General features: G+C 39.3%; 55 protein-coding genes and 2 pseudogenes (2 of these 57 running past the window's edge). 22 read left to right on the top strand and 35 right to left on the bottom strand.

Going from position 1 to position 57671, the window contains the following annotated elements:
• The 3 genes from UYC_RS0105725 to UYC_RS37570 all read left to right on the top strand — a co-directional run.
• On the top strand, positions 1-107 hold the 3' end of the coding sequence (locus UYC_RS0105725; RefSeq protein ID WP_016873692.1) for an HIT family protein. It extends 748 nt beyond the left edge of the window; only the last 107 of its 855 coding nucleotides appear in the window; the start codon falls outside the window, past its left edge; it ends in the stop codon at positions 105-107.
• Positions 108-520: 413 nt separating this feature from the next.
• Positions 521-2716: a CHASE2 domain-containing protein gene (locus tag UYC_RS0105730; protein WP_016873693.1), complete on the top strand. Its 2196-nt coding sequence runs from the start codon at positions 521-523 to the stop codon at positions 2714-2716.
• 399 nt (positions 2717-3115) lie between these two features.
• Positions 3116-3262: a hypothetical protein gene (locus tag UYC_RS37570; protein WP_157171217.1), complete on the top strand. Its 147-nt coding sequence runs from the start codon at positions 3116-3118 to the stop codon at positions 3260-3262.
• Positions 3263-3295: 33 nt separating this feature from the next.
• On the opposite strand, the gene hpsJ-A is transcribed toward UYC_RS37570, so the two are convergent.
• Positions 3296-3736 carry an HpsJ-like protein, cyanoexosortase A-associated gene (hpsJ-A, locus tag UYC_RS0105740; RefSeq protein WP_235082889.1) on the bottom strand — a complete coding sequence of 147 codons (441 nt, stop codon included), beginning with the start codon at positions 3734-3736 and terminating at the stop codon, positions 3296-3298.
• Between the two features lie 293 nt (positions 3737-4029).
• Between hpsJ-A and UYC_RS0105745 the strand changes: the two genes are divergently transcribed.
• On the top strand, positions 4030-4992 hold the full coding sequence (locus tag UYC_RS0105745; protein WP_016873696.1) for an ABC transporter permease: 963 nt from the start codon (positions 4030-4032) through the stop codon (positions 4990-4992).
• A gap of 14 nt (positions 4993-5006) precedes the next feature.
• Positions 5007-5951, top strand: coding sequence for an ABC transporter permease (locus UYC_RS0105750; RefSeq protein WP_016873697.1), 945 nt, complete (start codon positions 5007-5009; stop codon positions 5949-5951).
• 251 nt (positions 5952-6202) lie between these two features.
• Here UYC_RS0105750 and UYC_RS0105755 read toward each other — a convergent pair whose 3' ends face one another.
• From UYC_RS0105755 to UYC_RS0105765, 3 genes are all read right to left on the bottom strand, one after another.
• A complete protein-coding gene (locus tag UYC_RS0105755; protein ID WP_235181603.1) occupies positions 6203-7939 on the bottom strand; it encodes a peptide ABC transporter substrate-binding protein in 1737 nt (578 codons plus the stop codon).
• Positions 7940-7974: 35 nt separating this feature from the next.
• Positions 7975-8916, bottom strand: a complete 942-nt coding sequence (locus tag UYC_RS0105760; protein WP_200862358.1) for an ROK family protein — start codon at positions 8914-8916, stop codon at positions 7975-7977.
• 100 nt (positions 8917-9016) lie between these two features.
• A complete protein-coding gene (locus UYC_RS0105765; protein WP_016873700.1) occupies positions 9017-9214 on the bottom strand; it encodes a hypothetical protein in 198 nt (65 codons plus the stop codon).
• Positions 9215-9365: 151 nt separating this feature from the next.
• Between UYC_RS0105765 and UYC_RS0105770 the strand changes: the two genes are divergently transcribed.
• Complete coding sequence (locus UYC_RS0105770) at positions 9366-9689, top strand: hypothetical protein (protein WP_016873701.1); 324 nt, start codon at positions 9366-9368, stop codon at positions 9687-9689.
• On the top strand, positions 9680-9829 hold the full coding sequence (locus UYC_RS38785; protein ID WP_016873702.1) for a hypothetical protein: 150 nt from the start codon (positions 9680-9682) through the stop codon (positions 9827-9829). Before UYC_RS0105770 ends, UYC_RS38785 begins: the two co-directional genes overlap by 10 nt.
• Here UYC_RS38785 and UYC_RS0105780 read toward each other — a convergent pair whose 3' ends face one another.
• From UYC_RS0105780 to UYC_RS35335, 5 genes and pseudogenes are all read right to left on the bottom strand, one after another.
• On the bottom strand, positions 9830-10729 hold the full coding sequence (locus tag UYC_RS0105780; RefSeq protein ID WP_016873703.1) for an ABC transporter permease: 900 nt from the start codon (positions 10727-10729) through the stop codon (positions 9830-9832).
• A gap of 388 nt (positions 10730-11117) precedes the next feature.
• Positions 11118-12488 (bottom strand): thioredoxin-disulfide reductase, encoded by a 1371-nt coding sequence (trxB, locus tag UYC_RS0105785; protein ID WP_016879289.1) that lies wholly within the window; start codon positions 12486-12488, stop codon positions 11118-11120.
• A 275-nt stretch (positions 12489-12763) separates the two neighbouring features.
• On the bottom strand, positions 12764-12949 hold the full coding sequence (locus UYC_RS39355) for a hypothetical protein (protein WP_016879290.1): 186 nt from the start codon (positions 12947-12949) through the stop codon (positions 12764-12766).
• Between the two features lie 54 nt (positions 12950-13003).
• Positions 13004-13066: pseudogene (locus UYC_RS40165) on the bottom strand (hypothetical protein); the annotation flags it as partial.
• Between the two features lie 94 nt (positions 13067-13160).
• Positions 13161-13550 carry a DUF2887 domain-containing protein gene (locus UYC_RS35335; RefSeq protein WP_016879291.1) on the bottom strand — a complete coding sequence of 130 codons (390 nt, stop codon included), beginning with the start codon at positions 13548-13550 and terminating at the stop codon, positions 13161-13163.
• A gap of 110 nt (positions 13551-13660) precedes the next feature.
• Between UYC_RS35335 and UYC_RS0105795 the strand changes: the two genes are divergently transcribed.
• The 3 genes from UYC_RS0105795 (at position 13661) to UYC_RS0105805 (ending at position 17569) form a co-directional block, all read left to right on the top strand.
• Complete coding sequence (locus UYC_RS0105795) at positions 13661-14227, top strand: Uma2 family endonuclease (RefSeq protein ID WP_016879292.1); 567 nt, start codon at positions 13661-13663, stop codon at positions 14225-14227.
• A 376-nt stretch (positions 14228-14603) separates the two neighbouring features.
• On the top strand, positions 14604-15161 hold the full coding sequence (locus tag UYC_RS0105800; RefSeq protein WP_016879293.1) for a type IV pilin-like G/H family protein: 558 nt from the start codon (positions 14604-14606) through the stop codon (positions 15159-15161).
• A gap of 191 nt (positions 15162-15352) precedes the next feature.
• Positions 15353-17569 (top strand): O-linked N-acetylglucosamine transferase, SPINDLY family protein, encoded by a 2217-nt coding sequence (locus tag UYC_RS0105805; protein WP_016879294.1) that lies wholly within the window; start codon positions 15353-15355, stop codon positions 17567-17569.
• Positions 17570-17601: 32 nt separating this feature from the next.
• On the opposite strand, the gene UYC_RS0105810 is transcribed toward UYC_RS0105805, so the two are convergent.
• The 12 genes and pseudogenes from UYC_RS0105810 to UYC_RS0105870 all read right to left on the bottom strand — a co-directional run bounded on the left by UYC_RS0105810 (position 17602) and on the right by UYC_RS0105870 (position 35689).
• A complete protein-coding gene (locus tag UYC_RS0105810) occupies positions 17602-18090 on the bottom strand; it encodes a PIN domain-containing protein (RefSeq protein WP_016879296.1) in 489 nt (162 codons plus the stop codon).
• Positions 18080-18334, bottom strand: coding sequence for a UPF0175 family protein (locus UYC_RS0105815; RefSeq protein WP_016879297.1), 255 nt, complete (start codon positions 18332-18334; stop codon positions 18080-18082). The genes UYC_RS0105810 and UYC_RS0105815 overlap by 11 nt, the downstream gene beginning before the upstream one ends.
• A 261-nt stretch (positions 18335-18595) precedes the next feature.
• Positions 18596-24751 carry a glycosyltransferase gene (locus UYC_RS39360; protein ID WP_016879298.1) on the bottom strand — a complete coding sequence of 2052 codons (6156 nt, stop codon included), beginning with the start codon at positions 24749-24751 and terminating at the stop codon, positions 18596-18598.
• A 255-nt stretch (positions 24752-25006) separates the two neighbouring features.
• Positions 25007-26194 carry a DegT/DnrJ/EryC1/StrS family aminotransferase gene (locus UYC_RS0105825; protein ID WP_016879299.1) on the bottom strand — a complete coding sequence of 396 codons (1188 nt, stop codon included), beginning with the start codon at positions 26192-26194 and terminating at the stop codon, positions 25007-25009.
• Between the two features lie 19 nt (positions 26195-26213).
• Entirely contained in the window at positions 26214-26753 is a 540-nt protein-coding gene (locus tag UYC_RS40170) for an acyltransferase (RefSeq protein ID WP_016879300.1), read from the bottom strand.
• Between the two features lie 30 nt (positions 26754-26783).
• Entirely contained in the window at positions 26784-27194 is a 411-nt protein-coding gene (locus tag UYC_RS0105835) for a tetratricopeptide repeat protein (protein ID WP_016879301.1), read from the bottom strand.
• A gap of 317 nt (positions 27195-27511) precedes the next feature.
• Positions 27512-27640, bottom strand: a pseudogene (locus UYC_RS36345) (DUF2887 domain-containing protein); the annotation flags it as partial.
• Positions 27641-27697: 57 nt separating this feature from the next.
• Positions 27698-31657 (bottom strand): hypothetical protein, encoded by a 3960-nt coding sequence (locus UYC_RS0105845; protein ID WP_016879302.1) that lies wholly within the window; start codon positions 31655-31657, stop codon positions 27698-27700.
• A gap of 174 nt (positions 31658-31831) precedes the next feature.
• The gene (locus tag UYC_RS0105850; RefSeq protein ID WP_016873716.1) at positions 31832-33274 is read right to left on the bottom strand and encodes a deoxyribodipyrimidine photo-lyase, 8-HDF type; all 1443 of its coding nucleotides are present in this window, start codon (positions 33272-33274) and stop codon (positions 31832-31834) included.
• Positions 33275-33646: 372 nt separating this feature from the next.
• The gene (locus UYC_RS0105855) at positions 33647-34036 is read right to left on the bottom strand and encodes a hypothetical protein (protein WP_016873717.1); all 390 of its coding nucleotides are present in this window, start codon (positions 34034-34036) and stop codon (positions 33647-33649) included.
• 395 nt (positions 34037-34431) lie between these two features.
• Entirely contained in the window at positions 34432-35202 is a 771-nt protein-coding gene (locus UYC_RS0105865) for an SGNH/GDSL hydrolase family protein (protein WP_235082893.1), read from the bottom strand.
• Between the two features lie 241 nt (positions 35203-35443).
• Complete coding sequence (locus tag UYC_RS0105870; protein ID WP_016873719.1) at positions 35444-35689, bottom strand: hypothetical protein; 246 nt, start codon at positions 35687-35689, stop codon at positions 35444-35446.
• Between the two features lie 245 nt (positions 35690-35934).
• Between UYC_RS0105870 and UYC_RS0105875 the strand changes: the two genes are divergently transcribed.
• Both UYC_RS0105875 and UYC_RS40175 read left to right on the top strand, forming a co-directional pair.
• Positions 35935-36573: a histidine phosphatase family protein gene (locus UYC_RS0105875; protein WP_016873720.1), complete on the top strand. Its 639-nt coding sequence runs from the start codon at positions 35935-35937 to the stop codon at positions 36571-36573.
• 95 nt (positions 36574-36668) lie between these two features.
• Positions 36669-37016 carry a Rieske (2Fe-2S) protein gene (locus tag UYC_RS40175; protein WP_016873721.1) on the top strand — a complete coding sequence of 116 codons (348 nt, stop codon included), beginning with the start codon at positions 36669-36671 and terminating at the stop codon, positions 37014-37016.
• A gap of 20 nt (positions 37017-37036) precedes the next feature.
• Here UYC_RS40175 and UYC_RS0105885 read toward each other — a convergent pair whose 3' ends face one another.
• Entirely contained in the window at positions 37037-37615 is a 579-nt protein-coding gene (locus UYC_RS0105885) for a DUF2808 domain-containing protein (protein ID WP_016873722.1), read from the bottom strand.
• A gap of 296 nt (positions 37616-37911) precedes the next feature.
• Here UYC_RS0105885 and UYC_RS0105890 point away from each other — a divergent pair, with 296 nt between their 5' ends.
• The gene (locus UYC_RS0105890; protein ID WP_016873723.1) at positions 37912-38400 is read left to right on the top strand and encodes a DUF4149 domain-containing protein; all 489 of its coding nucleotides are present in this window, start codon (positions 37912-37914) and stop codon (positions 38398-38400) included.
• Positions 38401-38444: 44 nt separating this feature from the next.
• Here UYC_RS0105890 and UYC_RS0105895 read toward each other — a convergent pair whose 3' ends face one another.
• From UYC_RS0105895 to UYC_RS0105915, 4 genes are all read right to left on the bottom strand, one after another.
• On the bottom strand, positions 38445-38729 hold the full coding sequence (locus UYC_RS0105895) for a TMEM165/GDT1 family protein (RefSeq protein ID WP_016873724.1): 285 nt from the start codon (positions 38727-38729) through the stop codon (positions 38445-38447).
• A 196-nt stretch (positions 38730-38925) separates the two neighbouring features.
• Positions 38926-39345, bottom strand: coding sequence for a TMEM165/GDT1 family protein (locus UYC_RS0105900; protein WP_016873725.1), 420 nt, complete (start codon positions 39343-39345; stop codon positions 38926-38928).
• A 286-nt stretch (positions 39346-39631) separates the two neighbouring features.
• A complete protein-coding gene (locus UYC_RS0105910) occupies positions 39632-40780 on the bottom strand; it encodes an L-histidine N(alpha)-methyltransferase (protein WP_016873727.1) in 1149 nt (382 codons plus the stop codon).
• 439 nt (positions 40781-41219) lie between these two features.
• Positions 41220-41585, bottom strand: a complete 366-nt coding sequence (locus UYC_RS0105915; protein WP_016873728.1) for a YkgJ family cysteine cluster protein — start codon at positions 41583-41585, stop codon at positions 41220-41222.
• A gap of 181 nt (positions 41586-41766) precedes the next feature.
• Between UYC_RS0105915 and psb30 the strand changes: the two genes are divergently transcribed.
• Entirely contained in the window at positions 41767-41889 is a 123-nt protein-coding gene (gene psb30, locus UYC_RS0105920) for a photosystem II reaction center protein Ycf12/Psb30 (protein ID WP_016873729.1), read from the top strand.
• Positions 41890-42335: 446 nt separating this feature from the next.
• Positions 42336-42599: a SemiSWEET family sugar transporter gene (locus UYC_RS0105925; RefSeq protein ID WP_016873730.1), complete on the top strand. Its 264-nt coding sequence runs from the start codon at positions 42336-42338 to the stop codon at positions 42597-42599.
• A gap of 257 nt (positions 42600-42856) precedes the next feature.
• Here the strand turns inward: UYC_RS0105925 and UYC_RS0105930 are convergent, their stop codons facing one another.
• Positions 42857-43276, bottom strand: a complete 420-nt coding sequence (locus tag UYC_RS0105930) for a bis(5'-nucleosyl)-tetraphosphatase (RefSeq protein ID WP_026087387.1) — start codon at positions 43274-43276, stop codon at positions 42857-42859.
• A gap of 24 nt (positions 43277-43300) precedes the next feature.
• On the bottom strand, positions 43301-44503 hold the full coding sequence (locus UYC_RS0105935; protein WP_016873732.1) for an AAA family ATPase: 1203 nt from the start codon (positions 44501-44503) through the stop codon (positions 43301-43303).
• Positions 44504-45222: 719 nt separating this feature from the next.
• Between UYC_RS0105935 and minD the strand changes: the two genes are divergently transcribed.
• Complete coding sequence (gene minD, locus UYC_RS0105940) at positions 45223-46002, top strand: septum site-determining protein MinD (RefSeq protein WP_016873733.1); 780 nt, start codon at positions 45223-45225, stop codon at positions 46000-46002.
• 121 nt (positions 46003-46123) lie between these two features.
• Here the strand turns inward: minD and UYC_RS0105945 are convergent, their stop codons facing one another.
• The gene (locus UYC_RS0105945) at positions 46124-46306 is read right to left on the bottom strand and encodes a hypothetical protein (RefSeq protein WP_016873734.1); all 183 of its coding nucleotides are present in this window, start codon (positions 46304-46306) and stop codon (positions 46124-46126) included.
• A 618-nt stretch (positions 46307-46924) separates the two neighbouring features.
• Between UYC_RS0105945 and UYC_RS0105950 the strand changes: the two genes are divergently transcribed.
• Positions 46925-47398, top strand: a complete 474-nt coding sequence (locus tag UYC_RS0105950) for a response regulator (protein ID WP_016873735.1) — start codon at positions 46925-46927, stop codon at positions 47396-47398.
• Between the two features lie 30 nt (positions 47399-47428).
• Here the strand turns inward: UYC_RS0105950 and UYC_RS0105955 are convergent, their stop codons facing one another.
• Positions 47429-47833 carry a Na-translocating system protein MpsC family protein gene (locus UYC_RS0105955; RefSeq protein WP_016873736.1) on the bottom strand — a complete coding sequence of 135 codons (405 nt, stop codon included), beginning with the start codon at positions 47831-47833 and terminating at the stop codon, positions 47429-47431.
• Positions 47834-48322: 489 nt separating this feature from the next.
• Here UYC_RS0105955 and UYC_RS0105960 point away from each other — a divergent pair, with 489 nt between their 5' ends.
• The gene (locus tag UYC_RS0105960; RefSeq protein WP_016873737.1) at positions 48323-48589 is read left to right on the top strand and encodes a hypothetical protein; all 267 of its coding nucleotides are present in this window, start codon (positions 48323-48325) and stop codon (positions 48587-48589) included.
• Positions 48590-48593: 4 nt separating this feature from the next.
• On the opposite strand, the gene UYC_RS0105965 is transcribed toward UYC_RS0105960, so the two are convergent.
• From UYC_RS0105965 to UYC_RS0105980, 4 genes are all read right to left on the bottom strand, one after another.
• Positions 48594-49715, bottom strand: coding sequence for an ATP-binding response regulator (locus UYC_RS0105965; protein WP_016873738.1), 1122 nt, complete (start codon positions 49713-49715; stop codon positions 48594-48596).
• Positions 49716-49775: 60 nt separating this feature from the next.
• Positions 49776-51119 carry an ATP-binding response regulator gene (locus tag UYC_RS0105970; RefSeq protein WP_016873739.1) on the bottom strand — a complete coding sequence of 448 codons (1344 nt, stop codon included), beginning with the start codon at positions 51117-51119 and terminating at the stop codon, positions 49776-49778.
• A gap of 130 nt (positions 51120-51249) precedes the next feature.
• Complete coding sequence (locus tag UYC_RS0105975; RefSeq protein ID WP_016873740.1) at positions 51250-51681, bottom strand: response regulator; 432 nt, start codon at positions 51679-51681, stop codon at positions 51250-51252.
• Between the two features lie 281 nt (positions 51682-51962).
• Positions 51963-53645 carry a PAS domain-containing sensor histidine kinase gene (locus UYC_RS0105980; protein ID WP_016873741.1) on the bottom strand — a complete coding sequence of 561 codons (1683 nt, stop codon included), beginning with the start codon at positions 53643-53645 and terminating at the stop codon, positions 51963-51965.
• Between the two features lie 500 nt (positions 53646-54145).
• Between UYC_RS0105980 and UYC_RS0105985 the strand changes: the two genes are divergently transcribed.
• Both UYC_RS0105985 and UYC_RS0105990 read left to right on the top strand, forming a co-directional pair.
• The gene (locus UYC_RS0105985) at positions 54146-54865 is read left to right on the top strand and encodes a response regulator (protein ID WP_016873742.1); all 720 of its coding nucleotides are present in this window, start codon (positions 54146-54148) and stop codon (positions 54863-54865) included.
• Positions 54866-55505: 640 nt separating this feature from the next.
• Positions 55506-55778 (top strand): GlsB/YeaQ/YmgE family stress response membrane protein, encoded by a 273-nt coding sequence (locus tag UYC_RS0105990; RefSeq protein ID WP_016873743.1) that lies wholly within the window; start codon positions 55506-55508, stop codon positions 55776-55778.
• Positions 55779-55916: 138 nt separating this feature from the next.
• Here the strand turns inward: UYC_RS0105990 and UYC_RS0105995 are convergent, their stop codons facing one another.
• A complete protein-coding gene (locus UYC_RS0105995; protein WP_016873744.1) occupies positions 55917-56099 on the bottom strand; it encodes a CsbD family protein in 183 nt (60 codons plus the stop codon).
• 410 nt (positions 56100-56509) lie between these two features.
• Between UYC_RS0105995 and UYC_RS0106000 the strand changes: the two genes are divergently transcribed.
• Both UYC_RS0106000 and UYC_RS0106005 read left to right on the top strand, forming a co-directional pair.
• Positions 56510-57397, top strand: a complete 888-nt coding sequence (locus UYC_RS0106000) for a TIGR02587 family membrane protein (protein WP_026087388.1) — start codon at positions 56510-56512, stop codon at positions 57395-57397.
• A protein-coding gene (locus UYC_RS0106005) for a TIGR02588 family protein (RefSeq protein WP_016873746.1) crosses the window boundary here: on the top strand, positions 57394-57671 show its 5' portion. It continues 136 nt past the right edge of the window; 278 of the gene's 414 nt are visible here — the first part of the coding sequence; the start codon lies at positions 57394-57396; its stop codon lies beyond the right edge, outside the window. The genes UYC_RS0106000 and UYC_RS0106005 overlap by 4 nt, the downstream gene beginning before the upstream one ends.

Below are 57671 nucleotides of genomic sequence, written 5' to 3' on the forward strand. Positions count from 1 at the left end.
CAGGGCAAAATATGATGCACGCCAGTATTCATATTATCCCTCGTTACAAAGGTGATACTATTGGAGCAAAAGGCGGAATAAGATATGTGATTCCTAAAAGTAAATAGTCAATAGTCATTGGTAATTTGTCATTCGTAGGGGAGGCAGCGCGTTGCCGGGGTTCCCCCGGTTGTAGCGACTGCCGTGCGGGTTTTGCTGATTATCTTTGAGTCAAAACAGATAACTTATCTTCTAAACCCGCCCATACAGTAGTTCTCCCACTCTCCTTGTCTCCTTGTCCCCTTGTCTCCCCCTCTCCTTGTCCCTGTGTCCCCTTGTCTTCATATGGGCACTCCCTCTGCTCTAGAATTTGTCAGCTTTGCGGAATAGGGTGTAATGAGTGTGGAGTAATACAGAAGCAACTCATAACAAACCCAAAAGCTAACTTTAGCAACTAAATTGGTACATTGAGAATACTTGGGATAAATTCAACATCCCAACTCAGCAACGTCTACCAAATCCTGGCTACAGCCACAACGCCGTGATTAAGCGACTTTTACAACAACTCCGTCTCTCGTTGGTGAAAGATAAACTTCCTCAGGATGCTGCTGTCAAAAACTGGCTGCAAGCAATTTTTGTTACTAGTGTAGGAGTCACCATTTTAGTACTTGGAGTTCGTCATTTGAGGTGGTTGCAGCCTTGGGAGTTAAGCGCTTACGATCAGATGTTGCGGTTACGTCCTCAGGAAGCACCAGATCCCCGTATTTTACTAGTTACTGTCACTGAAGAGGATTTGGGATCGGAAGATTTTTCTTTACCAGACAATACCATCAATCAACTGTTAGCGAAGCTACAATCATACCAACCACGGCTAATTGGTTTAAGTATCGACCGTTCCAAGCAGAAAAATTTAGGATCTGGTCTTAAAAATCGGGATAACATAATCACTTACTGCACATTCAGCAGTATGGGTAGTCCGGAAATTCCACCACCACTAAATTTTCCTATAGATCGGGTAGGCTTTAGTGATGTGATTGCTGACAACGATGGCGTTATCCGTCGTAGTTTGTTATTTGCGGGTTCTAGCGATCGCAAATGTACAACTCAATTCTCATTTGCAGCTCTACTCGCAATTAAATATCTAGAAAAACAAGGTTTTGAGTACAATTTCAATAACGAAGAGCATTTTTATATAGGTAAAACTAAATTCCCACCTTTGTTAGAGAATTCAGGTGGTTATCAAAACATAGATGCAAAGGGCTATCAAATCTTACTGAATTACCGTAATCCCTCTAATTTTGCCCGGCAAGTAACTCTCACTCAACTTTTGCAAAATCGGGTAGACTCTAGTTGGGTAAAAGACCGTCTTGTAATTATCGGTACTACTGCTCGTAGCGTTCATCCAGGCTTTTATACACCCTACAGCGCTTCACCCCAACATCCACCCAGAATGCCGGCTGTCTTTATTCATGCACAGGTGGCAAGTGAGATTATCAGTACGGTGCTAGATGGGCGTCCTCTCATTTGGTATTTATCTAACTGGATGGAAGCCGTGTGGATATGGGGCTGGGCAATAATAGGTGGCTTTTTAGCTTGGCGATTGCGATACCCCTTGCGTTTGGGTTTGGCTGGCGGAATTTCTTTGGGTGGTTTGGTGGGAGTGTGCTATTTGTTATTTCTGCAAGGGGGGTGGTTACCAATCGTACCACCTGCCTTAACTTTGCTTTTAAGTGGTGTTAGTGTTATGGCTTACACTACTTACCAAACTCAGCAACAAACAAAGGTAATTATCCTGCAAGTTGAAAAGCAAAAAGAGGCAATTGAACAATTAAATACACTGCTTAAAGAAACTACTATAGCTATTCAAGATAAACACATTCATTCTTCCACTACACTCGACCAAACAGAAAAAGCAACTGGTGATTTTATTTTGGGCGGACGGTATCAAATTGCGAAAGTACTTGCTTCTGGTGGATTTGGCTGCACTTACATAGCAAAAGATATCCAGCGTCCGGGCAGTCCGATTTGTGTAGTAAAACAACTAATGCCAGCCCGTCGAGATACAAAATTTATGCAAGTTGCAAGGAGATTATTCGATGCAGAAGCGGACATTTTAGAAATTTTAGGTAGACATCCACAAATTCCCGAACTACTAGCATATTTTGAAGAAAATAAAGAATTTTATTTAGTACAAGAATATATTTCTGGACATCCTCTTAGCGAAGAATTATCACCAACTCAGGATGTGAAAAATGAATCATATGTAACCGAAATGCTAAGAGGAATTTTAGAAGTTCTAACATTTGTTCACGAACATCGTGTTATTCATCGAGATATTAAACCAAGTAATATTATCAGATCTGATACAGATAATCGGCTAGTATTAATTGACTTTGGTGCAGTCAAAATGATGCAACCTCAAACTGTCGAGCAAACTGAATTAGCAACAGTCGCTATCGGTACGCGCGGTTATGCACCACCAGAACAATTTGCCGGACATCCTCGCTTGTGTAGTGATATTTACGCCTTGGGGATGATTGCCATTCAAGCTATTACAGGTGTACCACCACATGAACTTCAACCTAATCCTGAAACTGGTACTGTAGAATGGCGTCACCAAGCACAAACTAACGAAACATTAGCAGCGATTTTAGATAAGATGGTGCGCTATCACTTTAGCGATCGCTATCAATCAGCTGCCGAAGTTCTGCAAGATTTAAACAAAATTACTGGATGAGTAGTTTCTCAATTGCCTCCTGTGCTGGCTATTGCTCCCTCAACCTGAAGGTGATTGCATAGTTCATATTTAAAGTAATACCTGTTTTTTATCGCACTTACAACCTGCGGATATTGTCTTATCTGTAACTCATGTATTTCTGCATTCATTCCAATTAGCACTCGAATAGCCTATTAATCAATGCTTTTAACCAAAAATCTAAAATTCAAAATTGGCATCACACTTTTCCAAGGAATAAAGTTATGAAATTTCCAACAAAGGTGTTAACCAACGTAGCTGTTTCTGAGGTCTTTTTTACAGTTGGTTTTTTTACCGCCAAAAAAATATTGGCTTCTTCTATTACCTTTAAAGATGCAAACACCGCGATTCGTTTACTTTTGGAAACCCACAAGTTTTTCAATGTCTCCACCAGGCCCGACAGATGTGCTTTTGAGTGTGTCGGGAGGAGATCCTCGTCATCCCGGCGTGGGAACAGCAAACCGTTGGGACGGATGCTTACCCAGATGTGGGATTAGTCAGAGGGATTTGCAGGCGATCGCATCTTAAAATTAAAGCTCTACTTCAGACAGTTATATGAGTTTAGAGTCGTAACCAGCCAGTGCCGTGCCAGATATAAATAAACAAAACTCCAGCAACTAAAGCTCCAAGATTCCATTTTATTGAACGCTTCAGTAAGCCCAAGCGTCGAGAATATCTGGCTGCCTGTGCTTGCATTATTGTTCTCTTCTCAAAGTTGGCAACAAAGTTTGAAAGCCAAGTTTTTGCTTCTTCTAATTTACGAAAATCTTTAATATCAAAAAAGCGTTCTTGAGTATCAATGAGAGTTTCTACTGCTTCTAGATCAGCTTTAGTTTTCGCTCTAGCTAGTGTATCTTTAACCTGTTGAATCTGATTCATCTGCTCTTTTACTTGATAGCTAATCTGACTAGCATTTTGTCGGTCGATTCTAGCAGTATTTACAATTCCTAAAGGAATAAGTAATAAAAATAATATTCCGTAGCAGAAATATATAAATAGCAATTAATACTGTCACTATACCGAATAGCCAAAATTTAGAGTGTTTTAAAAGTCTAGCCAAAGTAAGAGCAGTTTCTTTCATAGCACTCCATTTATCTACTCTAACTCATGCAGTTATAAAATCTTTAAGTTCCAGTGTTATTGACACTCATGTAAATTCTTTGGATAAACTATTAATTCATGTGTGTAAATTTAGCCTAATTTTAAACTCAATAAATAAGAGTGAAATAAGAATAAAGTAAGATAAGTTAAGTGAATTATTCCTGCTCTAGCAAATAAAGCAATTTCTATAAGCAATGACTAAATATTTAATTAATCGTCTACTAATTTCTATTCCGACGTTATTTGCCATTAGTATAATAATTTTCGCTATCCTGGCATTGGCACCAGGCGATCCCATGGGAGAGTTTGCATTGAATCCCTCTCTGACAGCCGAAGTTCGCGAAAACGTCAGAAGATCCTTAGGTTTAGATCAGCCGATCTACATCCGTTACATCAAATGGTTTGTAGCTTTTATGACTGGAGATATGGGCTATTCTTTTACTAGCCGTAGTCCAGTTGGTGCACTGATTCTCCAACGTTTGCCGACAACATTGTGGGTGGTAGGCTCTGCTTACATTCTGGGTACAATTTTGGCTGTTCCTTTGGGAGTAATCTCGGCTCTCAAACGCCATTCTGTTTTTGATGTAATTTTAACTACTCTAGTTTTTTTTGGGTTTTCGCTACCGACATTTTTTACGGGCTTGCTGTTTATTATTATTTTTAGCGTCCAATTAAAATGGTTGCCTTTTATCTACAACAGTACTTTACAAGTGACAGATTGGCAGAGCTTTACCGCTCAAATTCAACAGTCGATTATGCCTGTATGCGTGTTAGCACTATGGCAAGCAGCAATGCTAATGCGCTTTGTCCGTTCTGAGGTGCTAGAAAATCTTCATCAAGATTACGTGCGTACAGCTTATGCTAAGGGATTGCCTACATTTGCAGTGATTTATCGCCACGTCTTGCGAAATGCTCTCATCCCTGTAGTCACACTAGTCGCATTGGATATTCCTAATATTTTTACAGGAGCTTTAGTTACAGAACAAGTTTTTCGCGTTCCTGGTATTGGTGCATTACTAATTGACTCTATTTATCGCAACGATACACCAGTTGTTATGGCAATTACTTTTATATATGCAATTTTGATTGTTGTTTTTAATCTAATTGCAGATATTCTCTATGGTTTACTAGATCCGCGTGTCAAATATACGAAGTAGTTGGAAAAATAGTTATGTTTAAGCGATCGCCCGATCCAATCCCGGAAGTCGGAATTTCTCCTGTAACAGCAGATATTACTCCTATACAAGGAACACCCAAACAAGATGCATGGCGCAAATTCAGGCGCAATCGTGCAGCGATGCTGGCTACTGTTGTACTGCTAATTATCGTTTTGAGTGTCCTATTTGGCCCCTTAATATACACAACTCCCATTAATAAAGTAGACTTCTCCCAAGCTACCCTTCCCCCCAGTTGGGAACATCCCTTTGGTACAAATGACCTCGGTCAAGATATATTAGCTAGAGTTTTGTATGGGGGACGAATATCAATTGCCGTTGGCATTTTTTCAATGTTGGTTGCCATATTTCTGGGTACACTCGTGGGTGCAATTTCCGGTTTTTTTGGCGGTTGGCTCGATATGATTTTAATGCGCTGCACCGACTTGTGCCTGGCTTTACCGCGATTGCCACTTTTATTATTGGTAATATTTCTGTTTCGTGATGCGATTAGGGCGATCGCCGGGCCGGAGTTGGGTATATTTGTGTTGGTAGTCCTGGTGATCGGTGGACTCAATTGGATGTCTGTAGCAAGATTAGTACGAGCTGGCTTTTTGACAGTACGGGAAATGGAATTTGTCACAGCAGCTCGTGCCCTTGGCGCTACTCCCTGGCGGCTGATTTGGATGCACATTCTTCCCAATGTCATCAGTCCAGTATTGGTTGCTGCTACGCTGGCAGTAAGTACAGCAATTATTACCGAATCCACCCTCAGCTTTTTTGGTTTGGGTTTTCCGCCAGACGTGCCAACCTGGGGAAGGATGCTTTATGAAGCACAAAACTTTTTGGAATTTGCTCCCTATATGGTGATTTTTCCGGGGATGGCAATATTTCTCACAGTCCTAAGTATTAACTATATAGGTGATGGTTTAAGAGATGCTTTCGATCCCAGATTGTCCTAAATCACTGTTTTAATTTAAGTAGCCTTACTGAACTGCGTATACTAATTTCCCTGGAATATGTACTTAATATTAAAAAACTAACCACAAAGAACACAAAGAACACAAAGGAAGAAATTGATACTCATTAAGTGAAAGCTTATAGAGAATTGGTAGTACAACAGGGTACAGGGAACAGGACAATTAAACTTATCTGTCTCCTGTCTCCTATCCCCTATTACCTAATCTTCCTTCTGCCATCTGCCTTCTTGCACTTACTTTCGTCTCCAATCTTTAATATTCCAAGTATCGGCATCCCACGGAGTTGTATCTACACCAACAAGTCTATTGTTGACTCCAACAACGTTAGCTCGAACTATTAAGGGAATAACCGCCCCATCTTTAATTAACAGATCGTTCATCTGAATAAATAGCTGCCGACGCTTTTGGGGATTTAACTCAGTTGCAGACTGTTTCCAAAGGGCATCATATTGAGGATTGCAGTAACGTGAAGTATTTTGCCGAGACCAATTATTCTTTTTCTGAGGAATTTCATCACAAGTCCAACTCTTCATGTAGGCGCCTGGATCTGGGCTGTTATTACCTGTAGTAAACATTTGCATATCAGCGTAGAAGTGAAGAGTGGTATCTGGATTAGCAGGATCGGCTGAAAAGAAAATACTCGGATCAATACTTTTGAGTTCTACCCTGACGCCAAGAGATGTTAATGCTTGTTTAACAATTTCTTGAGTTTTCTGACGCAGTGGGTTAACTGATGTTTGGAAAAGAACACTCATCTCCTTGCCATTTTTATCTCGGATGCCGTTACCATTTGTATCTTTCCATCCAGCCTCATCCAGTAAGGCAGCAGCTTTTTGCAAGTTAAATTCGTATTTAGTATTAGGTGAATTATAAATATCAGGTGCGACTAAGAGATTTACAGCCGGGCGTCCGATCGCACCATATAATTGTTTGGCAATGGTGTCGCGATCGATAGCATAGCTAAAAGCCTGACGAACTTTGCGATCGCTAAAAAAGGGATGGCGATATTTGAGACTTGAGCGTTCACCCTCCTGCGTTGCCTGGTTGGGATCTGTCTGATTAATCAACATCCGCTCTACTTCAGCACCAAAGCTAGTTTGTAGTTTACCTTGACCTGCGGTTTCCAGTTGCTTGAGGATTGGGGCTTCTACCTGGAGATTCCAAGCGAAATCTGCGTTTTGTGTCTGCAGCACTGCTCTAGCAGCCGAAGTTGCATCACCACCACCCTTGAGTTCTACTCGTTTAAATAAAGGCTGACTGGCTTCGCGAAATACAGGATTAGGCTCATAGATGATAATATCACCGGGCTTGAATTGTACTACTCGGTAAGGGCCAGTGCCGACAGGAAGTAAATTACCTGGAGCCTCCCTAGCGTTAGAGCCGTTATATTTCTCAAAAATATGGCGAGGCAAGATCATCCCGTTTTCGCCAACAAAAGGTAACGACCAAGCTGGATTGATATTCTTAAAATTGATTTTGACGGTATAATCGTCAACAGCTTCAACGTTTTTAACAGCTTCATAATAGGCAGTACTAGTGGCACCTACAGCTGGGTTAGAAAGAAACTTATAAGTGAAAACCACATCTTGTGCTGTAAAAGATTGACCATCAGACCACTTAATTCCCTGCTTGAGCTTCCAAGTGACTGAGGTGCCATCTTTCGCTATTCCACCATTCTCAACGGTAGGAATTTCCGCAGCGAGAAAAAGGATTAATTTACCGTCTTTATTGTAAGTGGCAAGGGGTTCGTAAGTAACTCGACTGCCCTCAAAATCTTTATTACCTTGGGCTAGATGGGGATTGAGGATAGTTGGCGCTTGCCAGTAGAGAAGTCGTAAAGTATTGCTATTGCCCCCAACAGAAGTAGACTCTTGGGCGGTGGGAGAAGAACAGGCAGACAAGAAGGATACACATATGCATGACAAGGCAATAATCTGAGCTTTGCTTAATTTTTTGAAGTTAAACATCATAAATGTAAAAATTTCTACCCACCCTTAACTGTGGGCTATAAATTGACTTTTTGCCATGCCAACTTTGCCGCACCCAACATCCCGGCAGAATTGCCTAATTCCGCTGCCAACAGTTGTATTCCCACGCGAGATGTTCTCAACACTCGCTTTTCAATTTCTCTTTTGGCTGCTGGTAAGAAAAACTCAGCACTAGCGCTGACACCACCACCAATTACGATCGCTTCTGGTGTCAGTACGTAAATTAAACTAGTTAACCCGATACCCAAATCTCTACCGTACTCCTGCCAAAAAGCCAAAGCTTGAGGATCTCCCGCTTTTGCCAAACTGCCCAACTCTGCTGGATCTTTGCCAGTGCGGCGACGAATTGCCGTAATTGAGACATATTGCTCCAGAGAGCCTTGGTTACCACTATTACACGCCGGGCCATCTGGATTAAACGTAATTAAACCCAATTCCCCAGCTGCTCCATAATGCCCTACAAACAATTTCCCATTTAGAATAATTGCACCACCAACACCAGTCCCCAAAGTTAGTAAAATCAGATTTTGAAAGTAGCGCCCGGCTCCTAACCAAGCTTCTCCCCAGCCCGCACAATTAGCATCATTAGCCACAACCGTTGGTTTGCCAGTTTTTGCTTCCAGAGCGTCAGCAAGGGGAACATCGCACCATCCTGGCAGGTTAATAGCGAGTTTAGCAATTCTTCCGGCTGCATCTGGAGGCCCAGGAGTACCAACACCAATGGCTATAGTTTGATTTTCCGGATCGAGTAGGGCGATCGCATCCACCATTGCCGCTATTACTGCCTCTGGGGTTGCAGGTTGGGGAGTCGCTACAGTTAAAGACTTGCGGCAAGTACCATCAGCTGTGAAACGCCCCAGCTTAATTGCTGTTCCCCCCAAGTCAATACCAATTACTTCTGGTGTCACCACAATACCCTTTCTGCCGACTGAGCCTAATGTGCGCCTAACGTTGCACATTTTTTCGTTATGAACGTCATGAGTCATTTATCCTTTGTGTTACAAATGACTAATGACAACCCTCACGAGTAAATGTGTAAATTGCATACGTAACAGCTTATTACCTGTGGTTAGTTTTTTTCTGGCTGATTTTACTTGGCTCAACTGTAACTTGACTGACATAAGTCATTGAAGATGAATGTAAATTGGCTTGTGCCTGCCAAGATGGGAGGGGCGTACCACGTAAAATGCCAGCAAGGGCAACAGAGAGCATAAAGCCACCAGCAGCAGCCGCAACTAAAGAAAGATTATCTTTCACACGATTCTCTCAGGTGAATTACAACAAATAATAGACTAGCAAATCAAATTATCAAATGAGGGTAGTTAGTAGACTGTAAATACGCACTCCCTGAAGCACCTCAAAATAACAGCATAATAAAATCACACAACTATATACTTCTTATTGAAAAATGACACAGCTATCTCACCCTCATCGCACCCGCATCTTACCGCCATCTCCAATAACAGTTTCTGAAAAGAACCGCCGTCAGGAAAAGCAAAATGCTCTTGCTATGCGGTGTCGTGTTGTTTTCGAGCGCTTGCGCCCACAACTTATAGATACTCATTACAACTGTTATATAGCCATCGATCCAGAGAGCGAAAACTATTTTATTGATCCAACACTAAAGGGAATAACGCAAAAAATCCGTGATGCCTATGGTAACCCTGATCGGGTTAAACTCACCATCTTTCGACTCAACGACACAGGAACCTGCGGTAGGTTATGGGTTTAGGTGTCTTTGGGGATAATGGCGAGCTATTATTTGAAATTCAGCTTATTGCTGCCAATGGCGAGATATTTTCTGTCGCACCAAACACACCACGCGATCACTGTCATTTTGAGCGTAGTGTCACCAGCTCCCTAAATCATTAACTATTTCCGAATTCCATTTTCTCGCCGCAAACGGGGATTAATAAATTCATTTAACCCTTCTCCCAGTAGCGATAGCCCCACCACCATTGATGTCATCGCTAGCCCCGGAAAAAGTGTAGTCCACCAAATGCCTGTAGATAGTGCTGGCAAAGCCTGTTTTAAATCGTGTCCCCATTCTGGTACTGCTTCCGGTAGTCCTAAACCTAAAAAGCCCAATCCACCCAAAATGAGAATGGCATCGGCAGCGTTAAGGGTAAATAGTACGGGTACGCTTTGAATAACGTTGAAAAATAAATAGCGAGAAAGTACTTGCCAGGTATTAGCACCGATCGCTTGTGCTGCTTCTATGTAGACTTCTGTTTTGACGCTGACAGTGTGGTTGCGGACAACTCGATAATACTGAGGAACGTAAGCAATACTAATGGCGATCGCGGCATTTAATATTCCCCGCCCCACTACAAACGCCAGCGTTACCGAAAGCAATAACCCCGGTAGAGTGTAGATGCTATCCATTAAAAACAGCAGCATCTTGTCTAATCTACCGCCAACATAGCCACTCACCATACCCAAAGGCACACCGATCGCCATACTCAGTGCGGTGGCTAGCAAAACAACTTGCAGTGCAGCTTTTGCACCTAAGATTGTGCGTGAGAATACGTCATAGCCCAAGCTATCGGTACCGAACCAATGCTTGGCTGAAGGTGGCTCAAGAGGAACGTTACTTAATAACTCTGTAGGGCTTTGCAGCCATCCCCAACTCACAAACAAAGGGGCAAACAATGCTAGGAATATGAAAAAAAGGGTGATGGCTAACCCTACAAGCATTAACTGGTGAGAAAGGGTAGGACTTTTAGTAAAAATTAAAAATCTTTTTGACAGTTGGGGTTTGATCAGGCTCATATAGTTAAGAAGGCAGAGGGCAGAGGGCAGAGGGCAGTAGACGCGCAGCCATTCCGTAGGTAGGCAGAAGGTAAAAGCCCTATAGAACAATATTTAAGTCCGTTGAGACGGACTTGTGCTATGAGCCAGAGAATTAATTCTCTGGCAGGAAATAGGGTAGTACTCGACCAGGTTAATTTTGATAGGGTTAATCAATTTTGATTTTCTTGTTTCTTTCTTCCTTTGCGCTCTACCCTTACGGGAAGCCGCTACGCGTCTAATGCGTACTTTGTGGTTCGTTCTCTTACCTATCAAATTTATTATGGTGGACTGGTAGGTTCAAGATATGAAGTAAAATTTTGAGTTTCCAGAGACATTTTGTCAACCCAAAACTCAAAACTCACTACTACTATGACAAATAGCTTTCCACCAACTGACGATATTCGCTCTTGGGTTTGACGCCTTTAAGTTCTTTCACTAGTTCCTTATTTTTAAAGAACTGAACTGTTGGTGTTCCTGTAATGCCTGCATTTTCGGCAATATCTCGGTCTTTGTCGATATCAACTTCCACAAAGTGGATTTTGCCGTCAAATTCATCTACTACCTTATTTAATATTGGCTTGAGAGTGTGGCAAGGGCCGCATCCAGGAGAGACGTATTTGACAATGAGTAGGCGATCGCTTTCGTGGAAAAGCTTCCTGAGAGCATAACCCCCTTCATAACGCGTCCTATTAATATCAAATTCAGTGTCAGGGGGAGTTCTGTGGTCAGTTGGCTGAGGCTGCAAATCATTATCTGGAGTTTGCGACACCTGATGGAACTCTTGAATCAAACCACTCGATGACAACCAGCGTTCTGCCAACATCGCTGCCATACAGCCACTACCCGCAGCAGTAATCGCTTGACGATACTCATGATCCTGCACGTCACCAGCAGCAAAAACACCCTCTACACTAGTTTCTGGGGAACCAGGCTTGGTAACAATGTAACCCACTTCATCTAATTCGATTTGTCCCTTGAATAAAGAGGTATTGGGAGTGTGACCGATCGCGTAGAATAATCCCCTAACGTGCAGTTCGCTTTCTTCACCAGTTTTATTGTTGCGGATTTTCACCCCTTCCATGTGACCATTACCAAATATATCCACAGGTTCAGTATTCCAATGCACGTGGATTTTAGGGTTACTTAAAACACGGTCTTGCATAGCTTTAGAAGCCCGCATTTTTTCTGAGCGCACCAGCAAATTCACCTTAGAACCGTACTTGGTAAGGTAAATTGCTTCTTCTGCCGCCGAGTCGCCACCACCCACGACAGCCAACTCTGCTCCGTGAAAAATTGGTGTAGCACCGTCGCAAATTGCACAAGCAGAAATACCCCGGCTCCAAAACTGCCCCTCACAAGGTAGTCCCAATCGTTTTGCAGTTGCACCTGTGGCAATAATTAAACTATGGGTTTTAAATTCCCGTTCTTCAGAGCGGACAGTAAACGGACGCTGGCTTAAGTCAACTTCAACAACATCCTCTGTATATAGTTCAGCACCCCAACGTTCCGCCTGAGCCTTCATCTGATCCATCAATTCGGGGCCTGTAATTCCCTGCGGAAAGCCAGGGAAATTCTCTACTTCAGTCGTTGTCATGAGCTGTCCACCAGGCAAACCCCCGGCTTGGAACCCTTCAAATACCACTGGTTTGAGGTTAGCGCGTCCCGCGTAGATGGCTGCTGTGTAACCTGCTGGCCCGGAACCGATAATTACCACATTTTCTACTCTTGGGTTGGTCATAACAGTTACGCAAACTCATAACGACTACGCTTAATATAGCATAACAAACTGCGATGGGAAACGGTATAGTGAAGACACCTCGACCTAAATGCAGGGTATTGGCTTACTCATGAGGGCGATCGTGAAAAATATGCACTTTAAGCGCATATTAATTTACTAGGCGTTGCTGAATCGAGGTATGAAATTTAAAAATCAGGCATTTAAAACTCTTACTCTCTGCGACTCTGCGGCTCCGCGTGAGGCAAATTCATACTTTGGATCAGCAACACCGTTTACTAAGACTGCTGTTGCAGATATTTCCTAATAATTTCAACATCTACTTCTAGCAATTCTGCTATTTCTTGGATGCTCATATTTTTCTCAGTCAGTTTTGGAACTAATTCTAATTTTGTTTCTAGTTTGGTCTTTGTTAGTATGCTCTCATACAACCGAGTATTTTTAAATTCATCTAAATTAAGCATAGCTTCAATTTCCTCTAAAGCAAGATTGGGGAACTTGTAAAATATAATAGCTTGGATGAATGCTAAAACTTTCTTTTGAATATTTTCATCGGATAAGTTTTCTCTTACCTGATTAATTAGCTATTGAGCTAAGGAAGTAGCTTTTGTAGGTGTTTCTATAAATAGTTTAGCAATTCCTATGCCCAAGGTATCCTCAGCCCTAGTAGAAAGTTCATTTAGATAAATGCAACGTAGATGTTGTGTCCATTAAAACTCTATAACGAGGGTGAGGCAGGGTTTCATGAATGCGTTGATCGTAAATAACAACTACATACCAATCTGAATTGGCTGGTTTATATTGACGGAAATAAACCAAAATTTCTCCAAATAATTGTTCGTAAAATTCTTCATCTTTGTAGGTTTGCAATTCTACAAAATATAAGGGTTCATTTTCAAAACCCTCAATAGTAGAAAACACTCCGTCTAAACGAAATGATTGTTGTTTTACTTCAGATGCAGTAAATGTGTAGATATTGGGATTATTATCAGGTTTTTCAATAAGCTCAAAAAATATTTGTGGTAGTTCCTTTATAAGTTCATAAAAAATTACATCTGTTTTCATTAATTTTATTAATGGCAAACTATACAGCTGTTCTTGTCCACACACAATACATTGTAGCTTTCGTAGGTTGAGGTGCGTATGATAGATACAGCAGCGTTATTTGGTGTAATATGTCCCTCACCATTGCAGATTTAGAGCAACTACAAAGCGAGCATCCAGAATGGCGGATGGAGCTGGTAGAAGGGAACATTATAGTTATGGGGCCATCAGATTACGAATCAGAGGAAATAGGTGCTCGTTTAATTACCTTCTTGAATAACTGGGTAATGTCGCGCAAATTAGGGCGAGTAACTGGTTCTAGCGCAGGCTTCATTCTGCCAAGTATGGAAGAGGGCGACTCAGAAAAAAGAAACCTGCGTGCCCCTGATGTTTCTTTTGTGCGGGCTGACAGACTAAAAAAGAGCAAGCGCGACTTTGTAGAGTTAGTTCCAGATTTGATGGTAGAAGTCAAATCAAAATCAGACAGAATTAAACCGCTTGAAGAAAAAATTCAGTTATTCTTACAACTTGGCTCTACAGTCGGGATACTAATTGATCCTGACCAGTTGACAGTAACAGTTTACCGACTCAACCAAGCTCCAGTAGTATTGCAGAATGGAGACACACTCACGTTACCAGATGTGCTACCAGGTTGGGAATTGGCAATATCAGAACTATGGCCGCCTGAATTTGAATAACTAGATATCACCAGAAATTAATTATGCGTTACTCAAATATCAATCTTGTGGTATGGACAACTTGTCCGCACCGGACGGGCTAAAAGCCCATCCCACAAGAAAGCTATCATGCAACATTTTAGACTTGCCACGCCACTATCCTCACGGGAAGCAACCGCACATCTATAGAGTGACAGCGACCGTTTACTGAACCATATTGACTTATCTTTCAAATTCAGTCTGGAAATGCTTATTAGACAGGTTTTCGCATCGAAAAGAACCACTAACTTACAACCAAATAAAATTTTTTTTGGTGGGAGTGATATGAAATTGATCGGTGGTGGGTAAGTTATTTTTAGAACGCGATAAGCAGTCACCACCATAAGGAGTTACAGATATGAAAACCGAACTGAAAGCCAAGTTTTTACAACACATTCTTAATAAAAAGAAAGAAGACGAAGGTTTCACCCTCATTGAATTACTGGTAGTAATTATTATTATCGGCATTCTGTCAGCTATTGCACTACCTTCTTTCCTTAACCAAGCTAATAAAGCAAAACAATCTGAAGCGAAAACCTATGTTGGTTCTATGAACCGCGCACAACAAGCTTACTACTTGGAAAATAACGCATTTGCAGCTCAAGCTGACTTCGGTAAATTAGGTCTTGGTATTGCAACACAAACCACAAATTACATATATACGATTGCCGATGGCGGTACTACTAACCCCAGCCTAGTAACTAACCAAGCAGCAACAGTAGTTGGTAATGCGCCTCTCAAAACTTACGTCGGTGGTGTGAGTGTAGCAACGCAAGCTGCTACTAGTGAAGCTACGACCATAGCTATTTTGTGCGAAGCTAACCAAGCCAGAGTTAATGGTGGTGCAGTCGTAGCACCAGTTACTGCTACTGCAAACGGGCCTGCTTGCCCCACTGGCTTCACTGCTTTGAGATAAGTAGAGAAATGGCTTACTACCTGAGAATACAGTTTGTCTAAACGAATTCATGACAAAGTTAATTTTTCGTGTAGTGTGTATTGAACTAAATTAAATATTTTTCAAAGTGGGTAGATGCTTCTATCCACTTTGTTTCCATTATGTGAGTCATTCACAAATCTTGTCCCTATATTTATTTTATGAAAATTTCAATGATTACTGATACATATAATTGGCAACATCTGGCTGATCAATACTTTCTACAAGAAAACTATCTCCAAGCAGCACAGTTATACGAACAAGCAATAGCAATAGAACCAAATACTATTTCTTATTATTGGCATTTAGGATTATTATTGCTATTACAAGGACAAGAAGCAGAAGCTCAAATGACTTGGATGCTGCCAATAACAGAGGCAGATGAAGAGCATTTACAAATTTGGACAAATGAACTATTTAAATTTTTACAAACAGAAGCTGAAAGGCGGGAAAATCTGACGGAATACTCTGTAGCCTGGTTAATTCGCCAGCATATGAGGGAAATTATTCCTAGTGATATTAATAATTTACTCCAAATTCTTCTACTTTATCTCAAACTAGAAAAATTTGAAGTAATGAATGAATTGCATGACTGGGGATTAATTGAAATTTTAAATGAAAAAGAAAGTGTAAATATTGATGCTAACTTGTTGAGACAATTTTTAGAGGAACTTTTAAATACTATTCCTTTACATCCAATAGTTTTGAGTTTAGTAGAAGCTTGTTTACCTTATTTCTCTGATACTTATCAATGCTTCGATATACTACTTACGGCTACTCTGAAAATTGGTCATACTCTACAGCAACCTATACTAGCATCATCTCTTCTCAAGTTACATTTGCGTTTAGAGCCAGAAAATGTCGAAATTTTGCGACATTTAGCTATTTTTTATCAAGATGCTCGCAATTATTCTCAAGGAATAGAAACAGCTAAGTTATGTTATTCGCTATCAGAAGGTTTAGCGGATAAAATTTTTGCACTTCATTTACTATTAAGGGGTTTAATGTCAGCAGGAGGATATTGGAAAGAGATATGTGAAACTTGCCAGGAGCTAGAAACTGTATTTCAACAGTTTATACAAGCACAACCAATTGCTTTAGAAGAGGGAAGAATCCTGCGGTTACTGACACCATCTTTTGCTATACCTCACATTAAAGATACTCCCACTAATTTTCGATTAATTCATAATAAAATAGCTGAGATTTTTAATAATGATATTAAAGATTTAGCTCAATCAGAAGGAAAAAATTATTGTTGTAATATTACTAATAAACAAGTTTTAAGGACTCCCAATAAAAAATTAAAAATTGGCTATATATCATACGCTCTCAGGAATCATTCTGTTGGTTGGTTAGCTCGTTGGATATTTCAGCATCATAATCGAGATAATTTTGATATTCATACCTATTTTGTAAACTATAAGTTAATCAATGATTTTCTTCAAGATTGGTATGTACAACAGGCAGGAACAACTCACAAACTAGGCATGAATGGCTTAGAAATTGCTGAACAGATATATCAGGATGAAATTGATATTTTAATTGACCTTGATAGCATCACTCTAGATATTACTAGCGAAGTTATGGCACTCAAGCCAGCACCCATTCAAGTTACTTGGCTTGGTTGGGATGCATCGGGTATACCTGCAATTGATTACTACATTGCAGATCCTTATGTATTGCCAGATGATGCACAAGACTACTACACAGAGAAAATCTGGAGATTACCGCAAACTTACATCGCAGTAGATGGTTTTGAGGTGGGTGTACCAACTCTCCGTCGAGAGGACTTGAACATTCCTGGAGATGCTGTTGTGTATCTAAGCGCTCAAAGAGGATATAAGCGCCATCCAGAAACAACTAGATGGCAAATGCAAATTATTAAACAAGTACCTAACAGCTACTTTTTAATTAAGGGACTTGCTGAAGAAGAAGCAATTAAACGCTTCTTTTATCAAATAGCCGAAGAAGAAGGTGTGGATTGTTCTCGGTTGCGTTTTTTACCGCAAGTTCCTCTAGAGTCAGTTCATCGTGCTAATTTAGGCATTGCTGATATTGTATTGGATACATTTCCTTATAACGGAGCTACAACAACTCTAGAAACATTGTGGATGGGTATCCCTTTAGTAACGCGAGTTGGTGAGCAATTTGCAGCGCGTAACAGCTACACAATGATGGTAAATGCAGGTATTACAGAAGGTATCGCTTGGACGGATGAAGAGTATATAGAGTGGGGTGTGCGCTTAGGTAAGGATGCAGCTTTAAGAGAGCAAATTACTTGGAAACTGCGACAGTCAAGGCAAACAGCACCACTGTGGAATGGGAAGCAGTTCACTCGTGAGATGGAGAAGGCTTACGAGCAAATGTGGAAAAGGTATCTTGATGGATGAACTACCTCAACCTACAATGCTGAAGTAGATTGTTACTCACCAGCTTGATGTTTAAGTATATTTACTATATTATCTGATAACCATAAACCAGCATCGCGTAAAGCCTGAATTGCTGGAGATATACTAGAAATCAGTCCGCGTCTTTTTGCTAATATTAGTAAACCTCCTGTACCTATAGTAATAATACTTAATGATTGAGCGCAACGTCGTGCCGCTCTATCATCGACAATAGCGGCACAATCTAAGTTTTTCAAAGCTAAACTTAATACTTGTGATTCTCCTGTTCCTAAATCCCAAGCTGCTACTTCAGGTGCTATTCTATCAATTTCTACTCGTTGTATCCAAGAAACGGTTGGTAATTGTCTTGACGCAGTATCATCTTCTCCTCCTTTGGTGACTTCTTGAAACACACCTTCCGGTACTACAATTTCTGTAAATAATTGTGGTAGCAATTGTGCTTGTTGACTTTTAAATAGAACGATCAGAGGAGAAGAATTAATGATAATGCGATTAATCGACATTCGCCAGTTCCTCAGCCAATTCTTCTGTAGTATATTGCATAAAATCAACTCGATAACGAGATAAAGCATTGATAAATTCTACACGAGTTAACCCAGCAATCTCTGCAGCTTTATTTTGCGATATATTACCTATTTCATACCATTTAACTGCGGCGGCAATCCTCATTTCTTGAACAAATTCTTGAGGGTTTTTGCGAAGTGAAGAAAATACTGTTTCCGGTAATTGAATAGATATGGTTTTCATAAATTGCGAATGATATAAATTTGTGGTGTACTTCACCTCATTGTACGCTATAGTATATTGTGGTGTACAAATCGGTAAAGATAAGACTTTAAGACAAACTAACCCTGGCGACTGGAAGTCGCGGCTATACAGACAAAACCCACCTACGCGGGTTGTTTTGCGGGCTTTTTTCTTTTGCATGAACAAAAAAATACCAGAGATTTAAATCTCTGGCTGATAGCTCAAGTCCACTTCGGTGGAATCAATATTAGACTTTTATAACTACATAGGTGCAACTACCAAGCTAGAAGTGATTAAGTTATCCAATCCCCAAACAGAAAGTTGTTGTATGAGTATTGGTGTCAATGCTTGTTTATTCTCATGTTTCAAAACAAGTCTAGCTGTCAGGCGAGGTAGTAAAGCTTTCCACTGATTATCTGCCAGTTTACCTACCAAAGAAATTTCTAATCCTTCAGTTATATCTAAATCTTCATTCATTAAAATATTCATCGCTACACTAGACAAAAACATTTCGGCTTCTTCAGTAGTAATTTTACTAGTATCAATGAGTAAAGTGGTGTGTTCGGTATCTAGATGGTTTGCGATCGCTGCAATTACTTGCTGCAATTCTTCACCTAAAGTCTCTTCAGGCTGCGACCAATCTGGGAAAATAATTAGGTTAGTATCTCTTAAACGCAGGTTTTGGCATAGAGTTTCAGTAACATAATTGTTGAATAACTCTTGAAAGATAGCGCCCATCTTAGCTGAATAAGAGCGACTATCCAGAAAACTGGGGTTATGCTGCATTTTCTCCTGAATTTGTTCCCTCTTTTGCTGGCGTAATTCAGGATTAGTACCAAGTGCGATCGCTAACTGTATATAAGACTCTTCACTATCTGCAACTAACTCAGGAATATCTAGTGATTGCACCATTGCTGCTCCCATTGCAGAGCGAAAACTATTTCCTGTTCTAGCTATTACTGGCAGATTAACCTGTAGCGGCTCTACCAGTGAAGTTGTTCCTGCGAAAGGATAAGAATCAAGATAGACATCAGCAATTTTGAAGTATTCCTTAACATCTTCTCTATCTGGTACTGGTTGAGGATCTAAAACCAGCAAGCGATCGGCTTCTAGTCCATGCCTTGAAAATATTGAGTTAAGGTGATTAATAAAAGCTTGTTTGGGGTAAGAATTAGACCAATTCGGCCCAAATGGCAGAAGCACCAGAACAGAATTGGGTACTTCAGCAATGATTTTTGCCCATGTCTCCATCAGTTCAGGAATGATTTTGAAGAAATTAGCGCCAGAGATAAAAACAACAGTATCTTCAGAAATCCCTAAGTTTTCTCGTTCAACTTTGACAGTTTCCTTTCCTTGCTCAGTTCCATAACTAAAGCAATGAGCACTTCCTTCTAGCTTCAGCAACTTTTCTCGATACTGTTCTTGTGCTGTTGGTGATGAATCGGTAAGCGTACCGGAGATGTAGTAATCCATATGTCTCATTCCGGTTGTTACTACAGAACCTCCACTGGTAACTTGTATTCTGGCTAATCTATGCATTGCTAAAAGGCAAATTTTATTGGTTACTGCCGTCACATTTGTTGCAATAAATAATATATCGAGGTCATCAGCACGAATTGTATTTACTTGTTCTGATAAATTTTGTGGTAGCAGCTTGAAGAAGTTTGCACAACTTCGACAATATTGCTCTAGTGGATGACTAGTTGCTTGAAGAGAATACAAAATGACTTCAAAGTCTCTACTGATATATTCATAAACAGGGAGATAGGCAAATGTTTCAGAACCTGGTGTGAAATGTGCTGCTAGAATACCAAGCCGGATTTTTTTTCTATTTACAGCCCGATCTGCAAATTCATAATTGACTTCACACCCATTAACTTTTAGGAATAATTCTAGTATTTCTGCACGTCTCGCATAGATATCTTTGATATTCACTTCATTAAAATATACAGGAATAAAATTAGCAATTTGAGCAAAAGTATTAACTACTTCCTGCCACAAAAGAGAATCGGGATTACTGAATATGGATGCGTATAAATAATCAAGCCACCCCTGAATATGTTTGCAGTAATTATCTGCTTCTCCCAATTCGTGGAAATGGACTGGAGAAGAAAATAGGAAGTGCAGATAGTCCTGAAGCAACCAATTGGGTATGTGAGAAAGATCATGCTGTAATGGTAACTGGTCCGCACGACAATATAGCATAGCTGCTAGTAGATGCTGAATCGCTTGTGGCTGCTCAAAACCTTGAGAAATATATATAACTAGATTATTAACAAAAATATGTTCTTCGCTAGTCAAACTCGTGTATTTAATACTACTGCTGAGTAACATATTATGTGTTTTCCCCAGCATACCCGCGTACATATCTGCTAGCTGATTATCTGAAATATTTAGCCATTGCTCTGCTAGTTGTTTTCGCGATTGACGCAAATCAGAATCCTGCTCACTCAAGGTTGCATAGCTGTAAAAAGCTTGTTGTCTTGTAAGGTGAGGATAGCGTGTATCGCTATAGATTGTCTGAAAAAGTTTTAGATAATCTAAAAGGATAGTTTCTTTTAAAGCAGCATTACGACGAGTTTGTTGCTGTGGATGTATTCTAAAATGAGATAGAACTTTATTAACAAAACCGATTTTATATTGGCTCATAATTCTGAACCACATTTCTAAATCTACCAGTTGGCAGAACTCAGGATTAAACAATCCTACCTTGTCAAAAACAGCTTTTCTAATTAAGACTGTGCTTGGTTCACCAATCTTATTAATTGGAGCATCAAATATATTTGAATGTTCTAATAATTCCAGTCCTAATTGAATTGGCTTTAATGTTGACCAAGCTTTATGTACATCCTTAGCCTCGTGATACATTAAAAAATTTGAATCATAGTAGGTATCGCCAGTGTTTGTAAAAAGTTTTCTTGGTGAAAAAACCAAACCTATCTCTTCATCTTGTTCGGCAATTATGACCATTTCTTCAATAGCATTTGGCTCCAATAGATCATCTTGAAATAAGAATTTTATATATTTGCCTTGAGCTTGAGAAATACAGAAATTCCAATTTTGAGCTAATCCATACTGGCTGTGTTCAAGAATTGAGAACTCAAAAGATGATTTTTCTTGTAACGATTGAGCGATCTCAACTGTTTTATCACTAGAACTATCATCAGATAAAATAATTTCTACATTAGGATAGGTTTGCTCTAAAACACTATTAATAGCTTCCGCAATATACTTTTCGCCATTGTAGGTAGGTATACAAACACTAATCAGAGGTGTGGAGATATTTCTTGATTTATGTTTTATAAGTTTAGATTGGATCTGAACATTTTCTTTGATTTGTACCTGGCTTTGGAAATTAATATTTCCGATTATGTGAGGACTAAAGCAAGGGTCATATGCAAGAACTTTATCCCATTTATCTTGCATCATTTTAGCGGCTGTTGTTTCAATTTGCAAACGTTCTTCTTGGCTAAAATTAACTTTCCAACTGTTTAATTCTTGATTAATCAGCTTGACATGAGGAAGATAGATACTTCGATAGCCTCTCGCCCTCATCTTTAAACATAAATCCACATCGTTATAGATAAAAGGTAATGTTTCATCAAATCCATCAATACTTTCAAACACGTCTTTACGACACATTAAACAATCTCCTGTGACGGCTGAGACGTTTTTTATCAATCCGATATTAGCTCCTGTTTCGTATTCGTCTATTCTAGTAAGCCCTTTATAGATATGATTAGCAACTTTACCTAAACCTAGTGCTAATCCTACGTGTTGAATAGAATTGTTAGAATCAATTAAAAATGCACCAACAGCACCTATACATTTTCTTTGGACTTGCTCAACCATTGCATTGAGCCAATCCTTTTGAATAACCTGAATGTCACTACTCAAAAAACATAAATAATCCCCTTTCGCTTTTGCAACAGAATAATTATTCAGTATTGAATAATTGAAGGGAATGTTATAAGAGCAGTACTTAAATCGATTGGGCTGTTGAACTTGCCACTTGTCAATAATTTTCTGTGCTTCAGATTTTAAACTACCATTATCTATGACTATTACTTCATAATTCGGATATACTGTTTCAGTGAAAATTGATTTTAGGCACTGGTTTAATATCGAGTTAAAGTCTTTGACAGTAATGATAATGCTAACTAATTTATAACAGTCTATTTCATAATGAACATGGTAATGTCCAGGGATGTTAGAGTCTGGTAAAACTTTTCCTTTCTCGCCTCTTCTATAAAGCGCATCTGTCAAAGCCTTAAATCCTGCTTCATAGGCATAAGATTTTGCAGTTGTAGAAGCAGATGTAGAGCCAGAGTGAAGACGCCAATGATAGAGGATTTTGGGTATGTGAAATATTTTCTCAGTTTTCTCTGTCAATCTCAAAACTAAATCATAATCTTGGCTTCCTTCGTAGCCAGTTCTAAAGCCACCAATTTCATTGACAAGCGATCGCCGATAAACACCGAGATGGCAGGTGTACATTCGAGATAAAAATGAATCAGGACACCAATCTGGTTTATAAGTAGGAAAAATAAACTGATTATTGTCATCAACTTTATCTTCATCTGAATAGATCATGTCTGCATCTGGATGCTGATTGAGCAGCAGTACTACTTCGTATAAGGCATCCAGTGTTAATAAGTCATCGTGATCAAGAAGTGCTATAAACTCTCCTGTTGCTATTTCTATAGCTGAGTTAGAGCTACGGGAAATATGACCATTTTCATTTCTGAAGATAACTTTGATGCGGGAATCTGCTTGAGAATACTCTTCTAATATTTTTCTAATATGAGGTTCCGTAGAAGCATCATCAGCAATACATAACTCCCAGTGTGGATAAGTCTGATTTAATACAGATTCAATTGCAGCTTTTAAATACCTTTCAGGAGTATTAAAAACTGGGAAGATAATACTGAAAATAGGTTTATAATTAACAGGTTCAACCTTTGAAGTGGGAGCGATTAGGCTATTCAAATCCCAAGCTGGAAGTTTTTGGGTGAGTAATTTTGTTAGTGGCGCTTGGTTCTCATGTTTCAAAATAATTCGTGCTTTAATATATGGTAACAAAGCTTGCCATTGGATATTACTCAAGTTTTCAATTAAGGAAATTTGTAATTTCTCAGCAATATCTAAATCTTCTTTCATTAATAAATCCATGAAGACACTGGATAAAAACAGTTCAGCGTTCTCCATAGGAAAATTATTGCTGTCGATAATCAGAGTAGTTTTTTGACTATCAGAATGAGTAGCAAGAGCTTTAATTACTTCTTGTAACTCTAAACTAATGAATTCTTCTGATTGATTCCAATCAGGGAAAATAATCAGATTAACATTTCTCAAAGATAAGTTGTTTAATTCTTGTTTCTCAGTATCAACTATATTAGATATGCTCTTAACAGATATATCTGAAATGTATTGAATATTCTTATCTAAGATAAAATGAAATGTACTAATAGAAAATACATCTGTAACTCGTAAAATATTAGAGTTATTTAATGAGATTTTTGATTTGGAATTAGCACAAACTATGCCAATCATATCATTGATAAAACGATAAACAGTATCTTTACCATGTTGTATCCATATTTTCTGTTGAGTTCGCACCTCATGCAATGTTTTTTGTGCATATTCTACTTCTTCTAAACCATAAGCAATTCCCTTTAATTCATTTTGTTCATTTTGTTCTAAAAACATTGAAAGAGATAAGCTTTGAAACCATTGCTTTTTATTAGTTCCTCGTATCGGCAGTACTATAGGAATACATCCGCATAAAGCTGCCATAAAAATTATGTAAGAATAAGGATCGTAAGAAATTAGATATTCTTTTGTATTAAAAATATGAATAAGAATTTCTTGAGATAAATTGTCATCCAAAAAAAGGGAATCAGACGGATGAATATAATTTAATGGCTTATGAAATTTGTTACCTTTTCTTATAATGTGGCAATATCCATCTCTTGATTTTCCATGATTTTTTAGTTCAGGATTAAGATATAATGGGGAAAGAATATTATACTTGTTTACATTTTGTTGAGGATTATATGTACTATAATGATAAACATAATCATCTTTTCCCCACGTTGTATATATATTATGGGGGCAATGAATACCGAGTTCGCAAAGAATCCATCTAACTACATACTTTGCATTTAAAGGATTGCCAAATACTACTTCTGGATATATTACAACCGTATTTTCATTAAGGTCAGATTCTGTTGCATAATTATCAAAAATATTATTTGGTAATTTAGCTCCATCTGTATCAAATATTTTGCAAGCAATCTTATATTCATGAATGATTCGGGCGAGATTATAAAGAGCGATAACTCCACCCGTATCAGATTTAAATGCTGGAGCAGATATAATAAAGTTTAGCTGATGTGTTTTGGTGTTATTACTCATAATAATTAAGTCAATAGTTATTGTTATACAAATAAACTGTTTAATATTTAATTTGTATATATTTTATAAACAAAAGTATTGACTAGTGGGATTTTGTATGTGCTGATTATTCAAGTTAAAAATATCTTAGTTTATCCTATTAATGAAAAGCATAATTTAACGAGATGGAGGCATCTTCAGTCTACAAAATCCTAAAATATTTTGTATCTAACCTATCTATTCTAGATATTTGGATAAGTTTTGGTTTGGTATTAATTAAGTAGTTTTGGCTTCAGTAATAGCAGTTCTTATGATTTGAGCTATTATCCGGATTATATCTTGATTAATTGATGTTCCTGTGGGTAACAGTAAAACACAATCTCCTAATTTTTCAGTTTCAGGTAATAGTAATCTTGTGTGAGGAAAATAGGAGCGATAGGGTTCCATACGATGACAACCCGGATAAAAGTAGCGACGAGCAATAATATTGTTAGCATGGAGAATTTCAAGCAGTTTATCACGACTAATGTGTGTTTCTAATTCATCTATTTCTAAAATAATGTATTGATAGTTACACTTTTCTTGCTCATTGAATTTAAATAAGGAAATACCAGGAATACCTCCAAGTTCTTGTTGATAGTATTTGTAGTTGCGATAGTTTACTTCACTAAACTCATCCATACTTTCCAGGGAAGTTAATCCCATTGCTGCTGACATTTCACTCATCTTGCCATTTGTACCAATATAAATAACGTTATCCATACCAGCAAAACCAAAATTTTCCATTAAGCGAATTTTGTTCGCTAGTTCATTGTTATTGGTAACAATTGCTCCTCCCTCACAAGAATTTATAAATTTGGTAGCATGGAAGCTAAAAACCTCAATTTCTCCAAAATTACCAATCATCTGTCCTTTATAAGAACAACCAAAAGCATGAGCTGCATCAAATAGCAATTTAAGATTATGTTTTTGAGAAATTTTTGTTAAAGCTTCGATGTTACAAGGTTGTCCCCATACATGAACTCCGATAATTCCTGTTGTGCGAGGGGTAATCATGGCTTCTATACGCCAAGGGTTAATTGTATGAGTTTGAGGATCAATGTCACAAAAAACAGGGGTAATTTCTTGCCACTGGAGAGCATGAGCCGTTGCAATAAATGTAAAGGAGGGAACAATTACTTCACCTTTTAGTTCTAAGGCTCGAATAGCCAATTCTAATCCAACTGTTGCATTACAGGTAGCAATACAATGTTTAACTCCAACCAAATCTGCAATACGCTGCTCAAATTCCTGCACGTAAGGGCCGTGATTAGTCAGCCATCTTCTATCAAGAATATCGTTTATACGGCTTAAAAGGCGATCGCGGTTGCCTATATTAGGACGACCGACATACAATTTATCATTTAATGTGAGTGTATCACCAAAAATAGCTAAATCAGTGAAGTGTTTTTTAATATGAATCATACATTTATAAGTTATTCGGTTAATCTGTAGGAATTCTATTTTCTAATAAAAAATTGTTGTAATTTTCAAGGACGCCTAACTTATCTCGATCACCGATTTTGCGATTTCCTACATATATTCCCCACGGTTCTAAGTTTTTGGTAACAACCGAGCCTGCACCAACTGTAGCTCCTTCACCAACGGTAACGCCTGGTAAAATAACACTATTTGCTCCGATTAAACAAAACTTTCCTATATGTACAGGTAATCTCTTAGTGTTTCTATATTTTTCGTCAAGTGTAGGATTTCCAAATCCGCATCCTTGAAAATCTTCTGAAGCGGTAAAAATTCTAACTCCAGAAGATAATCCAGAAAAATCCTCCATCGTGAATTTTTCACCACCTGTGATAGAAGTGAATGAACCAATATGTACATAATTACCTATTTTGATTTTTGTTTTAGCATATATAAAAACAAAATCATCTATTATTATATTTTTGCCAAAGTCAATATTTCCTAAACCAATTATTTTTGTATATTCAAAAGTAGTAACTCCTGGAATATCATAATTATTATTCATGTATTGTCTCCTTTATCAAAATTTTTATATTTATTGATCGCCTTTTACCTCTCCTTTCCCTACATCTTTCTTCAGTTGCTCCAAATGCATTTTGTAATCTTGCCTTTCAGGATGCAGTTTCACCAGCTTTTCCAAAGGAGCGATCGCACCCTTGCCATCCTGCAACTGTAACTGTATTTTTACTAACCCCTCCAAAGCTACTCGGTTTTCAGGTTCTCTTTGTAACACTGACTCAAATCCCCGTGCCTGTTGCTGCAATGATGGTGCAGCAGACGCAACTTGAGCTTGTGGTGGATTCTGAATAGCCTGTACTAGTGCAGAAATTGCTGCAAAGCCTGTAGAGCCAAAGAAAGACACAAAGGATATCCAGGTTACTATTTTTTTTCGCCGCTCTAGCTGTTTGCGACGGGCGATCATGTATTCTTCCCCAGAACCAGCCATATTTGAATGTTTGCTGCGGATAAATACTTAAGTATCAGCAAGCCTCCTGTTATAAAAGTACCCACTCTTATCCAAGAACTATCATCTATGGCTAAAATTTTTTCACACCAAGTTCATAAGCCTGTCCTGAATGTAAAGATGAACAGGCTACTCTACGTAGATTTAGTGGCAGTAACAAGAACGTGGCAGATGGCTTGAGAGTAAGAAGAATCCAGAAGTCAGAATTCAGAATATTCTGGCTCCTGGCTCCTGGATTCAATGAGTGCGGGGGTGCAAAAACGCCGCTTATTCATCCACGCCTACACACAGAATTCAATAGCGAGTTGTTTGACTTCAACCGATGAGACTTGGTAAGCGATCGCTGTTTCGGGTGGTTCGTCGATTAGTTCAAAGAATATACTGGGGAAGCTTTGGAACAAGCGATAAAATATCGTATCTGTTTTCACGTTGCTCGATATTAGGTTTGTGCCATAGCTTTTGATTTTACTTGGTAGTTGATGTTTTCACTGCCAATCTTGAAATTTATCGCTAGTACTGCGAAGTATAGAACTTAACTGGGCGCGACGGGTTTCAAAGTTAGCGGCAATGGAAATGAGGATAATGCCCACTACTAAGCCAACCAGCCATTTGAAGAATGGGTAGCGCAAGCTAAAAATGACTAACTGGTAAAAGGCTGTAATGAAAAAGGTAGCTGTACCAACGTAAAGAAAAGCCCGCACTCGCAAACCTAATCCGGCAAAAATCGCAATCAGGCTAAAAATTCCTGGTATCAGGGCTGTGTCTTGATGGAATAAAATCGCCCAACCACAAATCAAACCACTAGCAAGTAAACGCCAGTAATGACGGTATGCTTTCATATCCGGTAGTTTCAATTGGGGATCGAACTGGGCAACATATAACAACGATAAGCCGATCGCACTCACGTACCATAAAGCATCTGTTAAACCCAAGTCATAAAACCAGCGAAAAACTGCCCAATTAATTAATGCCACACTCATGTATGTGACGCGGAATTGATTGCTTATCTTTGCTAAGAACACATAAAACGCAGCGGTTAATAGCAAAGTAATTGAGTAAATTTGCAGTCTGGTTTCCCACAAAAGTACCAACGGTAAGATGTATGCGGCTGTTTGCCAAGGGCGTTTCGACCAACCCCAGCTTTCCCACGGTAAGATGTAAAGAAAATAGGCAACTACACAGGCGATCGCAGCATTCCAAGGTACAAGCGCACCCGCAAATAACTGTCCTACTGCCGTCTCGCGCCAATAAATCCTCATTGCAGCTACTTCTAGCAAGCCAAGATAAACCCAGATTTCGTCGGGTGTAAAAATTGACGCGGGGAATTCTTCTCTCTCAACGGGATATCTTCCTTGAAAGATGGCATAACGAATCAAAAATATGCCTGTGCCTAAACCTACAAGGCGATTAACTTGAATGGGTGCTGTGATCGCTGCTATTAATAAAAAGCTACTCCAAGCCCAGTGCAGATGGGCAACTGTTTTCAGTTCTTCGGTACTCAAGCGCAAATAGCTACTTAGCCAAGGTGAGAGGATGCGATAGGCATACATGATGCTTGTGCCTAAAGCAGACATGGCAATTAAACCATCACCCCATGCTCCTCCTGAAGCTTGTAACATTTGATAGAACAAAAGTTCATAAGCAGAAATCGAGATGCCAATAAGCCCCAAGTAAACAAGAGGTTTAAATTCATGGCGACGCCGCCCCACTCCGATCGCTATTAAAGCTACGCCCAAAGAAGCCAAACCTGTCCATTTGGTAAAGGTGTTCAAACGCAGTACCAAACTAAAGCCACCATACATGAGTGGGAGGATGTGAAAGCTGCTCGGTAACCTTTCTAAACGATGTCGCCTTTGCCACCACTCTCCAAACAGCTGAGTTACCAAACCCAAACCAATATTTGCGATCGCTATGTGGATAATTGAAGGTTTGCCAAAGCCAATTAACTCGGCAGTTAGTAATTCCAAACACCAACCAATGCCATAAAAGGCAAAATTTGTCGCCTCTCCCCAGCTGCGATAAACAATTGCCCCCAAAGTAATCGCACCAGCAGCTAAATATAAAAATCCTGGAGTTGCAATTTGCAGATAAACCAACACAGAATGCAGCGTTAAACTCAATAACTCTATGCCGCATAATGCGATCGCCCACTTATCTGTTGCATCTGCATAGATACTTGCTAATTCGTTACTTGTTTGTCGCAGTAGTTTCCGAGTTAGCCATAAACTCAGGATAGCGATCGCCCCTACTACAAACCACCCCTGTATTGCTAGCTTTGGAAAGCCAAGTACACCTTCCCACAGCAGAGTACCAATAGTACTGAGAACAAATCCTAATGTAATTACTGCATATACTTTATGTCGTAAATAGTTAGTATTCACGAACATTAAAGCAGCAGCAACAGCTAAACTGATTAATCTGAAATTGGGTAGCGGTAAAGTGAGCAATTGGGAAAGCCCCAATGCTACAACACTCAAGATACTATTAGTGGTGCGTTTTTCTCCAGAACTGCGACTCGCAATTCCTGTTAGAGTCATAGGGGTAATTAACCAAATTAGTCCCCAGTTAGCATGACTTCCACCATAATTTCTCCAAGCTAAATCAGCATTTACCCAAAGTAAAAGGAAACTAATTATAGCTAGCCCTAAACCAATATGCCAGGCACTACGTCGCCACCAGTGATCGCCAATGCTAAATAGCCACTCTCCTACCATTACGGCTAACAAAATCATTGCCCAGTGTTCATTGCGCAAGCTGGGGAAGAACCAATCAACTATCGAGCAAAACGTTAGTACTCCCGTAATGTGAGTGAGATATATTAAGGTTGGGGAAGCTGGAGTGTGGAGCAATTGTTGTAACTGTTCTCCCCCTCTTCTCACCGTGCGGTGCTGAGTGACGATTGCCAGAGTTACTGTAGAAAAAAGTAAGTTTAGCGATCGCAGTACAGGATTTACCAACGCGATCATAGTTAATACAGAAGCAAAAAACAAAGTTAGTAGTTCGCCAAACTTAGCTACTTCGCTTCTACCAACATGACGCAGCAATTCTATTAGCACTACCATCAAAATGACGTAAGGAAATAAAGCAATACTTAGTAATGCCCAAGCTTCATTTTGAGAATTGGTGAGTTGAGTCGCAATGGCGATCGCCCATTTTTGTAACTCATAAGGTACTAACCGCCAACCCAACCAAATCGTCTCTAAGCCAATAACAAAAATGGCAGCAAAATCTGGTTGGAGATTGTATCGCTGCAAGCGACTGCTAAAAAACCACAAACTTAAGCCACTAACAGCTATTGCTTGCCAAGGATGAGTTACTACTGAAACCAACCAACCAAGGAATAAAAGAATACCGCCGATGAATTGCCAAGGTACAGAAAGACGCAAAGAAGCGTTTTGTAGAGACGCGTCATGGCGCGTCTCTACACCTTCTGTTCTTGATACTGCCAACCAAGCCACCAACCAACCGCAAATGCCAATAGCTAACCCTAACTGCGTAATATCTATGTTGGCAACAAAAATCCCCCTAACTAACAACACTAGTAAGGCATAAATCACTATAGAGGCAGGTAAGCTCATGTCTAATCCACTCTGCCTGTCTCTTTGACGTGCCAAACGAGTTTGATAAACGGTAATAAGACTAGTTCCCACTACAGCCAAATAAAGGGCAATTAAGGGAAAACCTGATATTTGCCAACCCCAGTGCAGATAACTCAATCCGAGAATATTTATCAGACGGAAATTTTCATGAGGCAAATGAACAGCAAACAATCGACTTTTGCAAATTAAAACTGTAATCGCGGTGAGGGAAAAAGAAGCGATCGCCACTACAATCCAATTCACAGGATTTTGCCACAGCCCAAAGCTATCCATTGCCCAAAAGTTAACTGGCACTAGCAAAAGTGTGACTGTTAGCAATGTTTGTGTCGTTAATCTTAAATTACTCTGTTTGCCTGTCCAAAAACTCAAACCCCAAAAACAAAGAGTATAAGCGAACAAAACGCCATACTGTCCCGCTACTGGAAACTTCTCCCACTGGCTAGCAGCGAGTACTCCAGAAGACAGCACTACCAGAAATACACCCAAAAACAGCAGCCAACGAACGCTCAATTCTGATAGCAATGACTGCAATATTTCTGTGAAAAGATTGGATTTAGCCAACTGTGGTGGCGGCTTTTGTTTCCCAGAAACAACAGATGGTTGTCCAGCGTTGGAAATGACAGTTGATTTTTCTGCTATCCTCTGGGAAACTCCTTGCACGTTTACAGATTCAGCACGAGGTTCTAATATGACGCTACAAACAAGAAACTCTCGGCATAGTTGCCTCACTTGAGCATCGGATATTAACCCCAAACTTAGCCAGATATCGAGTCCTTGCAATAACTGCGGATGGTACGATGGTAACCTGACTTCAATTTTGATGGAGCGCTCAAGAGGAGAAGACATAAAATAGCAGCCCTAAAGCTAGATACTTAAATAATCATTTTCTTTAAGTGTCTTTTCACTCTATTTGTGCCACTTATGCCGCCGACTGCTGTTAATTTTTGTTGACACTTTTGATCGAGCAGACGGCAGAAGTTAAACCCCACAAGAAATTTTAAAATTTCTACTGTTAAATAATTATCCCAATGGCTGAATTTTTTGCTGTTGGTAAAACTCTTTAAACTGCTTTTGTTGTTTTTTGTGCTCCACAATGGGGGCAGGATAATCAACAGCCTGACGTTCCAAAGGTGTAATATTACCAGTTACTAAATATTCTGTATCTATAGAACGCAATTCGGGAAGCCACTGACGAATATACTCAGCATCTGGATCGAATTTTTGTGCTTGACTGGCAGGATTGAAAATACGTAAAGGTTTAGGATCCATGCCACTAGAAGCACTCCACTGCCAACCGCCATTATTTGCAGATAAATCACCATCAATTAGTTTCTGCATGAAATATTTTTCTCCTAATTGGGGATTAATCAGCAAGTCTTTAGTTAAAAAGCTAGCGACAATCATTCGACAACGGTTGTGCATCCAACCAAGTTCATTGAGTTGACGCATAGCTGCATCAACAATCGGATAGCCAGTTCTACCTTCGCACCAAGCTTGAAAATGTTCTACATTTGTTTGCCAAGGAAAGTTTTTGAAGGTGTCGCGATAGGCACCTTCTGCTAATTCTGGAAAATGATACATGGCGTGTTGATAAAACTCCCGCCATGCTAATTCTTGTTGCCAGGTGCGGATGCTCGCTTCTGTTTCTTCGCTGCGGCTGTTTTCTAAGGCTTGTTGTGTAGCTTGCCAAACAGTACGAATGCTGATCGCACCAAATTTTAGAGCTGCACTCAATCGGGATGTACCGTCGGTTGCTGGAAAATTTCGCTGCTGTTGATATTCATCAATGGCGTGAGCGCAAAATTCCTCTAAACGTTCTTGTGCTGCTGCTTCTGTTGGTGCAATCACTAATTCTCCATCCCAAACAAATCCTAATTCTTGAGCTGAAGGTAATTCAATCGCTCCGGCAACCTTTGCTTTTTCCTTTTCTGTTTCTGTTAACCCCTCAGCATTCTCCAGAGTTTCGACTGGATTTGCCTTCGCTTTACTACTCCAATTTTTCCAAAAGGGAGTGTAAACAGTGTAGGGTTGATTGGAACCAGTGCGGATATCTTCTGGTGAATGCAGCAATTGATCCCAGTTTTTTTCTAGAAACTCAATACCTTTTTCTTTCAACGCCTCTATCACGGCGCGATCGCGTTTTTGAGAATAGGGTTCTACATCCCAATTCCAAAATACAGCTTTGGCATCTAATGTTGCCGCCAACGCTGGAATTGCCTGTACGGGATTGGCATGAAGTATTAATAACTGGCTACCAGCTTGAGCATATCGCTGTTGAAGTGCCTGCAAGCAGCCAATCATGTAAGTCACTCGCACTGGAGCCACATCATCCCGTTCCAAAATATTCGGATCGAGGCAAAACACACCCACAACTTTTGCACTCCGCTGCCGCGCAGCAGCAAGCCCTGTGTTGTCAGAAATGCGTAAATCGCGCCGATGCCAAAACAAAATTAAGTCAGACATTCATTTTTATTTTTAGTTCGCTTGTACTAGATTAGAGCTAATAGTAGCAATTAGTATCTGTCTATTGAAAAATTTTTCCTGGTAGGCAGAGGAGCCAGCGCCGTGGGCGGGTTCCCCGACTTGGGGCGACTGGCGTGGCAGGAGGCAGTAGACGCGGAGCGGCGTATCCGTTGGTAGAAAATTAGGACAAGGGGACAAGGAGAGATGGGGAAGCTCTTGAAGTTGGGGAAGCTGGGGGAGTAAACGTGAATAACGATTCTCCCCTTTCTCCACGGCAGTTGCTACAAGTCTCTTAACCCGCAAGGGCGCACTGCCTCCCCTGCTGCACCTCTCCCCCTGCTCTCTTCTGTACGTACCTCACCAGGGGCTAAACTAGAATTGCGTAACTGTCACGTTAATACCAGAATCCAGTTGTTTGGGGGGCTTGAAATAATCAATTTGTTGGGTATTTTGAGGAGTTTGGTTATTTTTTTTATTTTCGCATTCCTTGAAGATACGAGCTGGATCTGTAATGAATTCAATGATATTTTGACATTCCTGCTGGCGTACTATCGAAATTGAGCGTCCAGCTTGCTGTAGATTATTGTTTCGATGGATGACATTACCCCAGCTACTGTTAATAGTGACAGGTTTGGTTACCAAAGAAGCAGCGTGATCGCCTGAACCTCTAACAGAAGGAAGATTCGCTGGATTGGCATAGACACTCGCGGTTACACCAAATATCCCGATCGTAACGAACAAATTTAGGAGCAAGCATTTCATAAATTACATCTCTACAAAATTAATTGGATATCTAATATGAATTTTGGCTGCTAACACTTAGAGGTGCATCAGGGTAACTCTCTGCATCCAAATTAACCCAGAAATGTTTTTAACTACAGCGTGCTACAAATTGATTCCAGAAGTTGGGAACGGTTGATAGATAGGGGCTAGGGGCTAGAGACTAGGAAAGAAGCACCAGGAGCAGAGGGGCAGAGGGGAGGCAGTGCGCCCTTGCGGGTTAAGAGACTTGTAGCAACTGCCGTGGAGAAAGGGGAAAATCGTTATTCACGTTTACTCCCCCAGTTTCCCCATCTCTCCTTGTCCCCTTGTCCCCTTGTCCCCACCTCCCCGTGTCTTCTTCTTCCCAGTACCCAATCACTAGTACGATGAGAAAGTTAATGTGCAATCTTCAGTTCTTTGAGAGCGGCTTCTCCCAATATTCGATGAGCAGCAGTAGTTGGATGAATGTCATCCCAGAATAGAAATTCGTCGGCATTTTTACAAATAGCAACATTGTTCACACAAGCGCTTGTCACATTTGTAAAACCAAACTTTGCTGGTTCTGTTATCGCTTCTCGATATAATAAATTGACATCAAGCTCGATAATCTGAGCATCATTGTCTAAGTTTTGGTTAAGAAAATTTAGAGATTTAGCCAAGCCAAGATTATGAGCGATCGTTACAGCACTCAGACTATTAGAATAGGGGCTGTTACGTGTGGCTGGAAGTTTACCTAAATCTGGTAAATTAGCTATCAATATATTTTTAGCTCCTGCTGTTACAAGAGACTGAATTGCATTTGATAAATTGGAAATTGAAGTAGCCGAATCGGTAGCGCCTGAGAGGTAATCATTCGCGCCAGCCCATAAAATATAAAGTGCTTTATTATTTACCTTTTGATGAGCTTTTGTAAAACTATAAACTTGCGCTAATACGCCCGGAATTCCATTAACAGTAGTATTTAGTGTAGTTGCACCACCATAAGCAAAGTTATTAATTTGCTGATGACTTAATCCTAGATTAGAGCTAAGATATTCTACCCAAACTGGGCCATTTGAATAACGTCCTCGAAAGTAGGGAGGGCTGGGAGGATAAATTTTTTCAGCATTTTTAAATCCATTGCCAATATCTGAAAGACTATCACCAAACACATAGAGTTCATCCATTTTATTTGAATAATTTAAGCCTTGTGTATGAGATGCAAATACAACCATAATTAAAGTTATGAAAGTAAGCGCTACTAGAAAAATACGTTTTTTCATCATTCAACTTTATTGTTATCAAAAGCTCAAAACCCTCTTCGTATAGTATGTGAAGAGGGCTATTACTCAAGATTTAACGTGATAAATATAGGGGATGTCTTTTACTTTTTGGATATTGTCTTTATGTACTGAAACTAAAATTAGGCTAAATTGTGGCAGAACGAATTGCATAACTTGAGTGTGCAAAATTTTTAAGCTGCTCTTTTAATTTATTTGGAAGACAATGGAAAGCACGACCTTGCCATCCCTTTGTTCTTTGATATTCCAGATGTCCACAATACTTATTCCCTTTATGAATATGCCAACCCCAGTTAGCTGGAATTACCTCATATTCACTCAAGGTTTGAGTCAAATAAAGCGTCAACTGTTCAAGGTTATGTTGAGGTTTCATAGCTGTATAGAAATTCCAGTGTTTATATATAAAGGACACAATAGTTTTGGTTTTATAGATAAATATTCTCTTAAATCCAAGCTGTTTGACCCCTTACTTGAGAGTTATTTAGTTCGCATCTAGAGAGAGATTTACTAACAAATTTTATGAATCTGCCTGAGAATTAAAGCTGTACGCGAAGCAGATGGTAGAAGGAATAATCGAGAGCTTAGACGTTACACTCTAAAAAATTTAGGAGAAAATCCATGAGCTTAAGACTATATCTACTGCGACACGGGGAAACAATTTACAGTCGCACAGGCGGTTTTTGCGGTATATTAGACCCGGATTTAACTCCAGAAGGACATTTGATGGCTCAGGCGTTTGCCGAGTTTTATAGTAAATTACCCTGGGAAGCCGTTTATGTCAGTCCAATGAAGCGCACGATCGCTACTGCTAAACCGTTGTGCGAGCGAATCGGCATAAATATGCAGCTACGGGATGGGTTGAAAGAAATTCACTACGGTAAATGGGAAGGCAAAACCGCGGACTATGTTAAAGAAAACTATGGTGATGACTATGTGCGTTGGTTAACAGAACCTGCTTGGAATCCCCCCACAGAAGGAGAAACTGCCGTTGAAATTGCCAGTCGGGCTTCGGTAGTCATTGCCGAAATTGAAGAAAAACATCCGACGGGCAATGTTTTAGTGGTATCGCATAAAGCAACCCTACGGATTATTCTGTGCACTTTGTTAGGTATAGATTTAGGACGATACCGCGATCGCATCCAAGCACTTGCTGCTTCTGTTAGTATTGTCAAATTTGATACGCACGGCCCTTTACTAGAAGTATTGGGCGATCGCTACTACTTACCCGAAAATTTGCGTGCTTTGGCGGGAACTTAAGACTTAAAGTCTCTTAACAAAGCTTAAGAATGCGTTGATAGCTTTTGGGCAAGATAATATGATATGAGTATTTGACCTGATGGGTGTCAATACTCATGGTGCAAGACCAGATTTTGCTGAATGATTGGCATGTCATAGGGCGATCGCAAGACTTCCAACCAGGAACAGTCATGCATAAGCGTTTATTAGGCGAAGATTTAGTGCTCTGGCACAATGGCGATAAAGTCTTAGCTTGGCAAGACTTTTGCCCTCATCGAGGTGCTCGTCTCTCCCTGGGATGGGTTGAGAAAGATACCCTAGTCTGCCCTTACCATGTCGAGTCTCAGCAACCCCGACGCTTACCTTTAGACTTGCAAGCAGAAGTACATTTACCAAGCGATCGCTATTCACTTGCGTACCGTAAGTGGCTCAAGCAACAGGGTGTTGTCTTTGGCACTATCTAAAACCTGGCGATCACTTCTAATTACCACCAAGGATGCCATCTCAACGAGTCGATGCTGGGGCTGTAAAATTGTAATCTTCCAAAACCAAGAAATTGACCGTAAGATTTTTCGCCTGCTGGGTAGGCAGTGACTCCAAATAAGTAAACACCGCCAACCATAGGATTTTGCACGGGTTTGAGAGCAATGGTGATGTTTTTACCTGGCGAAACAGGCGGCTCAAATGTCAGTGATAAGGTGCGGGATTTGCGATCGCTTGTCACATCTTTTAGTTTCAGCTTTTGCCCTCTTTTACGACGTGTTCCTTCAAAGGCATAAGTATCTTCTCGATCAAAGCGAATATAGTCAACTCCTTCACGTTGATTAATCGTTATTTTTTGTAGCGGTTCTCCGGCATTCTCAGGCAAGCTGATCGTAAAATAGTATGTTGCACCCCATACATAGGTATCTTGGTATGTAGTTGCTGCTTCTACAAGGCGTGGAGGCTGGGCGAAGTATACTGTGCCATTTTGCAATTGAATTGCCTGGCTTTTTAAGGTAACGTAACCTTCAAATGCGATCGCCCAAGCTAGTGCTGTACTAAATAAGACTCCAAAGCGCATGGCTTTATACCTTTTAGAGCTAAGGCAGACTCAAAGCCCGCTCTACTTTATGCTTATGATTTAATTGTAGTTATTTGCTCGTGTAAAAGTTACTTATCTTTATTGCTATTACTTATATCTTTGCAAAGATTTTTAATGCACAGATGGAAACGTAAGTCGCAGCGTGTATAATTGTCAAGCTGTATTTAGTTTATACATTGCCAGCTAGCAATGTATAAAGATAATTGAAATTTGTTGTCAAAACGATTTGTGAAGTAAGAAACTAAGAATATAACCCCAGCAATTATTCATTACTTATGAATACTGTTTCTAGCTTCGGATTCAAGCGCCCGGTATGGCAATCTATTGTCATGTTAACTTTGGGCTTCTGGCTGAGTGCTAGCCTTCTGTTAGATTGGATAATTATGCCTAGTCTTTATGTTTCTGGCATGATGACACAAGCAAGTTTTGCGACGGCAGGCTATGTAATTTTTTGGAATTTTAATCGTATTGAATTACTGGCTGCTGGTTTAGTATTAACTGGCGTGTTGGCTCTCAGCAAAGACACAACTAACTGGCGTATTGGTAGCCTGATTTTATCAGTACTACTGCTGTTGATATCACTAGCTGATACATATTTGTTAACTCCGCAAATGTCTGCCATCGGGCTGCAATTAAACTTATTTCAGGCAGCAGGAGAAATCCCAACAAATATGAACATTTTGCACGGCGGTTACTGGCTATTAGAAATAGTCAAACTGGTGGCAGGTGGAACGCTTTTGGCTTGGTGCTGGCAAAAGCAATAGAGAAGAATTTTTAGAGACGTGCGAGAGTGCGTCTCTACGACTAATCATTCAGATGCTTCATGATTAAAAAACAGCAGACGCAAAGCAAGGATAGCAAATCCCACAGCAGCGATCGCTTTCAATAATCGTGTAGGTAATAATTCTGCTACAACTCCTCCAGAAACAGCTCCCAAAAAACTTGTCAAAAGTAATGCAGCAGCTGTACCAAAGAACACGGCTCGCGGAGATTGACAACGCCCTGAAAGCGCGATCGCAGCTAACTGACTTTTGTCGCCTAACTCTGATAAAAAAACTGTGATAAAGCTCAATCCTACAAGGTGCCAGTCCATAATATTTTGCTCTAGTTAGTGGTTAATAGTTAGTAGTTAGTAGGGGAGGCAGCGCGCCCTTGCAGGTTAAGAGCGTCGAGGGCGACTGCCGTGCGAGTTTATTGAGATATTTCGTTATCCTATAAAGATGATTGTTAAAACCCAGCCATATAGCAGTTAGTAGTTTTTTCTACTATCCACTAACTACTAACCAATATCATTGCACTACATCCCAAAACAGCATGAGGGAAATTAGCAGTAACATCACCCCCGCAGCTTTATTAACAGTTTTGGGAGACAGGCGGCTAGCAATCCAACTACCTAAAAGCACTCCCAGTAGACTAGTAGTAATTAATGCAGCAGCAGAACCTATAAATACTAGCCAAGGTGAATGGGATTCTGCACTCATCAATAGAGTAGATAGCTGAGTTTTATCACCAATTTCTGCTAGAAAAATAGTTAAGAAGGTAGTAGTAAAAATAGCTACACCGGATTGCTTTTGAGAATCGACATTTGCGGGTGATGGTGAGTCGATTGCAGCAATAGCTATATTGCCTTCACAAATGCTTTCGAGTTCTAGCTGAGTTTGAGGCTGAGATCCACTGGCTACGCTCACAGGTACAGAATCAAGTTTCACAGGCAATAGTTTGATCTAGAGGTTGCTTTCATATTCTTTTCATTTTCTCAGATTGTTGTTACAAATTGCAACCCCGGAATGATTAATTCTTGTTTGTTGTGTCTGTAACAAGCTCAGGTGCTGCCACCAGGAGTTTCTCCATAGCTTGAGCAACCCAATAAATCCTAATCAAACTCGCGCCCTTGAGAATGAGTGGGAATATCTATTATTTTCCAGCAGGTACAGTTGAGGCGCACTCACACCAAGTTCGCCAACAACTGCCAGGAGCAGAAATCTTCGAGGCTAGTTAATAATTACTAGCCATTTGGCAAATTACCATAGCATGTGATAAGTATTTGTTAGTACTATAGTGAACAAGTTCTAGCCCGGCTTTTGCTATTTCTTGCATTAGTTCAGGCATTTCATACTTATGATGTCTCCAAATCGTTATTTCCTCACCTGCGGAGATTTCAATATCTTTATTGATTGTCCCAAAATTAAAATTTATAGTATAATCACTCAAGATTTTCATATTAGCAACTATACTATCTGTTTCTGAATCATATTTTCTCAAAAGTTGACAATCTTCAGATTTAATCCCTGTTTTGTTTTTAATCCATTTATACACTTGTTCTGCATGATATTTGCAGCCACCTCTAGCCCTGCCATCCCATTGAGCATTAGAACCAATTTCGTTAGTGAAAACTAAAAAATCGTTCCTTTCCATGCTATTTCTAAAATTTGTCAGTACTTTAATTCTATTGTGATGGTTTCCCATAGTCACACCCAAGTGCAAAATTATTTTTGCTGGAGATTCACTTTTCACTTGAGTCTGATTTTCTAACAAACTTGGGTGTATACAATTATTTTCTATATCGAGTAAAGCGCTAGCAAATTTAAGCTTGGGAAACCACTTCCTAAAATTAGCATTGGAGATATTAAGTAGCTCTTCGCTTATATCTAAGGCAATGTATTTGTTGATTAAACCAATTTGATTAAGTTGAGAGATAAATTGTTTAACAGGATATAAATTCCCTGCACCTACATCAACAATATCAATTTTTTGGCAATTTTTAAACTTGTCGACAATGAATGTAAAATTCTGATTTAAAAGGTCAATTTCTACATTTGATGTTCGATACCATTTAGGAATGGCATATTTGAGATAAAAATCATTCCAAATTTTTGCACCTCTACCTTTATAAGAATACTTGAGTGGTATTTCTCGTCTAGTTTCTAATGCATGAATTATCTCTAAAACTTCTTCTTTGGAAAAAACAGAGTAAAACTCAGAAATTGGCTTTGCTATACGATTATTCAAAGTAGGGATATCCAAGTAAAGGTGTGAATTGCTATTATATCTAGCCATTGTTCTTTTTCTTTGGCTTTTATAAAGATGAAAAATGAATTGCTCACAAACTTTACCAAAACCAAAGAAGTATTGTCCCATATTCATGCTTCAAAACAAGCACCAACTATCATCACATCTGGAAAATATGTCAAGAGTGAGTTTCTACTTACTGGGTAACTTCGATAAAATATAGATTGCCAAAACCTTCTCTATTCTTATGACTGTAAAACTCCAAACCGAAAAAGGCTTTATTACAGAAAGCACTAGTATAAAGAGAAATCAAGAAACAGAAAACGAAAAAGTTCTGTGTTCTCATTGTCAGCGCACTGCTACAAATGGTATTAAATGTAGAGGTATGTGTGTGGCTGACAGTGACTATTGAAGAAATAGCAGGCTTGTAGAGCTAAAATACTTCCGGTTTTGAATAGTTTGCCATTGCTTTGCCTTGTCCAAAGATAAGCCGATACCTGTGGTAAGTAAATGCAGCTTTTTAGACAGGCTGTGCCTAAATTATTGTAGATTTAATGGTAACTCTGTGTCTATGTCAACCCTCTTTGTATATATAACCAACGGCTTGATTGAAGCGCAGCATTTCTAGACTGCGATCGCCATAAACGCCTTCGATCTGCTCTTGGCAGCACTCAATGGCAAAATCATTTAATTCTTCCGGGCAAATACCGTACATATCTTCAAACACCTCCGCTTCTACACGGCAGAAACGCGGACGATAGGGGTAGATACGACACTCGCGCGTAGTGCGATCAAAATTTACACACCACCCTCCTTCACCTACCATGCTTAGATAGAGTTCCATTTCTTCTGGTGATAGGTACTCATCTAAGTCTGGGCGGTATGCTGGATCGAGATGACAGCAAGCTCCACATTGCTTTACACATTGCCAAGTAGCCATTGTTTAAACCTTGATTGTTATTTGTTGGTGATGAGGTAGTATGCAGTCCCTATTTTAGTTTTGTATATTGTTTGTTATCATTTTGTTAAGTAAATTAAATTTGATAGGCGATCGCCGGATATGATAAATTCCGGGTTTGACAATTGAGTAATAGATAGTTTTGAGCCAACTGGGAGGGAAAATGTTTGAAGCTTTAACAAGCATTAATTGGGAAGTTATTTTCCAGCTGCTGTTTGTAGCATTGATTATGTTAGCTGGCCCTGCGGTGATTTTTGTACTAGCTTTTCGCGGCGGCGACCTTTAAGATCAAATTTAGCTTTTTATTTGTCGTAAATATAGCCCGCTGATGTGGGCTATATTGTTTTTAATTTTTCTGATAAGACATTAAGTATAGTAACACTACCATTACTGCACTAACTTCTTTTAGTGGACTGACACGACTAATTTAGTGCATTATATTTTGTGGGTTGGGTCGAGCTTACGAAACCCAACATCCCGATTCATGCTGGGTGGAGCGCAGGGCAGCCCAACCTACACCTAATACACCGTTTTAGTCTTGACACGCCACTAGTTGAGATTCTCATCAAAGAGCACTAGTAAATACTAGCGTCAAATTATAGCTACTTGAATCACGCAGCGCGATCGCCATGCCCGTACAAAGGCAGATGCTTGCTCAGTAGGAGCATTAAATCTGAGTAAAGATGGTGACAATATTTATATTTAATTACTGACATATAGCTTACTTCCGACATGAAAGAAATAGTCACCTTTTTCTTTGGCTTAGGCTTTGTCATTAACGCTAGTTTATTTGTGCCACAAGCCTTGAGAATATTAAAAACTAAAAGTGCCAAAAATGTTTCTTTAATTACTTTTTCTGGCTTTAATCTAATTCAGTTTGATGGTGTTCTCTATGGTTATTACCAAAATGACTGGATTTTAATGTATGGAAATTTAATTAGCTTTATTACCTGTGGAACTGTAACATTATTGGCAATATACTATAGAAATAGATAATCTTACTCATATTTAATCTGGCAAAGATTCTCTTGTGCATATCTTTCAATATCGAAAGTAGAATCATTACTTTCTAATATTACCTTCTTGGGATATATTGCTACTAGTTCCTAGCTAACATGATAGGAAATCGCATTATGAGGAAGGCTAAGTGCTTCTAAAATAAGTTGTTGTATTTTCACGACGATTGAATAATGTGAATCTCAGTAATTAGTGATTAACTACAAAATTTTAGGAATAAATTCCAGAAATATTTGCTACCCAGAAAGATAGTTTTCTAATTCTGTTAAAAGTGGATCGATGGTTTTTTTTTGAATTACGTGTGGTGGATTCCAAGCCATCCATGTATAGCCACTGTGTTCGCTAGTTTTTACAATTACTTCGTTTTTCAGCCAAGCCAAAAATATCACAACTGTTTTTTCTTTTTTCTTACCTTTCAATCGCTTGTGACGAATTCTATAAGTGACAGCAAACCGAAACTTCTCATCTAACTCAATGTCATTAGCTGTAATTCCTGATTCTTCAAACAATTCACGTAAAGCACAACTAATTTCATTCTCACCTGGTTCAATATTACCTTTTGGTAAATCGTAAGAGTTAGGTTTCAACAGAAGCAAAAAACTCATCTGTGGCTGCGATCGCATGACAATTACACCACAGGATTTTTTCTTTTGCATTTCCAAAGTCTGTGGTTTTACTACTTAAACAAATCGATGGGTAAACTCATATATTAAATCAACTCTACCCTTACGTAACATGGCTGGATCTAATCTTTCAGTTGTGTTGCAAGTCATTAATATAACTAACCGCTGCCGCATTTGAATACCAGAGTCATCAATTACGCTCTGATACAAGGTACCATCCAATAAACTTAAAATATGCTCGGTTTTATTACTATATTGAGCAACCTCGCTAGCACGATTTTGAGCTAAATTATCGGCCTCATTAATAATAATACAAATTCGCTCTAAATATGTGGGTGGTACAAAATTAGCGATCGCGTCATGATCCAAAATAAAAATTACATATCCAAGCGGTACAAGAATTTCTTTGGCAACGGCTTGTGTCCATGCAGTTTTACCTGTTCCTGGTTCGCCATGTACTAACACTGCTAATTGATTTTGATTGAGAATTGCCTGCTGTACTGCATCACTAAAGCTTTGAATATCTTCAGGAAAACTCCGAATGGGAAATTGGTTGTGAATCTTACCCACACGGCTTTGATATCCACTCAGCATCACTGCTAAATCGTAAGTTGCTTTGTTAATTAATGGTGATAAATCTTTTGCCATTAAAGTATATTGCCGTCGCCCTCGCTCGTAGGAATCAATTTGCAGCCAAACGTCCTCTTGAGACCAATAACTATAAACTGTATTTATCACATCCAAGCGTTCCCAACTGATAAATTTTTCAACAGGAAAATACAAGTCTCTTTCTAAGTAATATTGAGTGATAATATCAGGACGCCCTAACAAATGTAAAACCCGCATTACAGTTATTTCTTGGAGGCGATTGAGAACGTAATCAATTGGAATACTGTTGCGACTTACAAATTGAACGATAGGAGTTTCTGTACTCAAAATATCTTTATAACGATAATCTGGCGCTAGTGGATCTGGCGTAATATAATTCCAGAATTTCTCAAACTCGTAACGTGTATTATCTGAAGCAATATTCAAAAAATTTGCCCACCAGGCATAATGATTGCGCCCTAAAGTTTCTGCAATATTACTGACTAAATTTAATGTTTTTTGAGTTAACTCCTGCGTGTCTTTAAACACCAGTTGTCCTAAAAACTCCCAATTGAACTCCCGATGGAAAGGACGCCAGCCACTAGCGAGTAAGCTTTGACGGTTATTATTTATAGGAGAGCTTTCATTGTTTCTAAAATATTCAAATTCCATATTTTTATTAATTTAGCGGTGATGAATTTGTGTTTTATAGTAAGGTTTACCCGCTTTTGGTAAAGTTTGTATGTAATATAATCTACTTAAGTGCAAGCCGCCAGAGGAATGCATCTATCACTTGCAAGAAACTTTAGTAGTGAGTACTAGACATTTCTCGATCGCTACAGCCACTTCTAAGTTAACATCCCAGATTCTTAGTGCCTTTGTTGGTACTCTACTCTGTAGAAAGTCGCCCCACTAGTTACTCTCAGAGATCTACAAGCCTATCGCGTTATCTGTAGATTCTAAATTTTCGCGTTCTAAAGTGGTTTAGTTTAGTTGATTTTACCTAAGGCACTTTTATAATACATTATAATACAAGAAATACACGTGTCAACTCTTGGTAACTTTTCGACTAACTCCGATGCATATCTCATCACCTTTAAATTAAAGAAATGATAAAGTTTTCATGAATACTAATTAACTGATGCAAGTTAACTTCTTAGCGCGAAGAGAAAAGTAAGAAGCGATCGCACTGTTCTTGAATCAAACATTACTCAGTATGCCTTCAATTCTTGATTAATAGCAATTTTGAAAATACTGTATCTAAGTTAGCAAAAGTGAGGTAAGCAGAAAATGTTAAAATTAATTAGCTTTGTGATGGTTAGTACTTAAGTTCCTGGTAGAGATAATATTTAGGGGTACTAGCCCTTGTCCCAATAGAGTAAATTTCTATCATGACTCGCATTATTGTCATTACATCGGGCAAAGGCGGTGTGGGTAAAACCACAGTGACAGCTAATTTGGGTGTAGCTCTAGCTAAAATGGGCTATCAAGTAGCATTAGTTGATGCCGATTTTGAATTGAGAAATTTAGATTTGCTGCTAGGACTGGAAAAACGTATAGTTTACACATTGTTCGATGTTTTAGCTGGAGAATGCCGTTTAGAGCAAGCTTTGGTGAAAGATAAACGGCAGCCGGGTTTGGTACTCCTGCCGGTAGCACATAAACGCGCCACAGAATCAGTTGATCCAGAGCAGCTAAAGTCACTGTTAAACAACTTGGCACAGAAGTATCAATTTGTGCTCCTGGATAGCCCAGCAGGTATTGACATTGGATTTAACAATGCGATCGCTGCTGCCACCGAAGCGATAGTTATTACTACACCAGAAATTTCCTCAGTGCGTGATGCAGCTCGTGTGATCAGATTGCTGGAAGACAAAAAAGACATCAAATCAATTCAATTAATCGTTAACCGTATTAGACCTGGAATGGTACGGGATTTCAATATGATGTCGGTAGAAGATGTTCAAGAACTTTTGGCAATTCCGCTATTGGGATCGATTCCTGACGATGAGCGCGTAATAGTTTCTACCAATCGCGGCGAACCTTTAGTATTCACGGGAGGCAAATCAGGGGCTGCTATAGCTTTTGAAAAAATTGCTCGCAATCTACAACAAAAAGCAGAAGTACAAAGTCAGGATATGACTTTAACCTTGGGGAATTTTTTCGCGTAGCAAGCCATCTAGCTTTTTGACTTGTCAGTTGGAGATTTTTGGTACTTGTTGTGCAAGTGTTTTTGCTGCACGCAGACTTGGTGAGCAAGTTTCTTTCTTGCCTATCAAGGTATGTGCACATTTATAAATTTAGGCGAATGCGATCGCTTGCTTGTTGTTCTGCTTCATGAGTGAAATACCAGAGTGCCACTGTCAAGTGTGCAGCATGGTTCCATTTAGCTCGCGACAAACTACAATTATTGAATGCAGCTATCAAATCTTCAATTTCATTAATTGTCTGAACTTGACTAAGTTCATCATTCATTTAATTTTGAATTGCTAATTTCCATAACCTTTTTACCATCAGTTCTAGCAATCCTATTTTATTTGTAAAAATTTCCAGACATAGATCCCCTGCTTCTTAATTATAAGTCGGGGGTCTTATTTTTCACCAATGATTTGGACTGATATATTAGCAGGCTTCACCAATTCTTACGTCTCAAACAGAACTACTATCAAGTGAAATTGCCTAATCTTAACTCATATTTTGCGTTTTTGCGATCGCCTTGCACAAACACAAAATTATGAGTATTTATACTTACTTAGCTTGAGTTTTGATCAATCAAAAAAGTAACTATATTTCTTGACATTGTTTAATTTTACTTATTTCGGAGGATTGCAAGTAAATAACATCAAAGATTATGTATTAAAAATTTATTAAGTATATCAAGTACTTATGATTTATTTGCTAAATTTTTGGTTTATTTTGCCTATAATCAAAGGGAGTAGCTCTACTCTTTCAGCTTGAGATATGCTTTCCTCCAGGCTTATTGGGTGAGCAAAGATTGTCAACTTGATAGAGTTGATACGCGAGCCAGTCTTGAATGAGCGCTATATCTACCGCTCTGGGAATGCCTTGTCTGTTCTTTCAAGAGAGACGAAAATGCGAATGAAATTTTCTGAAGGAATGAAATTGGCAGGCGCAGTTATGGGTGATGAAAACAAGCGAAACTCACAGCCGCCCCTAGTTTTAGTGGTGGAAGATAATGATGACAATTTGCTGCTGATGAGTTACGCACTTGAATCACTGGGCTGTAAGCTCATTTGCCAAACAGACAGTTCAACGACTGTACTTGTAGCAAAAGAGTATCAACCAGATCTGATCCTGTTAGACATTTTATTGCCTAGTCTAAATGGAATAGATGTTTTGCATTATCTTAGGCAAGAGCCTCTAACTTGCAATATTGCTGTTGTTGCTGTCACGGCTTTAGCAGGCACAGAAGACAGAGAACGCATATTAAAAGCAGGCTTTGACGACTATATCAGCAAACCTTATATGATTGAGGATTTAGAGGCTATTCTTTTTCGCTACTTAGGTGAGAAACTCAAGCAGTACTCAGCTTATGATTTGTGTTAGACAGTGCTACGATTGAATGTAACTGAATTGCTACGATGCTTTTCTTCTCGCCTTAGTAACAGCAGCAGAACTACGATAACTAGGTGTTTCTGCTAGAATTGCAATCATCCCAGTACGACCAGTTTCTAAGGTAGCATCACTAAGGATTTCGACAACAGCTATATTCAAAGTCTCTTCAATCAACTCTTTAAGCTGGGGTTGAATAGCCGTATCTAAATCCGATCTAACTTTTTCGGCTAGCTCTTGCCGTCCTGTTTGAGCTAGTAATTGTTCTGGTGGGGTGATAGAGTCTTCAATGAGAATGATTAAATTTTGCTCTGCGAGTTGGCAACTAACTTTACTTGGCTGATGTCCAAGTTGTTCGCGATATAAAGCCTGTATCCGCTGTGCTAATGTTCTTTCTATTTGTCCACGGGTTGGTAGTGATGTTGTCATATGTTCTTTCCCGAAGAAAAAGTTAGACAACTAGCAACAAGCCAATCAGTTATTTTTTTGAGTTGTTGCTAGGAGTGTGAAATTAAAATTTTTTGGTCGATAAAAAAATTGTCTTTCACTGTTTTTGATAGTAATGGCAAGTTTTTTTCCAGTCACCACCCTAATGTCGTATTTAAAAGTATAGTGGATACACTTTTGGATGAATTGACATGGTTGATAGGCTTGTATATTCTACCTTAGGTTTTAGGTAAAAATTCAGTAAAACCACATATATTGCATCCAAATAACTTAAATTCCATTATTAATATTATTATGAGTATAAGATAAAATTCGTGAAATAGTATCTAGAAACTTTGTTTAAGTTGATCTGACAATAATAATTTCTTGTACAACTTTGTATAAATTGAAATGATTAAAAAAAACTGAAATTAATCACATAGCTAGTAGCGATATGATATTTTCCGTATTTGTTAATAAAACTTTTTAAGCATGAGACTCGTAATTATTAAATCAACCTTCATCAAGATTAGCACTCAACAGGCAAGTACTCTTTCCGATCCCGAAAAGCGTAGGTATTTTGGAGGAGAGATTAGAATTAAAAGACTAGAAGATGCTCCAGACAATCATTTTAAGTTTATTTTAGATCAAGACGTCAACGACAAAACAGCTAATATGTCATCTCCTACTCAATACTTAGTGGCAAAGAGTGGCAGTACTCTTTATGCTTATGCACCAGATGTGCGGGTTGAGAGATAAGCGGTTACTTTTTAGGTAAGTATACTGTAAAAATACTGCCTTTACCTAGTTCAGAAACTACATTAATTTTTCCTCCGTGAGATTCTAAAATGCGCTGCGAGAGATGCAATCCCAAGCCACTGCCAGCACGTTTGTTTTTACCTTGGCGAAATCGCTCAAATAATGTTGCTAAATCTTCTTGAGCAATTCCGTATCCTGTGTCTTTCACTTCTACTGTCACCCATGTTTGATTGGTGGAAGGTAGGGATGTTTCAAAGATGCGCAGTTCGATACCGCCTGTATCTGTAAATTTGATCGCATTCCCAACCAAATTACTAATCACCCTACGCAATTCCATGCAGTCACCCCTGACTGTGGCAGCATTATCATCTTGCTGGTTTAATCTGCTGGCATCTACTTTGAGCATTAAATCCTTTTCATCTGCAAGCGGTTTGAGTTCTTGAACTACTTCTTCAGCAATCTCCCGCAGATTGCAGCTATCAAATTGCAAGTTCTTTTTCCCAGCTTCAAAACGATGCACTTCCAGTAGGGTGTTTACCATATCCAACAAGTTGTGGTTGCTGCGAATCATCGCCGCGATCGCCTGTTTCATTTCTGGCGAAATTTTGCAAAAAGTTTCTTGCTGAAACAAATTCAGCATTCTGTCAGCAGCAACCAAAGGAGTGCGTAAATCGTGGGTGAGACGAGAAACAAAGTCTTCTTGCTGCCTAAATAACTTTTTTTGTTCGTCAAGACTCTGCTTGAGGCGTAGTAGCGATCGCACTCTTGCTAGTAACTCATCTTGATCGAATGGTTTGCGGATAAAATCATCTGCTCCTGCATCCAATCCTTCAACCACGCTAACATCATGAAACGCTGTTAACAAGAGGATGGGAATATAAGGCATGGTTGGGTGATTGCGGATGCGACGGGTGACTTCATAACCATCTAACCCCGGCATCATCACATCTAGTAGAATCAAGTCGGGTGGAGATTGCTCAATTTTTGCTAAGGCAGCCATACCATCTGCTACTAAGTCAATGCTGTACCCCTCAATTTCTAAAATAGTCTGTAGCAGGATCAGATTGTCAGGAGTATCATCAACAGCAAGAATACGTTCTACTTTAGAATTGGTAGCTGATAACATTTTTAATATCAAGTTGTTTGAAAACAAATTTTAGTCTTACCTTTGGCTCATAGACAAACCTTATTTATCCCCCCTTTCTCTTGGCAGTCTCTGTTGAGCAAAGCGGAGATCTTGTTGTCTGAGTGTGGCTCCCTTCGAGGATAAAGCAGTAATTTTAGACATTTTATCTGAATTTTTGCCGTCTGAACTTTGCTGCTTTGCAGGTGATATTTGACGCGGCAGTTCGATTCTAAACACCGAACCTTTACCCAATTGACTTTCAACGCTGATTTTACCACCCATCATTTGTACCAGGGCATCTACCACCGGCAAACCAAGACCAGTGCCAGGATATTTACGAGTAATATTCTGGTCAATTTGTCGAAAGGCTTCAAATATATATTTTATATCTGAAGAAGCAATACCAATACCTGTGTCCCAAACTGCTATTTCGACATAATTATTGGGTAGTTCCTTGACATCTACACCGATGCTACCTGACTCTGTAAACTTGATCGCGTTAGAGAGCAGATTAATTAAAATCTGTCGCACACGCAAAGGATCGTTAAAAACTACAGCATTTTGTAAATCGCTTTGCACCTGCACAGAAAGTTTTTTTGCCTCTGCGAGGGAAATCATTTCGGCTGTAGTAGCTTTAACGACTTGAGATAAATCAAATATCTCTGGATTGAGGTTTAATTTGCCTGCTTCTAACTTGGAAAAGTCAAGAACTTCGTTTAAAAGCATTAACAGGTGTTTGCCGTTGTTAAAAATGCGCTCTACCATATTTCTTTGCTGCTGTGTGAGGCTACCACATTGAGGACGCAGCAATAACTGAGAAAAGCCGATAATCGCATTCATCGGTGTTCGCAGTTCATGAGACATAGTTGCCAAAAACTGAGTTTTAAGTTGGGATGCTTCCATTAGCTTCTGATTTTGCAACTCAATCTGCTGTCTTTGTGCTTCCAGTTCTTGGTTTTGTTGAGTTAGTAATTCATTGCTTTCTCGCAGTTGCTGATTTACAAAAGCTACCTGCATTTCTGCTCGATAAACTCGAATTGCATTCCGCAAAATCTGTGCTAGTATTTCTGAGGATACTCTAGACTTAGAAAGATAATCTGTTGCACCTGCCTTCATCAGTTCTACGGCTATTTGTTCATCTCCTTGACCTGTGAGAACTACTAGAGGAACTTTGATGCCGCGAAAACGTATTTCATGAATTAAGCTCAACCCATCTTGGTCTGGTAGGCGATAATCTAAGAAAACGCAGTCAAAAGCAGTTTGACTCAGAGCAGTGATCGCATCACGACAGTCAGCTGCCTCAACTATTTCCACATTCATACCTGCTGCCTTGAGGGCACGGCGAACTGTCATGCGATCAACTTGGTCATCGTCTACAACTAATATGTTTAGCGTCTCTTCCATCACCTTTATCTATTGGTACTAATATATAGGTTCTTGTATAGCATTCAAACTTGTTAACCATTAGAAACATTTATTTTATATTTTAAATTATTGAGATATCATAATGTGGACACGAGTGACCAGAGTCTTACTAAGGCATTTCGCACAACATCCAATATTTATTCAGCGTTGCCATTAGTTCAATAAAATTTGCAAATGTCACAGGCTTAAGAATATAGCCAGCTACATTCAAATTGTAAGCTTCTACTCGGTCTTTATCCTGATTTGAAGTTGTCATTACCACCACAGGAGTTGGTTTCAGGTGGGGATCGGAGCGTAATTCTTGCAGAAATTCTATCCCACCCATTTTGGGCATATTTAAATCTAGCAGAACTAAACGTCGCTGTCCGGGCACTTGAGGAGGTTTTCCTTCACTGCCCCGCAGCATCGTTAGTGCTTCTATCCCATTGGTAGCAATGTAAAGCGGATTTGTAATATTAACCTTCTTGAATGCCCGTCTGACATTCATTACATCGACTTCATCATCCTCCACAAGTAGTATATTAATTACTTTTTCCAACATCACCTCAATCGGAGAAACCAGTTAATGTTTTGCAAATTCAGCTTATTGATTTAGAGTATCAGAATCAGCTTTACTGCTGACTACTAATAATTAATATTATTAAAAATTAGTAATTAGCTGAATTCAATTAAAGTGGCTGCTTGCATGAGCGCAAGAAGCTTAGAAAAGCAGTAAAAAAAAATACTGCACACCCAAGCTCAACCCAATTGTAAATTGGTAGGTTGGTAAACGTCCTCAGTCATTGGTCAGAGTTAGATCGTAAAGGTAAACTAATTACCAACTTAGGCATATAATTCCCTGGGTTGCTTAGGCCAAGTAAAGCGGAAAGTACAACCCATTCCTTGTTGAGATTCTAAGGCGATCGCGCCTGTTTCGGTTTCCACGATTTTCTTGACAATTGCCAAACCTACTCCCGTGCTTTCTTTTTGATCTCGTGCTTCTAGGGTTTGGAAAATCAAAAATACCTTTTCTTGATACTCTAAAGCAATACCAGGGCCATCGTCTACAACCGCAAATTCATAGTAATCTCCCCGATCTTGCACGGAAATTTTCACATGACCATCAGGGCGGGTATGATGCTTTATGGCATTCGCGATTAAATTCGCAAACACCTGTTGTAAGGGTAATTTCTTCGTTACGAAAATTGGCATTCCCGGTTCCACTTCAATAGTAAAAGTAGGTGGCGGTGCTACCAAATCAATTACCTCTTGTAGTAATTCGCCTACATCTACTACAGACACTGGAGTTTGGATACGCCCAATTCTGGAATACTCCAACAAGCCATTAATTAAAGCCTCCATGCGGTGCACTCGCCCCCGTAACAAGTGCATCTGGTGCTGGTTTTCTTCTGGTAGCTTGCCTTGTAAATCTTCTTCAATCCATTCTGAGAGATTAGCGATCGCTCGTAAAGGTGCCTTTAAATCGTGGGAAGCAACATAAGCAAACTGATCGAGTTCATCATTGCGTTTTTTGAGCAGAGTTGTTGTTTTTGCCAAAATCGCATTGGTGCGCGTTAGTTCTTCTGCCCGTTGTTTGAGAGTTATGGTTGCTTGTTTGAAATCACTCACATCAATACACGAGCCAAGATACCCGGCAAAACTGCCATCGGCATTCCACCTGGGAGTGCCTGTATCCAAAACCCAACGATACTCTCCATCAAAACGTCTCAGGCGATATTCCATTTTGAAAGGTTGCCTAGCATCAAAAGCACTAATGTAAGTTTTTAAGCAACGCTCTAAATCGTCGGGATGCACCCCTTGTGCCCAACCATTACTCAATTCTTGTGCCATGGAGCGGCCAGTAAATTCCAGCCATCCTTTATTAAAATAATCACATAGCTTATCAGTACCTGACATCCAAATCATAACTGGGGCGGTGTCTGCCATGATTTGGAAACGTTCTTCAGTTTCTTGTAATACTTTTTTGATATCTTGGCAGTTATTAATCTCTGTTAAATTTTCGTATAGGAGTGTGCGCTCGGCTACACATTGCTCCAGTTGAGTTTTGAGCTTGTGGATTTCTGCTTCCGCACGTTTTTGATTGCTAAGATCTTGAGCTTCCCAAACCAAAGAAATTACCCGTTCCCTTTCATCTGTGATTGGTTTAATCGCAAAGTCAATGGTTGCAATTGCATTCCCCGCAGCCAAAACCTCGACTTCATGGCGACTCACTTCTTTTTTTGCCGCACGGGCGATCGCACAAGATAATAGTTCCTGAGTTTGGTTTGAAGTTGCCCAAATACCACATTCCCAAAATCGGTGATTAATTAGTTTGCTTTTATCCAGTCCACTAAAATCTAATACTGCCTGATTTACATCAATAACAGTGCCTTCTGGCTTAAGAAGTGCAAGCAATTGAAAGGATTGCTGAAATATGGCATTAAAGTATCGCTTACTCTCAATCAAGCTTGCTTCCTCTTGCTCTAATTTTTTCATGCCAGTAGCAGATTTAGAGTTTTGAACCATAATCTGTTTTTTAAATTTTTATTATTGTTTTTATTGTCACAGATATCCTCACAATCATGGTTCGGTTTGTATGCTCAATCTGAACTGGCAATGGTTAATTAGCAATTTGAATCAAACTAGGAAAAAATTTTTCGCTTTCTTCTGTTCGCACATAAGTTAGGATATTTAAGCTATGTTTGCTTATATTAAGCAAACTTAAAACTTTAAGCTTGAAAGTATCTGGAAACTGGTGAAGGTTAAATTAGCAGGTGCTGTGAATTAAATACTTACGGTCGCAAGCACTAGTTAAATTATTATTTCATAACTCTTTGCTGGCTCGCTATATATCATTGGCTAGATTTTTTGTTCTGTAGTCTTGCTAATTGAGAACAAAATGAGTACTTCTATCGGTGGATGCAATTTTATTGAAAAATCATCTATCTTTAGTTTTGGAAAATAAAAAAATAAATAGTAAAATGTCGGCCTGCGACAGATGCAATGAGTAGAGAGTAAGGATACCAATGAGCGAAATTAGTATTGTTCTAATTGAAGATCACGATCTGACCAGAATGGGGCTAAAAGCTGCATTACAGACAGATAGCACAGTTCGAGTTGTTGGTGAAGCCGCAAATGCTACTAAAGGGCTAAAACTCTTGGAAACTGCGAAGCCAGATGTAGCTGTTGTGGATATTGGATTGCCTGACATGGATGGGATTGAACTCACCCGTAAGTTTAGGCAATGGCAGGCCGAAACGGGAGATTCAACAACAAAGATTCTCATTCTCACGATGGAACATTCAGAGGATGCTGTGCTTGCTGCCTTTGCAGCAGGAGCAGACTCCTACTATATGAAGGACACGAGTATTGATAGGTTAACCGAAGCAATTCAAGCAACTTACGAAGGAAACTCTTGGATCGATCCAGCGATCGCCAATGTCGTCTTGCTCCAAATGCGTAAAGCTTTACCAGAAGGACAAGCCGCCGAGAAAAGCAAGACTGTAAAAATTGATGCCCTGGCACCTGAGTACGAGCAAGTTTTGGAAACCTATCCTCTGACTCAAAGAGAACTGGAGATTCTTGAGTTGATCGTGGCTGGATGTAGTAATGGACAAATTGCAGAGAAACTGTACATTACAGTTGGAACGGTAAAAACTCACGTTCGCAATATTCTCAATAAACTCTGTGCCGATGATCGTACCCAAGCAGCTGTGCGCGCCTTGCGTTCAGGGTTAGTAGCATAAATCATAAATGATTTATAGCTAATAGAAAATGGTTAGCAGTTAGCGATTGATAGAAAAATCAACAACCGATAACCAAGAACCCAAAAGAGCGTATGATTCAGTCAATCTTTTTTGTACTTACTCTCACCTAACAAGTCTGTTATCTGTAATGCGATTCATTGTATAGTTATCGCTCAAGGTTACAGTAAATTACGAACCCTCCAATCTCACTTCATCAACGGTTGGAGGGATTGTAATACAATGTGCATCTGTCGCAATCTTTTTTCAAATTGGTATAAATTCTAAATTTAGAGTAACGATATCGAGGGTCAACAAATAGAATTGCTTCATTCTATGGATTGCTGATATTTGGTGATATTGAACACACATGAAATATATCTCCACCGTATATTTAACCTTTAATAATTAAAGACAGTAGTGAAAAAAGTATTAATAGTAACTCTAATTTATTAATAATTAAGATAAGATTGTCTGTAAGCCAAAAACTTTAGTCTAAGTAATTATATTTAAATCAATATTGATAATAATTACTTCTTGCGATAGAACAGTGACTTGACTTGAGGTAGAAGAAAAGAAAAACTGTAATTGATATCTTAATTTAGAAGTAGAATAACAGTAGGAAAAGACCAAGGAGCTAATTATGAATATTATTGCTTGGATAATACTCGGTCTTCTTGCAGGAGCTATTGCTAAGGCTATTTATCCTGGTCGTCAGGGTGGTGGAATTCTGGCAACCATGATTTTAGGTATCATCGGTGCATTTATCGGTGGAAGTATAGTTTCTTTAATCAACACGGGAACACTACAATTAACTGCAAGCACTCTTAGTATTCCTGGCTTGATTGTTGCCATCATTGGCGCAATAATTGCTATTTTTATCTGGGGTTTGATTACTCGACGCAGCACAGTTTAAACGAATGCTAGGAGAAATCATGGTTAGAGCCGATTTACAAGGAGCTAACCTTTTCTTGTTTTTCACCATCAATAGAAAACTCCACTGTTTTAAATTCAGTGGAGTTTTTAAGTAATGTCAGTAGTTAAAAAGATAGAATTAATCTAATGATTTCTTAACATCGTCCTTGATATTCTCAACAGTATGGCGAAGTTGGGCTTCTGCTTGTTTTGCTTGACCTTCTGCTTGGTCTTTAGGATTGCCAGTTACATCACCAATTACTTCCTGAACTTTGCCTTCAATATTTTTAGCAGTTGCTTCTACTCTCTTTTCTAAACTCATTATTTTTCCTCCTAAAATACACGCATAATTGATTTGTACAAAAATAAAATATTACTAATTAGCTAGAAGTTGCACCTATCAACAGATAGAAATTACTTCTTAGTAGGGCATAACTAAAGACAGATTTTAGTGGCAGAAAACGCCAAAAAATGTGTAAATAATATATGGTATACAAATCAAATAAAATTTAGTTTATAAAGTTAATAAGCAGCTAAAAACCTCCTATAAATATGTATTTTTTAGTTTAACTAGGCTTAGTAAGAAAATTATTAATTTGAAAAAACACAGCATTTAGAAGAAAAATTGGATTTAGCTAACGTTGACTGCCGATAAGGTATGCTGAACGCATAGTGGAGCATCAAATTTGCCCACACACTTATATCAAAGCAAATCTTCGTGGTCAGAAAACTATGGGTGTGAAAAGCAAGCGTCGGAAAAATGTGTGGGCAAGCGAGATGAACGATATTATTCGAGGTGCTTGTGGTGGTTTTTTATTTGGCATCCCCTTACTTTACACAATGGAGGTATGGTGGATTGGATCGCTTGCAAAACCATCAATATTAATGTTTGCGATCGCACTCACATTTATTATTGTTTTCTTGCTCAACCGAACGGAAGGCTTTCGCAGACGCAGACATGGCAGCCGCCCTTATGAAGCGATAACAGATACAGTAGAAGCTATGGCAATTGGAATAGCTTGCTCTGCATTTATACTGCTGCTACTGCAAGAACTAACTCCTCAAACCTCACTTAAAGAAATGCTTGGTAAAATCACATTTGAGAGCGTGCCATTTACATTTGGTGTAGCCTTAGCCAACCAATTTTTGGGAGATACTCGTAATGGAAATACAGAAGGACAAAAAAGCCGTCAGGCAAACAAAAAAAACAACAACTCAAATTTACACGCAACCTTTGCTGATATTGGTGCAACAGTCATAGGTGCAATTGTAATAGCATTTAACATTGCCCCTACAGATGAAATTCCGATGTTAGCAGCAGCTGTTTCGCCTCCTTGGCTTTTAGCTACTATGACTGCATCTATACTCATTTCCTATGCTATTGTCTTTGAAGCGGGCTTTTCAGATCAACAAAAACGCAGGCAGCAACAAGGAATTTTCCAAAGACCTATTAGTGAGACGGTAGCATCCTATTTAGTATCTCTATTGGCGGCAGCATTAATGTTGTGGTTCTTTCAAAAATTAACTCTGAGCGATCCTTGGACAATGTGGTTAAATCACACATTGCTATTAGGACTACCTGCAACTATCGGCGGTGCAGCTGGAAGGTTGGCAGTATGAATACTGAAATAACCGATACTGAAACACCACAACCAAAGCGTTCTGCGGCTGAATGGGTTACTTTTGGTGCTGCCTCATTTATCCTTGCTATAGTAGTCGGCTTAGTAGGGTATGTTTGGTTAAACGAAAACGATAAACCTCCGATTCTCTCTGTTAGCAACAAACAAACTATCCGGGAAGTGGATGGAAAATATTACGTTCCTTTTGAAGTCACCAATACAGGCGGGGGCACAGCTGAATCAGTTCAGATTATGGCTGAGTTGAAGATAGGGGA

This window comes from Chlorogloeopsis fritschii PCC 6912 (genome assembly GCF_000317285.1).
In the GTDB taxonomy this organism is placed as follows: Bacteria; Cyanobacteriota; Cyanobacteriia; order Cyanobacteriales; family Nostocaceae; genus Chlorogloeopsis; species Chlorogloeopsis fritschii.

Coding starts and splice junctions, on each gene's coding strand:
- UYC_RS0105985 (WP_016873742.1), top strand. CDS start 54,146: ATGAGCGAAATTAGTATTGTTCTAATTGAAGATCACGATCTGACCAGA.
- UYC_RS0105805 (WP_016879294.1), top strand. CDS start 15,353: ATGATTACTGATACATATAATTGGCAACATCTGGCTGATCAATACTTT.
- UYC_RS0105925 (WP_016873730.1), top strand. CDS start 42,336: ATGAAAGAAATAGTCACCTTTTTCTTTGGCTTAGGCTTTGTCATTAAC.
- UYC_RS0105885 (WP_016873722.1), bottom strand. CDS start 37,615: ATGCGCTTTGGAGTCTTATTTAGTACAGCACTAGCTTGGGCGATCGCA.
- UYC_RS0105965 (WP_016873738.1), bottom strand. CDS start 49,715: ATGTTATCAGCTACCAATTCTAAAGTAGAACGTATTCTTGCTGTTGAT.
- UYC_RS0105955 (WP_016873736.1), bottom strand. CDS start 47,833: ATGACAACATCACTACCAACCCGTGGACAAATAGAAAGAACATTAGCA.
- UYC_RS0105870 (WP_016873719.1), bottom strand. CDS start 35,689: ATGAAACCTCAACATAACCTTGAACAGTTGACGCTTTATTTGACTCAA.
- UYC_RS37570 (WP_157171217.1), top strand. CDS start 3,116: ATGTCTCCACCAGGCCCGACAGATGTGCTTTTGAGTGTGTCGGGAGGA.
- UYC_RS0105795 (WP_016879292.1), top strand. CDS start 13,661: ATGTCCCTCACCATTGCAGATTTAGAGCAACTACAAAGCGAGCATCCA.
- UYC_RS0105960 (WP_016873737.1), top strand. CDS start 48,323: ATGAGACTCGTAATTATTAAATCAACCTTCATCAAGATTAGCACTCAA.
- UYC_RS0105835 (WP_016879301.1), bottom strand. CDS start 27,194: ATGGCTGGTTCTGGGGAAGAATACATGATCGCCCGTCGCAAACAGCTA.
- UYC_RS0105770 (WP_016873701.1), top strand. CDS start 9,366: ATGACACAGCTATCTCACCCTCATCGCACCCGCATCTTACCGCCATCT.
- UYC_RS0105930 (WP_026087387.1), bottom strand. CDS start 43,276: ATGCAAAAGAAAAAATCCTGTGGTGTAATTGTCATGCGATCGCAGCCA.
- UYC_RS0105750 (WP_016873697.1), top strand. CDS start 5,007: ATGTTTAAGCGATCGCCCGATCCAATCCCGGAAGTCGGAATTTCTCCT.
- UYC_RS0105865 (WP_235082893.1), bottom strand. CDS start 35,202: ATGGATGAACTCTATGTGTTTGGTGATAGTCTTTCAGATATTGGCAAT.
- UYC_RS0105755 (WP_235181603.1), bottom strand. CDS start 7,939: ATGATGTTTAACTTCAAAAAATTAAGCAAAGCTCAGATTATTGCCTTG.
- UYC_RS0105745 (WP_016873696.1), top strand. CDS start 4,030: ATGACTAAATATTTAATTAATCGTCTACTAATTTCTATTCCGACGTTA.
- UYC_RS39355 (WP_016879290.1), bottom strand. CDS start 12,949: ATGCTTAATTTAGATGAATTTAAAAATACTCGGTTGTATGAGAGCATA.
- psb30 (WP_016873729.1), top strand. CDS start 41,767: ATGTTTGAAGCTTTAACAAGCATTAATTGGGAAGTTATTTTCCAGCTG.
- minD (WP_016873733.1), top strand. CDS start 45,223: ATGACTCGCATTATTGTCATTACATCGGGCAAAGGCGGTGTGGGTAAA.
- UYC_RS0105890 (WP_016873723.1), top strand. CDS start 37,912: ATGAATACTGTTTCTAGCTTCGGATTCAAGCGCCCGGTATGGCAATCT.
- UYC_RS38785 (WP_016873702.1), top strand. CDS start 9,680: ATGGGTTTAGGTGTCTTTGGGGATAATGGCGAGCTATTATTTGAAATT.
- UYC_RS0105825 (WP_016879299.1), bottom strand. CDS start 26,194: ATGATTCATATTAAAAAACACTTCACTGATTTAGCTATTTTTGGTGAT.
- UYC_RS0105970 (WP_016873739.1), bottom strand. CDS start 51,119: ATGGAAGAGACGCTAAACATATTAGTTGTAGACGATGACCAAGTTGAT.
- UYC_RS0105990 (WP_016873743.1), top strand. CDS start 55,506: ATGAATATTATTGCTTGGATAATACTCGGTCTTCTTGCAGGAGCTATT.
- UYC_RS0105800 (WP_016879293.1), top strand. CDS start 14,604: ATGAAAACCGAACTGAAAGCCAAGTTTTTACAACACATTCTTAATAAA.
- UYC_RS0105915 (WP_016873728.1), bottom strand. CDS start 41,585: ATGGCTACTTGGCAATGTGTAAAGCAATGTGGAGCTTGCTGTCATCTC.
- UYC_RS35335 (WP_016879291.1), bottom strand. CDS start 13,550: ATGAAAACAGATGTAATTTTTTATGAACTTATAAAGGAACTACCACAA.
- UYC_RS0105855 (WP_016873717.1), bottom strand. CDS start 34,036: ATGAAATGCTTGCTCCTAAATTTGTTCGTTACGATCGGGATATTTGGT.
- UYC_RS0105910 (WP_016873727.1), bottom strand. CDS start 40,780: ATGAATATGGGACAATACTTCTTTGGTTTTGGTAAAGTTTGTGAGCAA.
- UYC_RS0105760 (WP_200862358.1), bottom strand. CDS start 8,916: ATGTGCAACGTTAGGCGCACATTAGGCTCAGTCGGCAGAAAGGGTATT.
- UYC_RS0105810 (WP_016879296.1), bottom strand. CDS start 18,090: ATGTCGATTAATCGCATTATCATTAATTCTTCTCCTCTGATCGTTCTA.
- UYC_RS0105815 (WP_016879297.1), bottom strand. CDS start 18,334: ATGAAAACCATATCTATTCAATTACCGGAAACAGTATTTTCTTCACTT.
- UYC_RS0105850 (WP_016873716.1), bottom strand. CDS start 33,274: ATGTCTGACTTAATTTTGTTTTGGCATCGGCGCGATTTACGCATTTCT.
- UYC_RS0105945 (WP_016873734.1), bottom strand. CDS start 46,306: ATGAATGATGAACTTAGTCAAGTTCAGACAATTAATGAAATTGAAGAT.
- UYC_RS0105995 (WP_016873744.1), bottom strand. CDS start 56,099: ATGAGTTTAGAAAAGAGAGTAGAAGCAACTGCTAAAAATATTGAAGGC.
- trxB (WP_016879289.1), bottom strand. CDS start 12,488: ATGACCAACCCAAGAGTAGAAAATGTGGTAATTATCGGTTCCGGGCCA.
- UYC_RS0105980 (WP_016873741.1), bottom strand. CDS start 53,645: ATGGTTCAAAACTCTAAATCTGCTACTGGCATGAAAAAATTAGAGCAA.
- UYC_RS0105935 (WP_016873732.1), bottom strand. CDS start 44,503: ATGGAATTTGAATATTTTAGAAACAATGAAAGCTCTCCTATAAATAAT.
- UYC_RS0105780 (WP_016873703.1), bottom strand. CDS start 10,729: ATGAGCCTGATCAAACCCCAACTGTCAAAAAGATTTTTAATTTTTACT.
- UYC_RS0105845 (WP_016879302.1), bottom strand. CDS start 31,657: ATGTCTTCTCCTCTTGAGCGCTCCATCAAAATTGAAGTCAGGTTACCA.
- UYC_RS0105875 (WP_016873720.1), top strand. CDS start 35,935: ATGAGCTTAAGACTATATCTACTGCGACACGGGGAAACAATTTACAGT.
- UYC_RS0106000 (WP_026087388.1), top strand. CDS start 56,510: ATGGGTGTGAAAAGCAAGCGTCGGAAAAATGTGTGGGCAAGCGAGATG.
- UYC_RS40175 (WP_016873721.1), top strand. CDS start 36,669: ATGGTGCAAGACCAGATTTTGCTGAATGATTGGCATGTCATAGGGCGA.
- UYC_RS0105895 (WP_016873724.1), bottom strand. CDS start 38,729: ATGGACTGGCACCTTGTAGGATTGAGCTTTATCACAGTTTTTTTATCA.
- UYC_RS40170 (WP_016879300.1), bottom strand. CDS start 26,753: ATGAATAATAATTATGATATTCCAGGAGTTACTACTTTTGAATATACA.
- UYC_RS0105975 (WP_016873740.1), bottom strand. CDS start 51,681: ATGTTGGAAAAAGTAATTAATATACTACTTGTGGAGGATGATGAAGTC.
- UYC_RS39360 (WP_016879298.1), bottom strand. CDS start 24,751: ATGAGTAATAACACCAAAACACATCAGCTAAACTTTATTATATCTGCT.
- UYC_RS0105950 (WP_016873735.1), top strand. CDS start 46,925: ATGCGAATGAAATTTTCTGAAGGAATGAAATTGGCAGGCGCAGTTATG.